The organism is Aliiruegeria haliotis (assembly GCF_003003255.1).
Classification (GTDB): Bacteria; Pseudomonadota; Alphaproteobacteria; order Rhodobacterales; family Rhodobacteraceae; genus Tropicimonas; species Tropicimonas haliotis.
Genome location: NZ_PVTD01000002.1, coordinates 514,297 through 571,967 on the forward strand (window position 1 = coordinate 514,297; position 57,671 = coordinate 571,967).

General features: G+C 63.6%; 39 protein-coding genes (2 of these 39 only partly in view). 20 read left to right on the forward strand and 19 right to left on the reverse strand.

Translation table 11 applies throughout. The features are described from left to right. On the reverse strand, positions 1-19 hold the beginning of the coding sequence (locus tag CLV78_RS07735) for an ATP-dependent Clp protease proteolytic subunit (protein ID WP_106204207.1). The gene continues 614 nt to the left of window position 1, outside the view; only the first 19 of its 633 coding nucleotides appear in the window; it begins with the start codon at positions 17-19; its stop codon lies off the left edge, out of view. Between the two features lie 309 nt (positions 20-328). Between CLV78_RS07735 and CLV78_RS07740 the strand changes: the two genes are divergently transcribed. The 5 genes from CLV78_RS07740 to CLV78_RS07760 all read left to right on the forward strand — a co-directional run bounded on the left by CLV78_RS07740 (position 329) and on the right by CLV78_RS07760 (position 5,632). Further along, the gene (locus tag CLV78_RS07740; protein WP_158263475.1) at positions 329-790 is read left to right on the forward strand and encodes an SRPBCC domain-containing protein; all 462 of its coding nucleotides are present in this window, start codon (positions 329-331) and stop codon (positions 788-790) included. A 4-nt stretch (positions 791-794) separates the two neighbouring features. Further along, positions 795-1,157, forward strand: coding sequence for a cupin domain-containing protein (locus CLV78_RS07745; RefSeq protein ID WP_106204209.1), 363 nt, complete (start codon positions 795-797; stop codon positions 1,155-1,157). A 144-nt stretch (positions 1,158-1,301) separates the two neighbouring features. Beyond that, positions 1,302-2,027: an ABC transporter ATP-binding protein gene (locus CLV78_RS07750; protein WP_106204210.1), complete on the forward strand. Its 726-nt coding sequence runs from the start codon at positions 1,302-1,304 to the stop codon at positions 2,025-2,027. Beyond that, positions 2,024-4,396 (forward strand): ABC transporter permease, encoded by a 2,373-nt coding sequence (locus CLV78_RS07755; protein WP_245924871.1) that lies wholly within the window; start codon positions 2,024-2,026, stop codon positions 4,394-4,396. Before CLV78_RS07750 ends, CLV78_RS07755 begins: the two co-directional genes overlap by 4 nt. A 3-nt stretch (positions 4,397-4,399) precedes the next feature. Beyond that, on the forward strand, positions 4,400-5,632 hold the full coding sequence (locus tag CLV78_RS07760; protein WP_106204211.1) for an efflux RND transporter periplasmic adaptor subunit: 1,233 nt from the start codon (positions 4,400-4,402) through the stop codon (positions 5,630-5,632). 54 nt (positions 5,633-5,686) lie between these two features. On the opposite strand, the gene CLV78_RS07765 is transcribed toward CLV78_RS07760, so the two are convergent. The 7 genes from CLV78_RS07765 to CLV78_RS07795 form a co-directional block, all read right to left on the reverse strand. After that, on the reverse strand, positions 5,687-6,070 hold the full coding sequence (locus tag CLV78_RS07765) for a Na+/H+ antiporter subunit G (protein ID WP_106204212.1): 384 nt from the start codon (positions 6,068-6,070) through the stop codon (positions 5,687-5,689). 10 nt (positions 6,071-6,080) lie between these two features. Beyond that, entirely contained in the window at positions 6,081-6,350 is a 270-nt protein-coding gene (locus tag CLV78_RS07770; RefSeq protein ID WP_106204213.1) for a K+/H+ antiporter subunit F, read from the reverse strand. Then, positions 6,347-6,838, reverse strand: a complete 492-nt coding sequence (locus CLV78_RS07775; protein ID WP_106204503.1) for a Na+/H+ antiporter subunit E — start codon at positions 6,836-6,838, stop codon at positions 6,347-6,349. Before CLV78_RS07775 ends, CLV78_RS07770 begins: the two co-directional genes overlap by 4 nt. Positions 6,839-6,853: 15 nt before the next feature. After that, positions 6,854-8,374: a monovalent cation/H+ antiporter subunit D gene (locus CLV78_RS07780; protein ID WP_106204214.1), complete on the reverse strand. Its 1,521-nt coding sequence runs from the start codon at positions 8,372-8,374 to the stop codon at positions 6,854-6,856. Beyond that, on the reverse strand, positions 8,371-8,784 hold the full coding sequence (locus CLV78_RS07785) for a Na+/H+ antiporter subunit C (protein WP_106204215.1): 414 nt from the start codon (positions 8,782-8,784) through the stop codon (positions 8,371-8,373). The genes CLV78_RS07780 and CLV78_RS07785 overlap by 4 nt, the downstream gene beginning before the upstream one ends. A 1-nt stretch (position 8,785) precedes the next feature. Next, positions 8,786-11,680 carry a monovalent cation/H+ antiporter subunit A gene (locus CLV78_RS07790; RefSeq protein ID WP_245924872.1) on the reverse strand — a complete coding sequence of 965 codons (2,895 nt, stop codon included), beginning with the start codon at positions 11,678-11,680 and terminating at the stop codon, positions 8,786-8,788. A gap of 361 nt (positions 11,681-12,041) precedes the next feature. Next, complete coding sequence (locus CLV78_RS07795) at positions 12,042-13,268, reverse strand: acyl-CoA dehydrogenase (protein WP_106204216.1); 1,227 nt, start codon at positions 13,266-13,268, stop codon at positions 12,042-12,044. Positions 13,269-13,488: 220 nt separating this feature from the next. Here CLV78_RS07795 and CLV78_RS07800 point away from each other — a divergent pair, with 220 nt between their 5' ends. The 7 genes from CLV78_RS07800 (at position 13,489) to CLV78_RS07830 (ending at position 18,825) form a co-directional block, all read left to right on the forward strand. Then, positions 13,489-13,728, forward strand: a complete 240-nt coding sequence (locus tag CLV78_RS07800; RefSeq protein WP_106204217.1) for an Lrp/AsnC ligand binding domain-containing protein — start codon at positions 13,489-13,491, stop codon at positions 13,726-13,728. Between the two features lie 43 nt (positions 13,729-13,771). Then, on the forward strand, positions 13,772-14,914 hold the full coding sequence (locus CLV78_RS07805) for an ABC transporter substrate-binding protein (protein WP_106204218.1): 1,143 nt from the start codon (positions 13,772-13,774) through the stop codon (positions 14,912-14,914). A 295-nt stretch (positions 14,915-15,209) separates the two neighbouring features. Continuing rightward, a complete protein-coding gene (locus CLV78_RS23620) occupies positions 15,210-15,494 on the forward strand; it encodes a hypothetical protein (protein WP_146136662.1) in 285 nt (94 codons plus the stop codon). Beyond that, positions 15,491-16,414 (forward strand): branched-chain amino acid ABC transporter permease, encoded by a 924-nt coding sequence (locus CLV78_RS07815; protein ID WP_106204220.1) that lies wholly within the window; start codon positions 15,491-15,493, stop codon positions 16,412-16,414. The genes CLV78_RS23620 and CLV78_RS07815 overlap by 4 nt, the downstream gene beginning before the upstream one ends. Then, complete coding sequence (locus CLV78_RS07820; RefSeq protein WP_106204221.1) at positions 16,411-17,391, forward strand: branched-chain amino acid ABC transporter permease; 981 nt, start codon at positions 16,411-16,413, stop codon at positions 17,389-17,391. Before CLV78_RS07815 ends, CLV78_RS07820 begins: the two co-directional genes overlap by 4 nt. Then, positions 17,384-18,133, forward strand: coding sequence for an ABC transporter ATP-binding protein (locus CLV78_RS07825; protein WP_106204222.1), 750 nt, complete (start codon positions 17,384-17,386; stop codon positions 18,131-18,133). The genes CLV78_RS07820 and CLV78_RS07825 overlap by 8 nt, the downstream gene beginning before the upstream one ends. Then, a complete protein-coding gene (locus CLV78_RS07830) occupies positions 18,130-18,825 on the forward strand; it encodes an ABC transporter ATP-binding protein (RefSeq protein WP_106204223.1) in 696 nt (231 codons plus the stop codon). The genes CLV78_RS07825 and CLV78_RS07830 overlap by 4 nt, the downstream gene beginning before the upstream one ends. Before the next feature lie 80 nt (positions 18,826-18,905). Here CLV78_RS07830 and CLV78_RS07835 read toward each other — a convergent pair whose 3' ends face one another. From CLV78_RS07835 to CLV78_RS07860, 6 genes are all read right to left on the reverse strand, one after another. After that, positions 18,906-19,730: a lysophospholipid acyltransferase family protein gene (locus tag CLV78_RS07835; protein ID WP_106204224.1), complete on the reverse strand. Its 825-nt coding sequence runs from the start codon at positions 19,728-19,730 to the stop codon at positions 18,906-18,908. 86 nt (positions 19,731-19,816) lie between these two features. Beyond that, a complete protein-coding gene (locus CLV78_RS07840; protein ID WP_170111655.1) occupies positions 19,817-20,767 on the reverse strand; it encodes an ABC transporter substrate-binding protein in 951 nt (316 codons plus the stop codon). A 50-nt stretch (positions 20,768-20,817) separates the two neighbouring features. Continuing rightward, positions 20,818-21,825: an ABC transporter permease gene (locus CLV78_RS07845; protein ID WP_106204225.1), complete on the reverse strand. Its 1,008-nt coding sequence runs from the start codon at positions 21,823-21,825 to the stop codon at positions 20,818-20,820. Next, positions 21,812-23,365 carry a sugar ABC transporter ATP-binding protein gene (locus CLV78_RS07850; protein WP_106204226.1) on the reverse strand — a complete coding sequence of 518 codons (1,554 nt, stop codon included), beginning with the start codon at positions 23,363-23,365 and terminating at the stop codon, positions 21,812-21,814. Before CLV78_RS07850 ends, CLV78_RS07845 begins: the two co-directional genes overlap by 14 nt. A 7-nt stretch (positions 23,366-23,372) precedes the next feature. Further along, positions 23,373-24,518 (reverse strand): Gfo/Idh/MocA family protein, encoded by a 1,146-nt coding sequence (locus tag CLV78_RS07855; protein ID WP_106204227.1) that lies wholly within the window; start codon positions 24,516-24,518, stop codon positions 23,373-23,375. A 2-nt stretch (positions 24,519-24,520) separates the two neighbouring features. After that, positions 24,521-25,573, reverse strand: a complete 1,053-nt coding sequence (locus tag CLV78_RS07860; protein WP_106204228.1) for a sugar phosphate isomerase/epimerase family protein — start codon at positions 25,571-25,573, stop codon at positions 24,521-24,523. 186 nt (positions 25,574-25,759) lie between these two features. Between CLV78_RS07860 and CLV78_RS07865 the strand changes: the two genes are divergently transcribed. Next, positions 25,760-26,809, forward strand: a complete 1,050-nt coding sequence (locus tag CLV78_RS07865) for a LacI family DNA-binding transcriptional regulator (protein ID WP_106204229.1) — start codon at positions 25,760-25,762, stop codon at positions 26,807-26,809. A 16-nt stretch (positions 26,810-26,825) separates the two neighbouring features. Continuing rightward, positions 26,826-28,148 (forward strand): cytochrome-c peroxidase, encoded by a 1,323-nt coding sequence (locus CLV78_RS07870; protein ID WP_106204230.1) that lies wholly within the window; start codon positions 26,826-26,828, stop codon positions 28,146-28,148. Between the two features lie 21 nt (positions 28,149-28,169). On the opposite strand, the gene CLV78_RS07875 is transcribed toward CLV78_RS07870, so the two are convergent. Next, positions 28,170-29,729, reverse strand: coding sequence for a CRTAC1 family protein (locus CLV78_RS07875; RefSeq protein WP_106204231.1), 1,560 nt, complete (start codon positions 29,727-29,729; stop codon positions 28,170-28,172). Then, complete coding sequence (locus tag CLV78_RS07880; protein ID WP_245924874.1) at positions 29,726-30,997, reverse strand: ROK family transcriptional regulator; 1,272 nt, start codon at positions 30,995-30,997, stop codon at positions 29,726-29,728. The genes CLV78_RS07875 and CLV78_RS07880 overlap by 4 nt, the downstream gene beginning before the upstream one ends. Before the next feature lie 211 nt (positions 30,998-31,208). Here CLV78_RS07880 and xylF point away from each other — a divergent pair, with 211 nt between their 5' ends. The 5 genes from xylF to xylA all read left to right on the forward strand — a co-directional run bounded on the left by xylF (position 31,209) and on the right by xylA (position 37,137). Next, complete coding sequence (xylF, locus tag CLV78_RS07885; protein ID WP_106204232.1) at positions 31,209-32,234, forward strand: D-xylose ABC transporter substrate-binding protein; 1,026 nt, start codon at positions 31,209-31,211, stop codon at positions 32,232-32,234. Between the two features lie 87 nt (positions 32,235-32,321). Next, on the forward strand, positions 32,322-33,620 hold the full coding sequence (locus CLV78_RS07890) for a sugar ABC transporter permease (RefSeq protein WP_106204233.1): 1,299 nt from the start codon (positions 32,322-32,324) through the stop codon (positions 33,618-33,620). 3 nt (positions 33,621-33,623) lie between these two features. Beyond that, a complete protein-coding gene (locus CLV78_RS07895; RefSeq protein ID WP_106204234.1) occupies positions 33,624-34,397 on the forward strand; it encodes an ATP-binding cassette domain-containing protein in 774 nt (257 codons plus the stop codon). Continuing rightward, on the forward strand, positions 34,397-35,836 hold the full coding sequence (gene xylB / locus CLV78_RS07900; protein WP_106204235.1) for a xylulokinase: 1,440 nt from the start codon (positions 34,397-34,399) through the stop codon (positions 35,834-35,836). The genes CLV78_RS07895 and xylB overlap by 1 nt, the downstream gene beginning before the upstream one ends. Further along, positions 35,833-37,137: a xylose isomerase gene (gene xylA / locus CLV78_RS07905; protein WP_106204236.1), complete on the forward strand. Its 1,305-nt coding sequence runs from the start codon at positions 35,833-35,835 to the stop codon at positions 37,135-37,137. The genes xylB and xylA overlap by 4 nt, the downstream gene beginning before the upstream one ends. A gap of 92 nt (positions 37,138-37,229) precedes the next feature. Here the strand turns inward: xylA and CLV78_RS07910 are convergent, their stop codons facing one another. Next, positions 37,230-38,114: a hypothetical protein gene (locus CLV78_RS07910; RefSeq protein ID WP_106204237.1), complete on the reverse strand. Its 885-nt coding sequence runs from the start codon at positions 38,112-38,114 to the stop codon at positions 37,230-37,232. A gap of 255 nt (positions 38,115-38,369) precedes the next feature. Between CLV78_RS07910 and CLV78_RS07915 the strand changes: the two genes are divergently transcribed. Further along, complete coding sequence (locus CLV78_RS07915) at positions 38,370-55,760, forward strand: calcium-binding protein (RefSeq protein WP_106204238.1); 17,391 nt, start codon at positions 38,370-38,372, stop codon at positions 55,758-55,760. Positions 55,761-56,023: 263 nt separating this feature from the next. Here the strand turns inward: CLV78_RS07915 and CLV78_RS07920 are convergent, their stop codons facing one another. Together CLV78_RS07920 and CLV78_RS07925 are read right to left on the reverse strand one after the other, a co-directional pair. Beyond that, on the reverse strand, positions 56,024-57,343 hold the full coding sequence (locus CLV78_RS07920; protein ID WP_106204239.1) for an HlyD family type I secretion periplasmic adaptor subunit: 1,320 nt from the start codon (positions 57,341-57,343) through the stop codon (positions 56,024-56,026). Beyond that, positions 57,340-57,671, reverse strand: partial view of a type I secretion system permease/ATPase gene (locus tag CLV78_RS07925; protein ID WP_425427925.1) — the 3' portion only. It continues 1,918 nt past the right edge of the window; only the last 332 of its 2,250 coding nucleotides appear in the window; its start codon lies off the right edge, out of view; the stop codon is at positions 57,340-57,342. The genes CLV78_RS07920 and CLV78_RS07925 overlap by 4 nt, the downstream gene beginning before the upstream one ends.

The window sequence follows — 57,671 nt, forward strand, 5'->3', positions numbered from 1 at the left end:
TCTCGTGGGGATCACGCATGGGGTACTGCCTCGGGATGGGGGCGGTCGCTTGCACGCTCGCCGCTGAAATTGTCCTAGAGTCGTAGTGTCGACCCGTGGGGGTTGCAAGGGCACGGCAGGCACACCGGGTCGGACGCCGGGTTTGACATCGCCCCACTCCACGCCTTACCCTAGGTATCCTGCAATTCCGCCGCCCGGTTCTCTCGGACCGTCTAACCGCGTGGTCTTGCCGAAAGGTTTCCGGCACTGCGAAATCACGGTTTCGCGAATGTTGCCGTGCCGACGAATTGGTCAAACCCGCCCACGCCATGGAAAACGGAGTGACGACGTGCCAGAAACCCTGCCCGCCCTGAGAAAGACCTATGTTCTGCCGCTGCCCGCCGAGGTTGCCTTCCGGCTGTTCGCCGAAGAGCTTGGGGATTGGTGGCCGCTGGAGTCGCATTCGCTTTCGGCCCTTGAAGGCAAGCTGCCGCTGTCGGTGCGGGCCGAGCCACGCCTGGGCGGACGGATCGTCGAGATCCGCCACGACGCCGCTGAGGCCGAGTGGGGCACGTTCACGGCCTGGGATCCGGTGCGCCGCATCGCCTTCGACTGGTACGTCGGTCGCGAGCGCGCGCAAGCAACACAGGTCGAGGTCACGTTCTCTCAACGCGGCGACGAAACGGTGCTCGGGCTCGTCCACAGTGGTTTCGAGAACCTCGGCCCCGGCGCGGAGGCCTCGCTGGCCAACTACGACGAGGGCTGGGACCTCGTGCTGGGCGAGCGGTTTCTCAAAGCCTGCGGTGGGTGATGGCATGCGGCAAATACTGTTGACCGAAGATGCAGACGGCACCTCTCATTTCTCCGATGCGGAGCTTGCCATGACGCTGGCGGATTTCGCTCCCCCGGCTCCGGCACTCTACCTGTCCGAGGCAGAGACGGCCCGGCGGGTGCTGTTCCTGACCCTGCCGCCGGGCTGGACGGGCGAGATGCACCCCTCCCCCCAGCCGCAGTTCGTGATCTGCCTTGAAGGCCGGATGCGGTTCGAAGCCGGCGACGGCGAAGCGCGTGAGGTCCGTCCCGGAGATGTCATTCGCTGCACGGACACCACGGGCTCCGGCCACCGGTCGGCGGTTCTGGGCACAGAGAACGCGCACCTTGCGATCGTGCAGATCTGACATCGCGGGCCACGAGACCGCGCGTGCAGTCGCGCTTCGGCACCATCCCGGCCCCCGGAGCCACTGCGGCGGGACGAAATGCCCGCGCTTGCCGCTTGTCTGAACGACGCCGAGACCATACCTCTGAAAACAGGAGGTCCGGTCATGTCTGCGCCAGCCGAAACACCCGCGCCCGCATTTCGCACGAGGGGGTTGACCAAGACCTATGGCGAGGGAGAGGCGGCTGTTCACGCGCTGCGCGGAGTCGATCTTGAGCTCCCACCGGGAGAGTTGGTGGTGCTGCTTGGCGCCTCCGGGTCCGGCAAGTCGACGCTTCTGAACATCCTCGGCGGTCTCGACCGCGCCAGTACCGGAACCGCCCATTTCCGGGATCGCGAACTGACCGCGATGAGCGACAGCGAACTCACCCTCTATCGCCGCAACCACGTCGGCTTCGTGTTCCAGTTCTACAACCTCATGCCGTCGTTGACAGCCGAGGAGAACGTGGAACTGGTCACCGAGATCGCGCGCAATCCCATGGCACCGGGCAAGGCACTCGACCTTGTCGGGCTGGGCGAGCGCAGGCATCACTTCCCTGCGCAGCTTTCCGGTGGCGAACAGCAGCGGGTCGCCATCGCCCGCGCTGTTGCCAAGCAACCCGACGTACTGTTCTGCGACGAACCAACCGGCGCACTGGACAGCACGACAGGCCGGGCGGTCCTGAAGGTGCTGAAAGACGTGAACGAGGCCCTTGGAACAACGGTCCTCATGGTCACGCACGCCGCCAACACGGCCGCGATGGCGCATCGGGTGATCCGCTTTGCCGATGGCAGTATTCGCACCGTGGAGATCAACGAGACCCGCCTCATGCCGGAGGAGATCGCCTGGTGAGCCTGCTCGCACCTCTCGACCGCAAGCTGTTGCGGGACCTCTGGCGGATCCGCGGCCAGGCGGTTGCGATCGGTGCAGTGGTCGGGCTTGGCGTGCTGATGCTGGTGATGATGACCGGGCTTGTGAACACGCTCGAACAGACGCGGCAGGCATATTACGAACGCTACCGACTGGCCGACGTATTCGCGCCGGTGGCGCGTGCGCCCGATCGGGTGCTGGCCCGGCTGGAGGCACTGCCCGGCGTTGCCGTGGTAGAGGGGCGCGTCACTGGCATGGCGTTGATCGATCTGGAGGACGAGATCATCCCGGTGCGCGCGCAGGCCGTATCCCTGCCCTCCCACGGCATTGCGCGGCTCAACGACATATTCCTCACATCCGGTCGGATGCCCGATCCCGACCGGGCCGAAGAAGTGTTGCTCCTCAAGGGTTTCGCGGAGGCGCGCGGTCTATCGCCGGGAGACCGGCTCTCTGCCACCATGCATGGCAGCCGGCGATCCTTCGTGATCACCGGCCTCGCGCAGTGCCCGGAGTTCCTCTATACGACGGCCCCTGGTGAGTTGGTGCCCGACGATACCCGCTTCGCGGTGATCTGGATGAGCCGGGATGCGCTCGGGGCGGCCTACGACATGCGCGGCGCCTTCAACGAGGCGCTTATCGGGCTGGAGCGCGGCGCGCAGCTGGAGCCGGTTCTGGAAGCCGTGGACAGGGTGTTGGACCCACAGGGCGGGCTGGGCGCCTACGGGCTCAGGGACCAGGTGTCGAACTTCTTCATAGAAGAAGAAATCTCCGGTCTGCGAAAGAACACGGTCGCCGTGCCGCCCCTCTTTCTCGGCGTATCCGCCTTCCTGCTCTACATCGTCATCAGCCGCATCGTGCAGGCGGAGCGGGAGCAGATCGGACTTCTGAAGGCCTTCGGCTACTCGGGAGCCGAGGTATCAGGCCACTACCTCAAGATGATCCTCGTGATCGCCATCGGGGGGGCCGTCGTGGGGTCGCTGGGCGGGATCGCGGCGGGCCGCGCGCTGTCCGGCGTCTATCAGGCCTACTACAAGTTCCCGTTCCTCGTCTTCCAGCTTGATCCACGCAGCTTCGTGCTCGGCCTGATGATCTCGGTTATGGCGGCCTCAGCCGGCGCCTTCGGCGTGCTGCGCGGGGTTTTCCGGCTCACACCTGCCGTGGCCATGCGGCCGCCAGCGCCGGCCGACTACACAGGCACGGGTGGGTCCAATGGCTGGGCCAGACGACTGCTCGACCAACCCGGCCGGATGGTCCTGCGCCGCATCCGGCGGCAGCCCGGGCGCATGGCGGGTGCGGCCCTCGGGATCGCGGCCGGCATGGGGCTGTCTGTGGGCATGATCGGCGTGTTCACCGGCTTCAACCAGACTATCGACCTTGCCTTCGGCGTTGTCGACCGGTCCGACGCGCAGGTGAGTTTCGTCGAGGCCAAGTCAGACAAGGTGATCTATGAACTCGCGCGGCTGCCCGGCGTGCTGGAAGTGGAACCGATCCGCTACGTCTCGGTGCAGCTGCGCAATGGGACGCTGAGCCATCGCGGGGCGATCAATGGGCTGACCGCTGCCCCCCGGCTCAACCGCGCCCTTGATGCGGAGCAACGCGCGCTGCCCCTGCCCGATGACGGCATCGTGCTGTCGAGCACGCTTGCCCGTGTGCTGGACGCCGAGGTTGGTGACACGATCACCGTGGATGTTCGGGAGGGTCGCCGCCCGGTGTTGCAGATCCCGGTCGCGGCGGTCGCGGATTCCCTGCTCGGTTCACCCACCTACATGCAGATCGATGCGCTCAACCGCGCGCTGCGCGAACCCGGCCGCGTCTCCGGTGCATTCCTGCGGCTGGACAGTGACAGCGAGGAAAGTGTCTTCGAGGCCGTCAAGGACATGCCCTCCGTCGCCGGGATCTCGCTGAAGTCCGACATGCGGCAGGCGATCCAGAAGGTGATGGACGAAGGCGCCGGCATGATGCGCTTCATCATGCTCGCCATCGCCGGTATCGTCACCTTCGGCATCGTCTTCAACGCGGCCCGAATTGCCTATGCCGAACGGGCCCGCGATCTCGCAAGTCTACGCGTGATCGGGTTTTCCCGCGGCGAGACGGCCTTTGTGCTCCTTGGGGAGCTGGCCGCGGTGACACTTGCCGCGCTGCCACTGGGGGCGCTTTTCGGATACGGCATGTCGGCAGCCGTCTCCGCCGCCTTTTCCACCGAAGTCTATTCCATTCCGCTGATGTTCGACGCCAGAACGGTCGGCACGGCGACGTTGGCCGTGTTGTTTGCGGCCGTGATGTCGGGATGGATCGTGAAACGCGACCTCGACCGCCTGCCACTGGTCGAAGCCCTGAAGACGAGAGAGTGACCCATGGCCCAGAAAAAGCGCAACCGCAGGCTCCTGACCGTCCTCGTCCTCGCCGCAATTGCCGGCGCGCTCGCCTTCGCTTTCTGGCCGCGTCCCGTGCTGGTCGACATTGCCGAGGTGCGAACGGGCACCCTGACCGTCACCATCGACGAAGAGGCCCGCACCCGCGTGCATGAGCCCTACGTCGTCTCCACCCCCGTCACGGGGCGCCTGTTGCGGGTCACCGTCGAGCCCGGCGACGTGGTGGAACGCGGCATAACTGTCGTGGCGCATATGCTGCCGACGAACCCCGCCGCTCTTGACGTGCGCACACGGGAACAGGCACGTGCCGCCGTGACCGCCGCCGAGGCTGCCCTGCGGGTGGCCCGTGCCGATCTTAACAAGGCCACGGCCGACAACGACCTCGCCCAGTCCGACCTCGAACGCGCCAAGCGGCTGGCCGACAGTGGCACCGTATCGCAAGCGGCGCTGGAGCGCGCGGAAGGCAGCGCAAGGGCCGCGCAGGCAACGCTCGACACCGCCGAGGCCGCCATTGCCATGCGCGAGGCCGAGGTCGACAACGCCCGCGCCCAACTCATCGGCTTCGACGACCAGGGGTTTGCCACCGCACTTCAGATCACCACGGAGAAGGCCACGCCGCTCTTTGCCCCGGCCACCGGCCGCATCCTGCAGGTCATGCAGAAAAGCGAGACGACCCTGCCCGTCGGCACGCCGATCATGGAGATCGGCAATATCGAGGATGATCTGGAGGTCGTGGTCGAGCTTCTGTCCACCGATGCCGTTCAGGTGAAGGTCGGCGACAGGGTGATCATCGACAAGTGGGGCGGCGCGCAGACCCTCGCAGGCGAGGTCATCCGCGTCGATCCCTTGGGGTTCACCAAGTATTCCGCGCTTGGCGTGGAGGAACAGCGGGTCAACGCCCGCATCAAGCTCACCGACCCGCCCGAGACCCGCGCCGCGCTCGGCCACGGCTTCCGGGTCGAGGTGCGCATTGTCGTCTGGGAAAAGCAGAACGCCACCATCGTTCCCGCCTCGGCGCTCTTCCGCCAGAACGGCGGCTGGGCCGCCTTCACGGTGGAGGACGGCACGGCACGGCTGCGCAAGGTGACGCTCGAACGATCAAACGGCATCGAGGGCGCGGTTACGTCCGGGCTCACAGAAGCAGAGCAGATCATCCTTTATCCGGCGCCCGGCCTTGCCGACGGCACCAAGGTAGCGCGACGTCACGCCAATTGACTCCATCAAGCCCGGGATATGGCTGCGACCGGCGGGCGGGCGGGCTGCAGCTGCCTACTTGGTATCGATCGGCTGCGCTTCGTCCCCGACCTCGTCATAGCCTGCCCAACCGCATTCGCCCTCCGGCTGCGGCAGCTCACGTTCCTTCACGTCGCGATGCATATGCGCCTTGGCGACGAAATTCGCTGTGATCGGCGCGGTGATGAACAGGAAGGCCGTGATCAGCAATTCGTGCAAAGAGACGTCTTCGAGAAAGATCGCGAAGTAGAGCATCGAGGCGATCAGGATCCCGCCCACTCCAAGCGTCGTCGCCTTGGTGGGGGCATGCAATCGTCGCATCGTGTCATTGAACTTGATCAGCCCGAATGACCCGAGGAATCCGAAGGTTCCGGCAACCACGAGCAGGAAGGAGATGACGATTTCCGCGATCAGGTTCATTGGATACTCCTCACTCGATGATGTTGCCGCGCAGGATGAAGCGGCAGTAGGCGACGGTAGAAACGAAGCCGAACATGGCAATCAGAAGCGAAACCTCGAAGTAGATCGCCGTCCCTTCCAGGATGCCGTAGATGTTGATCAGCGCGATGGCGTTGATGACCATCGTGTCCAGCGCCAGGATCCGATCGACAACCCCTGGCGCGAAACGAATTCGCCAGATGTTCATCAGCAACCCCAGCGAGAAGCAGATCACGGCGAAGTAGAGCGCGTAGGTAATCATTCGAAGATCTCCATCAGCCTGCGTTCGTATCGGGACTTGATCTCGTCGCGGACCGCGTCCGGGTCGTCGACATCGAGGCAATGCACCAACAGGTGGCGGGCATCGGCGGAGAGCATTGCCGTCAACGTGCCCGGCGTCATGGTGATGGTGCCGGCGAGAATCGTGATTGCTTCTGGCGAGGTCACGTCGAGCGGCACGGTGATCCAGCGGCTGTGCGTGTTGGCGTTGGACTTGAACAGGATGATCTTTGCCACCGTCCAGTTGGCCACGCAGATGTCCCAGAGCACCAGCAGGATATAGGCGGCGGCCTTGAGCGGGCGCCGCACCTTGGGCCGGTTCGGCCAGAACGGCTGCGTGATGGCAGGGATCGCGAGCCCAAGCACCAACCCCAGAACGACGTTTCCGACGGTCACCGTATTGACCAGCAGAAGCCAGATGAACAGCAGGAAGAACGTCAGCTGCGGGTGAGGGAAAATCCGGTTGAGGATGCGGTTCAGCATGGCTCAGCTCCCTCCCTGCGGGCCAAGAACTGCGGTGATGTAGCCGGCGGTGTCACGCAGCTGGACCGCCGTTTCCCGCATCATCTCGGCGACAGGCCCGGCCAGTATGGTCAGCACGACAAGCAACCCGAGAGGGATGCAGGCCGCCGTCACCGCAAGCCCGGGAATGCGGGCCGCGGCAATGGGCAGGCCCTCCTCGTCGAGGTTCTCCGGGAAGGTGAAGTTCGGGTCGAGCGGCTTCCACATGTAGCGGCTGCCTCGCAATGCGAACCCCACGATGGTCATCAGCGATGTTACCAGGATCACGGCCCAGATCCATGGCATCCAGGCGTCGGTCCGGCTGGCGTCGAGGATCAGCAGCTTGCCCACGAACCCCGAAAGCGGCGGCATGCCGGCCATGGCAATGGCGGCAACGAAGAAGAGCGAGGTGACAAGTCCGCCCGGTGCCTGCTCCGTGTTGCCCTGGCTTTGCCGGATCATGTCGAGGATCACGAACATGGCCCCGGCGGCAAAGGTGGAATGCACCATGTAGTAGAGCGCCGCCGTCGTCGCCTGCTCCGTGTCCAGCGATATCGCGAGCAACAGCGTCCCCATCGACGCCAGCACTGCGAAGGACACCTGCCGCGGCAACTGGCGCGAGCCAAGAACGCCGATGGCACCGACACAAAGCGTCACCAGCGCGACGGGCAACAGCAGGTCGGTGAAGACGGTGCCCACGGTATCGGCCCCGAAGATCAGCGTGTAGACGCGGATGATCGCGTAGGCGCCGACCTTGGTCATGATGGCAAAGAGCGCCGCCACCGGCGGGGCGGCATTGGAATAGGTCGCCGGAAGCCAGAACTGGACCGGGAAGGCCGCCGCCTTGATCGAAAACACGATGAGCAGAAGCATCGCGCCAACCAGCAGCAGCCCCTGGTCTCCGGGCGCCAGTCCACGCGCCTTGACCGCCATGTCGGCCATGTTAAGAGTGCCCAGCACCGCGTAGAGCGTCCCCATGGCAAAGAGGAACAGCGTCGAGCCGACGAGGTTCATCACCACGTATTGCAGACCGGATCGCAGCCGCATCGCACCGCCGGCATGGATCATGAGGCCGTAGGAGGCGATCAGCAGAACCTCGAAGAAAACGAAGAGGTTGAAGGCGTCACCCGTCAGGAAAGCCCCGTTGACCCCCATCATCTGGAAAGCGAACAGCGGGTGGAAGTGGCGCCCCCGGCTGTCCCAGCTTGAACCGATGGCATAGAGCACGACACCGAAGGCAAGCAGCGACGACAGCACCAGCATCGTCGCGGACAGCCGGTCGAGCACGAGGACGATCCCGAAAGGCGCCTCCCAATTTCCGAGGGTATAGACCTCGATGCTGCCATCAAGCGTCGAAATGAAGAGCCCGATGGAGATCATCATCATCGCGACCGTTCCGGCGATGGAAAACACCCGCTGCAACAGCAGGTCGTGGCGCATTGCCATGGCCATCACCGGGGCGAACATCGCCGGCAGGATGACCGGGAAGATGATCCAATGGTTCATCCGTGGTCTCCCTTCGGCCGTTGCAGGCCCGGCATGTAGAAATCGTCGTCCTCCGGCGCGATCTCGTCAGGGTCGAGATCCATCGGGTCACGTCGCATGTCGATATGGTCGGTGTCGGATTCGAGATAAGCCCCCAGTGCGATCATCACCGCCACCGCGGTCATCCCGAAGGAGATCACGATCGCTGTCAGCACCAGCGCCTGTGGCAGCGGGTCGGTATAGCCCTCCGCATATTTCGAGTAGATCGGCGGCATGTTGAATGCCAGCCGTCCGCTTGCGAAGAGGAACAGGTTGACCGCGTAGGTCATCAACGCCGTTCCGACTATCACGGAGAAGGTCCGCCGCCGCATCACGAGGTAAAGTCCGCCTGCGGTTTGTAGCCCGATCAGGATTGCCATCAGGAGTTCCATGTCAGATCTGCTCCTCTTCCCGCTCGGGCGCCGAGGGGTCGTAGTCCATTGGGGCAATGTTCACCGTCTCACCTGTGCGCCGCGCGATCCGGCTGAGGCAATAAAGCGCCAGCATCACCGCGCCCACGACCGTCAGGAAAACGCCGAGGTCGAAGGCCATTGCGGTCGCGAGCTCGAACTCCTCGATTGGCGGGAAATGGAAATAGCCATACCAGCTTGTCAGGAACGGACGGCTGGCAAACCATGCCCCAACCCCCGTGATGGCGGCGATCAGCACGCCCCAGCCGATGAAACTGTGATAGGGAATGCGCTGCCGCTCCTGCGCCCACGCAAAGCCCGAGGCCATGTATTGCATCAGCAGCGCGATGGCGACGACCAGCCCGGCAATGAACCCGCCACCCGGCATATTATGCCCGCGCAGGAAGATATAGACGCCAACCATGAGCGAGATCGGCATCATCAGCCGGGTCGCAACCACCATCATCAGCGGATGCCGGTCCTTGGAATAGACGCTGTCGTGGACCCAGTTGATCAGCCTGCGGGAGGCCTTGCCCTCCATCAGCGCCTCCTCCAGCGCGTAAATGGTGAGCGCCGCGATCCCGAGTACGATGATCTCGCCGAAAGTATCGTAGCCCCGGAAGTCCACAAGGATCACGTTGACGACATTGGTGCCACCACCGCCGGGCTTGGCATTGGTCCAGTAATAGTCCGAGATGGTCGTGAAATCCCGCGTCATCAGCGCGTAGGCCAGCGCGCCGACGGCAAGTCCGGCCACGCTCGCGATGCTGAGGTCCCGCATGCGTCGGCTGAGGCCGCTTTCGCGTGGCGTTTGCTTGGGCAGGAAGTGCAGCGCCAGCAGCAGCAGGATCAGTGTAACGACCTCGACCGTGACCTGGGTCAGCGCGAGGTCCGGTGCGGAGAGCCGAACGAACACGACGGAAACGATCAGCCCGTTGATTCCGATCAGCACCAGCGTCAGAAGGCGCGACCGGTGGTAGTTCACGATGGCGATCGTCGACGCGCAGAGCAGCACGGCCCCGACCACGTCGACGATCGTGACGGGCAGCAGATCGCGCGTGCCGGCCATGTGCTCGCCCTGCAAAAACGCGTAGATCCCGGCCGCGATCGTCGCAACACCGAAGATCGCCACGTACTTGGTGATCCGCCCGTTGTGAAGGTTTGCCGATAGGCGGGCCGCGGCAGCGGTCGTGCCATCGACGACGTTGTCAAACATGGCCTTCGCATCCGGATGCGGCAGACGGGCCCAGAAACGCTCCAGGGCCGGGTAGGAGGCGATCAGGGCCAGACCACCGAGCGTCGCGATCACGCTCATCCCAAGTGCCGGAGTGAAGCCGTGCCAGATCTTGAGCTTGTGAAGGTGCAGGTGCTCCCCGGTGACGGCATCGGCCACAACCTGAAGGAAGGGCCCGACGGTCGCCTGCGGTACAATCCCGATGACGATCACCATCGCTGCCAGCAACGCCGGCGCGATGTACATCCCGAAGGGCGGATCATGTGGATGACTGGGGTAGTCCTGCCGTTCCGGTCCGAGGAAGACATGGGCGATATAGCGGAAGGAATAGGTCGCCGAAAGCAGGCCGCCAAGGGTCGCCAGCACCGGCACCAGGAACGGGTTGCCGGCCCAGACGGTATGGACGGCCTCCTCCAGCATCAGCTCCTTCGACAAGAAACCGTTGAAGAACGGCAGCCCAGCCATGGAAAGCGAGGTGATGATGGCGATGGTGGCCGTGATCGGCATCAGGTGGCGCAGCCCGCCGAGCCGCTTGATGGAACGGGTGTGCGTCTCGTGATCGACAATCCCGGCCGTCATGAAGAGCGCCGCCTTGAAGATCGTGTGATTCATGATGTGGAACACCGCCGCCGTCGCCGCGGTCGTGGTGCCGAACCCCAGCAGCATGGTGATGAATCCGAGGTGGCTGACGGTGGAAAAGGCCAGCAGCGCCTTGATGTCATCCTTGAAGATCGCGATCCAGGCGCCGACCAGCATCGTCACCAGGCCGGTTGTGCCGACGATGTAGAACCATGCATCGGTTCCCGAAAGAACCGGCCAGAGCCGCGCCATCAGGAAGAGCCCGGCCTTCACCATCGTGGCGGAATGCAGGTAGGCGGACACCGGCGTCGGAGCCGCCATGGCATGTGGCAGCCAGAAGTGGAACGGGAATTGCGCGGACTTCGTGAAAGCCCCGAGCAGGATCAGGATCAACGCAGGGATGTAGAGCGGCGAGGCCTGGATTTCCTCGCGCTGGTGCAGGATGTCGGTCAGGTCATAGCTGCCGACGATGCTGCCCAGCAGCAGCACACCACCGATCAGGGCAAGCCCGCCCATGCCAGTCACCGCAAGGGCCATGCGCGCGCCCTGTCGTCCGGCAACCGTATGTTTCCAGTAGCCGATCAACAGGAAAGAGGACAGCGACGTCAGTTCCCAGAACACCACCATCAGCAGGATGTTGTCGCTGAGCACGATCCCGAGCATCGCCCCCTGGAACAGCATAAGGTAGGTGTAGAACTGTCCGATCGGATCATCGCGATCGAGGTAGAACCGCGCGTAAAGGATGATCAGCAGACCGATCCCGAGGATCATGCAGGCAAAGAGAAACCCGAGCCCGTCTAGCAGGAAATTCGCATTGAGCCCCAGCATCGGCAGCCAGTCGATGTGAAAGACCACCGCCTCCCCCGCAAAGACACTCGGCGACAACGTCAGCAGGAGTATCAGGGCCGAGAGCGTGGCCCAGCCGGCAGATAGCGCGCAGGCGTCGCGTCCGGCGCGGATCATCAACCCGGGGAAAAGCGCGCCTATGAATGGTAGAGCCGCAATCAGGGCAAGCGTCACATCCGAATGCGCTGTCACCATGTGTCCCCCGGGGTCTGTCGCCATTTGTGGCAGATCTTGGTCGCGGTCAGCATGGCCAACCCATGTTGGCGATTTGTAGGGTCTTCGGCGGGAAAAGCAAATCGATCCCTGCCTGCCTGCCGGGCGTCCGGGCACATTGGGCTTTGGCAGCGTCCCCGCTTCGGCTTTGCGTGCGCCGGTTCACCCCAGGTCAGGCAAAAGGCATATCACAAGTTTTTCAATGCATTACACCGCTTGAATTCGACGCACGCTCACAGTGGACAACACTGGAAATACCATCCATGCATCGTAACACCGCGAGGATCAGGGGAGGGTAAAACGCCATCCGGCCAAACGCTGTGCCCTCCCCATCTTTCGAAGAGAACGGGCACAGCGTGTGGTATGACTACTGGAAAGCCTGCAACCCGGTCTGAGCCCGCCCGAGGATGAGCGCGTGGACATCATGTGTCCCCTCGTAGGTATTCACGGCCTCCAGGTTCATGACGTGCCGGATCACGCCATATTCATCGGACACGCCGTTGCCGCCCAGCATGTCGCGAGCCTCTCGCGCGATGGCAAGCGACTTGCCGCAATTGTTGCGCTTCATCATGGAAACCAGCTCCGCCGGGGCACGATGGTCGTCCATCAGCCGACCGAGCCGCAGCACGCCCTGAAGGCCCAGCGCGATTTCGGTCTGCATATCGGCCAGCTTCTTCTGAATCAGTTGCGTCGCGGCCAGCGGGCGACCGAACTGCTTGCGATCGAGCGTGTATTGCCGCGCGGTATGCCAGCAAAACTCGGCCGCGCCGAGCGCGCCCCAGGCGATGCCGTACCGCGCACGGTTGAGGCAGCCAAATGGCCCGGCCAGCCCCTGAGCCTCCGGCAGCAAGTTCTCCTCCGGCACGAACACCTCGTCCATCTGGATCATCCCGGTCACGGAGGCCCGCAAGCTGAACTTGCCCTCGATTTTCGGGGTCTCCAGCCCCTTCATCCCACGCTCCAGCAGGAAGCCCTTGATCTTGCCGTCATGTGCATCGGATTTCGCCCAGACCACACAGATATCGGCGATGGGAGAGTTGGTGATCCAGTTCTTCGCGCCCGACACGAGGTAGCCGCCGTCAACGGGCTTCGCGCGGGTGACCATGGATCCCGGGTCCGAGCCGTGGTCTGGCTCGGTCAGACCGAAACACCCGATCATCTCGCCGGTCGCGAGTTCGGGCAGGAACCTCTTGCGCTGTTCCTCGGTGCCATAGGCAAAGATCGGGTGCATCACGAGCGAAGACTGCACCGACATTGCGGAGCGATAGCCGGAATCGACCCGTTCGACCTCCCGTGCAACCAGCCCGTAGGAGGTATAGTTCACCCCCGCCCCGCCATATTCCTCAGGAATGGTCGACCCAAGAAGGCCAAGCGCGCCAAGCTCGGTCATGATCTCGCGGTCGAAAACCTCGTTGCGGTTCGCGTCGATCACGCGGCTGGCCAAGCCGTCCTGGCAATAGGCATGGGCGGCATCGCGGATCATCCGCTCCTCTTCGCTCAACTGCTCTTCCAGCAGGAAGGGGTCTTCCCAGACAAGCGACGCCGGTTTGGCGCGTGCGGTTTCGGGCGTGTTTGCATGTGCTTTGTCGAGCATGACGTACTGAACCTCCCGGATGGACATCGGGCGCACCGCTGGTGCGCAACACTCTGGCTGCGATGCCTACTCCGAATATCGATGGCACACCAAGGCTTTTCCGCCGCACCGGACTGGATGCTGCCGCAACGTCCCGGACCGTGGCCGCCCGGCGCGGGTCCCCCCTTGCGCTCGGCCCGCTTTCGGCGATTGTGGGACAACGCATCCAGGGAGCCCCGCCATGAGCCAATGTGTCTTCATTCAGATCCGCTGTGCGCCCGGCACCACCTACGAGGTCGCCGATGCCATCGCGCTGAAGGAAATCCACTCCGAGCTGTATTCCACCAGCGGGGAATACGACCTGCTGCTCAAGCTCTACATTCCCGAGGACGCGGATGTCGGCCATTTCATCAATGCCAATGTCGCAAGCATTCCCAATATCCAACGGACATTGACCACGATGACATTCCGGGCATTCTGAGGCCCGTACAAAAAACCAAAAACGAACCCAACGGGAGACAAACATGAAAAAGGTCGGAATTCTGACCGCAGCCTGCGCTGCGGCCCTGTTCGCCGGCGCCTCTGCGCAGGCGGGCGACGTCAAGGTCGGCATGATCACAACGCTGTCTGGCGGCGGCGCGGGGCTCGGCATCGACGTCCGCGACGGCTTCGAGCTGGCGCTCAAACAGGCAGGCGCGGACAATATCGAACTGGTGATCGAGGATGACCAGCGCAAGCCCGACGTGGCCGTTCAACTCGCAGACAAGTTGATCCAGTCGGAGCAGGTCGACGTGCTCACCGGCATCATCTGGTCCAACCTCGCCATGGCGGTGGTGCCGGCGGCGACGGCGCAGGGCAAGTTCTACCTGTCACCCAATGCCGGCCCCTCGGCGCTTGCCGGAAAGGGCTGCCACGAGAACTACTTCAACGTGGCCTGGCAGAACGACAATCTGCACGAGGCCGCCGGTGCCTATGCCAAGGACACCGGCTACAAGAACTCCTTCATCCTGGCGCCCAACTACCCCGCCGGGAAGGATGCGCTGACCGGCTACAAGCGGTTCTACGACGGGGACCTGGCCGGCGAGATCTACACCAAGCTCGGCCAGACCGACTATGCCGCGGAAATCGCCCAGATCCGCGCATCCGGCGCCGACAGCGTGTTTTTCTTCCTGCCCGGTGGCATGGGGATTGCCTTCCTCAAGCAATATGCCCAGTCCGGCGTGGATCTGCCCGTCGTCGGCCCGGCCTTCAGCTTCGACCAGGGCATTCTGCAAGCTGTCGGAGAAGCGGCACTCGGGGTGAAGAACACCTCGCAGTGGTCCAAGGACATCGACAATCCTGCGAATGCAGCCTTCGTGGAAGGATTCCAGGCCGAGTATGGTCGCCTGCCGTCGCTCTATGCCAGCCAGGGCTATGACACGGCGAACCTTTTGATCTCCGCCGCAGCCAAGGCCGACGTTGCCGATGCGGACGCTTTCCGCGCCGCCCTCGCGGCCGCCGAGTTCGACAGTGTGCGCGGTGCCTTCAAGTTCGGCCCGAACCATCACCCGATCCAGGACATCTACGTCCGTGAGGTGATCAAGGAAGGCGATGTCTACACCAACAAGATCATTGCCACCGGCCTCGCCGACCACGCCGACGCCTACGCCGGCGATTGCAAGTTCTGAACCTGACCGGGGCCACCCTGCCCGGCAGGGCGGCCCCGACACCCCGAGGTCCCACGTGCTCTACACGCTTGCACTTCCCCGGTGGTCGCCACCCGATGCCGACCGCCTTGCCACCGGGCATACCCGCCACCAGCCAGAGAAATATCCGTGCACCACTGGCCGTGCAGGGCTCCAAATCGGGCGCGATGCAAGACCCTTCTACAGAACTGCGCACCGGATCCGGTACACAGCCGCGACCAACCGGCCAGTTTTTGCATGCATCGCCAATGTCACGACGCGACGTAGGATCAACGCCGTGAGCATCCGCGACCCCGAAACCGGGATAGCTGTACTGGCCCGGTCGGACGTCCCGCCTCAGCGTGCCCCCGTGGCCGCCGATATCTACGAAGGTGCAAACCATGCGCCCAGCGTCGCCGTCTGTCGGGCCGAAGGCACCGACAGGTTCGCGGCCAATGCAGACGCGAATGTCCCGCCTCCCGCAGCCCCGACCCGCAACCTGCCAGCTATGGATCCCGTCGACGGGATCATTCCCGTGCGATCAGGAGCCGCCTTCGCGATGGAAGGTGCGGATCGCCCATGACTTCGCTCCTCCTCGCCGAGCAAGTCCTGAACGGGCTGCAATTCGGCATGATGCTGTTTCTGATGTCCGCCGGGCTGACCCTCGTCTTTGGTGTCATGGGGCTGATTAACCTCGCCCATGGCTCCTTTTACATGATCGGCGCCTTCGCCTGTGCCTCGGTCGCTATGGCAACCGGGTCGTGGTTTCTGGGCCTTGCGGCGAGCCTCGCAGCCGCCGCCGTGGCCGGAGTGCTGGTGGAGTTGCTGGTCATCCGGCGGTTGTATGACCGGGACCACCTCGATCAGGTGCTGGCGACATTCGCGCTGATCCTCGTCTTTTCCGAAGGCACCCGCTACCTCTTCGGCTCCTTCCCGCTGTTTCTTGACGTGCCCGCCGCATTGTCCGGCGCCGTGACGCTGCCCGGCGGAATCGCGTACCCGGTCTACCGACTGGCCATCATCGCAGCCGGGATCGCCGTGGCCATCGGCCTGTTCTGGCTGGTCGGCCGCACCCGCCTCGGCATTCGCATTCGCGCGGGCGAAGCTGACCGGGAAATGATCGCGGCGCTCGGTGTCGATATCGACCGGCTCTACACCATCGTCTTCGCCCTCGGCGCCGCACTCGCTGGCTTCGCCGGCGCTATGCTCGGGACGATCCAGTCGGTTCAGGTCGGCATGGGCGAGCCCGTCCTGATCCTCGCCTTTGTCGTCATCGTGATCGGCGGAATCGGCTCGATCAAGGGCGCGCTCATTGGCTCGATGCTCGTAGGGCTGACCGACACGCTCGGCCGTACGCTACTGCCGGTCGCCTTTAGCACCATCCTTCCCCCCTCCGACGCGAATGCCGTGGGCTCCGCCCTCGCCTCCCTGCTCATCTACGTGCTGATGGCCGGCATTCTCGTGTTTCGCCCTTCGGGCCTCTATGGGGGGCGCAGCGCATGATCCCCGAACGCTGGCTCAACCTGGGCGTCCTGACTCTTCTGGCCGCCGTGCCCCTCGTCGCAAGCCTCGCCGGTCAACCCTTCACCGTGACGCTGGCCACCAAGATCGCCATCTTCGCGCTGGCCGCCACCGGGCTGAATATCGCGCTTGGCCTCGGTGGGCTGGTCTCTTTCGGCCATGCGGCCTTTTTCGGCGTTGGTGGCTATGCCTGCGGGATCCTCGCCAGCCATGCCCGCAACTACGAACCACTATCGACCTGGCCCTGGGACATCGAGGGCACCACGCAGATGCTCACCATCTGGCCCATCGCGGTCCTGCTCGGTGGTCTCGCGGCGTTGGTCATCGGGGCCCTTTCGCTGCGCACGTCGGGCATCTTCTTCATCATGATCACACTCGCCTTCGCGCAGATGTTGTACTACTTCGCGATTTCCTGGCCGACCTACGGCGGTGAGGACGGGCTGCCTTTCTACTTGCGTGGCGATTTCCCGGGCCTGAACACGATGGACCCGATCCAGTTCTTCGGCATCTGTTTCGCCCTGTTGCTGGCCGCCCTGTTCACGTTCCACCGCCTGCACCGCGCACGTTTCGGCCTCTCCCTCGAAGCTGCCCGCCAGAACCCGGAGCGCCTGCGCAGCCTCGGAATTCGTCCATTTCATGTGCGGCTCCTGGCCTTCGTCATCTCCGGCATGATCACCGCCTTGGCCGGGGCGCTCTATGCCGATCTCAACCGTTTCGTGTCCCCGGCGATGCTCTCCTGGCACCTGAGCGGCGAGTTGATCGTGCTGATCGTCCTCGGGGGCGTCGGTCGCCTCTGCGGTCCCGTGGTGGGCGCGGCGGCTTACTTCCTCCTGGAACACTGGGCGGGTGCGGCCAGCGAATACTGGCAATTCTGGTTCGGCCTGTTGCTGCTGGGCGTTGTTCTCTTTGCCCGGGGCGGGATCGTGGGCGCGTTGGCGAAGGATCATACCCATGACTGAGCCGATCCTGACCACCCGCAGCCTTCGAAAGTCCTTCGGCGCACTGGCGGCGACCGACGATGTCTCCCTCGATCTGCGTCCGGGCGAAATCCACGCGCTGATCGGCCCGAACGGCGCTGGCAAGTCCACCCTGATCAAGCAGATCGCCGGTGAGATCGCCCCCGACAGCGGTACGATTCATTTTGCCGGGCAGGACATCACCACGAAACATGCCGCCGCCCGCGCCCGGCTGGGCATGGCACGCACCTACCAGATCTCTTCCGTAGCGCCGGATTTCACCGTTTTGCAGAACGTCGTCCTGTCACTGGTTGCACGTCACCACGGGGCATTCGGCCTCTTTCGCAACGTGTTGAAGGACCGCCGCCTGACAGACGCCGCACGGGAGCACATTGCCCGCGCAGGCCTGTCCGGGCGGGAACGACAGCGCGCCACCGACCTGTCACACGGAGAGCGCCGCCGTCTGGAGATCGCCATGGCGCTTGCGCAATCCCCGAAGCTGTTCCTGCTCGACGAACCGATGGCCGGACTGGGCACCGAGGGCGCGAGCGAGCTGACCGGGTTGCTCGACGGGCTCCGGCAGCAAGCCCCGATCCTGCTGGTCGAACACGACATGGACGCCGTGTTCGCCCTGGCGGACCGGATCTCCGTGCTGGTCTACGGCCGGGTCATCGCAACCGGCACCGTCGCGGAAATCCGCGCCAATGCAGAGGTGCGCACGGCCTACCTGGGGGAGGACGCATGACCGCGCCGCTGCTGAAACTGGACAATGTCTCGGCGGCCTACGGCGCGGCGGAAGTGCTCTTCGATCTGTCCTTCGACATCGCCCCGGGAGAGATCGTCGCCCTGATGGGGCGAAACGGCATGGGCAAGACCACCACGATCCGCACGATCTGCCGGATGCTCGGATCCACGCATGGCCACATCACCTTCGACGGCCATGAACTCACCAGCATGAGCGCCCACAAGGCGGCGCAACTCGGGCTCGGGCTGGTGCCCGAAGGGCGGCGCTGCTTTGCCCCCCTTACTGTGGCAGAGAACCTGACCGTTGCGTCCCGCCCGGGCCCCTGGGACCTCGCGGCCGTCACCACCCTGTTTCCCCGCCTGCGCGAACGGCTTGGCCAGAGTGCCGGCTCGCTTTCCGGTGGCGAGCAACAGATGCTTGCCATCGGCCGTGCGCTGATGACCAACCCGCGCCTCCTGCTGCTCGACGAGGCCACCGAGGGGCTGGCTCCCGTGGTCCGGCAGGAGATCTGGGCGGCCATCGGCGAACTGGCGGACACCGCCGCCCTCTCCATCCTGATCGTCGACAAGAGCTTGCGGGAACTGCGCGCCCTCGCGCATCGCGCGGTGATCCTCGAAAAGGGCCGGAAGGCCTGGGAAGGGCCTATAGATGCCTTGACCGACGATATCAGCGCACGACACCTCGGGGTCTGAGCGCACCGCCCTGTACCCGCGCCCATCGCGCGAAGCGCTCAGGAGGAATGGCGCGACACGCGCCGCCGCCGGGTTGGATGTCAGCCAGACAGGCCGTCGTATGCCTGCACCATCGCGCCCCGCAAACGGGCAACCTCCGCATCGACCTCGGCCTCCGCATTGCAGTGAAACGTATCCAGCACCTCGATCCGGATCACGCCGGGCCGTGGCACGATCGCCTTGCGCGGCAGCAGCAGGTCGGAATTTGCGATCACCACCGGACGAATGGACCTGCCTGTCTCCCGCGCGACAAGGACCGCGCCCGCCTTGAACACGCCCAGCCCGTCGTCCCGTGCCCGTGTCCCCTCCGGAAACAGGATCAGGGAGCGGCGCGCTGGCATGGTCCGAACAGCTTCGACAAGCACCTGAAGTGCCTGGCTGCCGCTCTTTCGGTCAATCTCTACCAGGCCGGCAGCACGGAAACCGCGGCCCAGCAGTGCTTTCTGGAACAATTCCTTCTTCGCCCCGAAGGTTACCCACTTCTCGCGCGGGACATTGGAAAGCAGTGCAAACCCGTCGAGATGACTGCGGTGGTTGACCACGAAAAGAGAGTTCACATCCCCGGCCATGCGTTTCACGCTGCCCTCGCTGATGTCCACCCGGATGCTCAGCAACCACAGCAACCAGCCGCAGGACCGCGGCACGAGGCACCAGTACCAGGCACGAAACCCCTTGCGGTTCTCGCAGACATAGGGCGCGGCACAGACAAAGAGGAAGATCGCCGGGCCGGCAACAAGGAGCGCGAGACGCTTCAGCAACGTGATCAACTGTTTTCCGATCGGGATGGAGGCAACGGCAGCCAGCAGGCCGGTGATCCCCGGAGACCACAAGTCGCGTTGGACATCGGGAGCAAACCCGTCCCGCATCCTGAACCACGAGTCAACAACGAAGAACGCCCGGCCAACCGGCCGGGCGCTCCCCTTTCTGCACTGTCAGATCGAAATTCTGCCGATCAGAACGGGCTGTCCGGATAGTAGAACTTCTCGGCGTTTTCCTGTGTGATCAGGACCGACCCGATGACGAACTTGCCGGACACCGGTGCATTGGATACGAAGTTCAGCGCCGTCATTTCGATGGCCGTGGCGGACATCGACGGCGGATAGGTCACGTTGGCCTTGATCGTCGGGTCACCATCGGCAACGCGCTTGATCATTTCCTTCATGCCGGCGCCACCAAGCACCCACATCTCGTCCGTGCGGCCGGCTTCCTTCATCGCGCCCAGCACACCGATGGCCATGTCGTCATCAGACGCCCAGACGGCGTCGATTTCCGGGTACTTCGAGAGGAAGTCCTGCATCACGGTGAATGCGTCATCGCGGTTCCAGTTGCCGTGCTCCATCGCAAGGATCTCGATGCCGGAGCCTTCGATCGCGGCCTTGAAACCGTCAACACGTTCGTTGTCGATCGTGGTCGGGATGCCGCGCAGAACAACGATCTTGCCGCCATCGGGCATCATTTCCTTGAAGAACATGCCGGACGTGTAGCCGAAGCCGGGGTTGTCGCCCGCCACGTACAGATCTTCGATACCATCTTCGGACAGGCCACGGTCGATCACCGTCACCCATGCGCCGCTTTCCTTCACGCGCTTGACCGGGGCGGTCAGCGGCTCGGATTCGAAGGGCAGCACGACGAGCGCATCGATATTACGGGTCGCCATCATGTCTTCGATGTCGTTGACCTGCTTGGCCGGATCAGAGGCCGTTGCCAGCACAAAATCCAGCTCGGGGTAGGTGGCTTCCAGCCGCTCGACGGTCGTCTTTGCGTGGAAGTTCATGCCACCGGCCCAGCCATGGGTCGCGGCCGGAATGGACACGCCGATCACGGTGGTGTCCGCAGCAATCGCTACGCCTGCGGCCATCATGGTCGCAATCGCGGTGGCACCGAACAGATGCTTCATTTTCATGGTCTCTCTCTCCCTTTTGCAGTTTGCCCCGCGACGGGGCGCTCTTCCCGTCAGCGGGATGACGTCCTGGCGCGCTGCAGCACGACAGCCAGAATGATGATCACGCCCTGGATCGCCCCGTTCAGGTAGGGGCTCACAAGATCCGTGAGATTGAGGATATTGTCGATCAGGCCAAGGATCAGCACGCCGACCACCGTGCCCCAGACCCGGCCATAGCCGCCCGACAGCAAGGTGCCGCCGATGATCACGGCCGCGATGGTTTCCAGTTCCCACAACAGGCCGGTCGAGTTCGAGGCCGATCCGAGCCGCGGCACATAGAGAACCGAGGCCAGCCCGACCAGAACACCGAGCACGATGTAGGTCATCAGCCGCACGTTCTTCACATGCACGGCCGAATAACGTGCGACCTGCTCGTTGGAGCCAATCGCTGCGCAGTGCCGGCCATAGGCGGTGTGGCGCATGGCTATCTCGCCCAGCACCGCCACCACCGCAAAGACGATGATAGGCCAGCGGATGCCGAACAACCCGCCGTAGTAGACCGGCTCGTAGATGGACCCGAGCGAGAAGTTGAGCGAGATCGTCCCGCCATCAGCCATCCAGGTGACGAGGCTGCGGAAGATCACCATCATGCCCAGCGTCACGATGAAGGCCTCGATCCCCATTCGGGTGATCAGGATGCCGTTCAGCGCCCCCGCCGCGGCGCCCAGCATCAGGCCTACCCCCATACCGACAAGGATCACGCCCCAGGTCGTGCCGAGCGCTGGGATCAGCCCGTTCATCACCATGATCATGATGCCGGCGATGAAGGCCGTCATGGAGCCGACCGACAGGTCCAGCCCGCCCGCGGTGATCACAAAGGTCATACCGACAGCCATGATGCCGATGAAGGCGGACCGCGACAGAACGTTGGTGATGTTCTTGGAGGCGAGGAAATCAGGGTTCAGCAGGTAGCCAATCACGACCAGCGCGATCAGCGCCAGGATCGGCCCAAGCGCCTGTATGTCGAATTTGAACCCGCCCTTGCCCGGGGCATTCGTGGTCGTCTCAGCCATGGCCATTGCCCTTCTTGTCCAGTCCCATTGCGAGGCGCACGATGGTGTCCTCGTTCACGTCTGCGCCGGTCACCTCGCCGGCAATCTCGCCGCGCCGCATCACGCAGACCCGGTCGCACAACCCGATCACCTCCGTCATCTCCGAAGAGATCACGATCACCGAATGGCCTGCCTCCGCCAATTGGTGGATGAAGGTGTAGAACTGCTGCTTGGTGCCGACATCGATGCCTCGGGTGGGCTCGTCGATGATGACGATCTGCGGCTCTGCCAGCATGATCTTGGCCAGCAGAACCTTTTGCTGGTTGCCGCCCGACATGTTTCCAACCAGCACGTCCCGAGACGGTGCGCGAATATCGAAATCCACGATCGCCTTGTCGAGCGCGGCCTCCTCGGCGGCGCCGTCGATCAGCACGTTGGTAAACTTTTTCAACGCCAGTAGCGTCAGGTTGCGGCGCATGTCCTGTGTCAGGATCAACCCGTTTTCCTTGCGATCCTCCGGCAGGTAGACCAGCCCGGCGTTGACGGCATCTTCGGCGGAGTGGATCTTCACGGGCGCCCCGTTGATGGCAACCGATCCGCTTGCGGAGCGGACGCCGAACAGCCCTTCCATCAACTCGGTACGTCCTGAGCCGACCAGCCCGGCAAATCCGAGGATCTCGCCGCGTTCGAGGGCAAAGGACACATTCTTCACGATCGAGCCGACCGAGAAGTTCGCCACGTCCAGGACCGTTTCGGCTCCGCTCGCCGGACGTTTGGCGGGGAACATGTCGGATAGCTCCCGCCCGACCATGGCCTCCGCCATCTGGTCCTCGTCCATTTCGCCGCGAAGCGCCGTGCGAACGATGTGACCGTCGCGCATCACGGTGACTCGGTCGGCAATGCGCGCGACCTCGTCGAGCTTGTGCGAGGTGTAGAGGATCGCGGTGCCCTCGGCCTTCAGCCGCTCGATCTGCTTGAAGAGCACTTCGGTCTCACGCGTGGTCAGCGCGGCCGTCGGCTCGTCCATGATCAGCACGCGCGCCTTGCGGGAAAGCGCCTTGGCGATCTCGACCATCTGCTTCTCCGGCACGGAGATGTCAGCCGTCTTGGCGCGCGGGTCGATCGGCGTCTCCAGCCGCTCCAGCAGTTCCCGGGTCTTCGCCCGCATGCTGCCGTGATCCAGCAGCCAGCCCTTGCGCAGTTCATGGCCAAGAAAGATGTTCTGTTCCACGCTCAGCAATTGGGCGAGGTTGAATTCCTGGTGGATGAGCGTCACGCCCATCGCCTCCGCCTCGCGCGAACGGGAAAAAGTCACGGGCGCGCCGTCCAGAACGATCTCGCCGGCGGAAGCCGCGAGATAGCCGGACATGATCTTCATCGTGGTTGACTTGCCGGCGCCGTTCTCGCCGATCAGGGCATGGACCTCGCCCGGGTGAAGCTCGATCGAGATGTCATGGAGGATCTGGATCGGACCGAAAGAACGCTGCACATTGAGCAGCGCCAATGTGGGCGCCGCAGGCGAGGTGGCCTGCGACTGTCCTTCAGGTGTGGCGATTGCCGGGTTCATGCGCGCCTCACGCCAGCTTGACCCAGGCCGCATCCCGAGCCGAGGAGCGGACACAGGCATCGACGAAAGAGACACCGGCCAGCCCGTCCTCGACGGTGGGGAAGACGACATCGGCCGGGACCGGGTCTCCGGCCATCTTCGCACGAATGGCCCTGGCGGCTTCCGTGTAGATGTTGGCGAAGCCCTCCAGGTAGCCCTCCGGGTGGCCACCGGGCGTGCGCGACACGCGGGCCGCGACATCGCGGGCGCCAGCCCCACCGCGGGTCAGCAGCCGCTTGGGCTCGCCGAACGGCGTGAACCAGAGGTAGTTCGGGTCTTCCTGCGACCATTCCAGCCCGCCCTTGGTGCCATAGACCCGCAGCTTGAGTGCGTTCTCGTTGCCCGGGGCGACCTGGCTGCACCAGAGCATCCCCCGCGCGCCGCCCTTGTAGCGCAGCATGACGTGACCGTTGTCATCCACACGCCGCCCATCGACAAAGCTCTGCAGGTCGGCAGACAGCATGTCCAGTTCCAACCCGGTCACGAAACCGGCGAGGTTGAAGGCATGGGTACCGATGTCGCCCGTTGAGCCCCCTGCCCCGGAACGTTCCGGATCCGTGCGCCACTCGGATTGCTTGTTCTGCCCGGATTGCTCTTCGGGCTCGGTGAGCCAATCCTGCGGATACTCTACCTGCACGACGCGCAACTCGCCCAACTCGCCGTTCGCAACCATCTCGCGGGCCTGACGGACCATCGGGTAGCCGGTGTAGTTGTGCGTCAGCACGAAGAGTGCGTCGCTCTCGTTCGCGATCTTCACCAGCTTGCGGGCGTCGGGAAGAGTGCTGGTCAGCGGCTTGTCGCAGATCACGTGGATGCCGCGCTTGAGGAATTCCCGCGCGGCCGGGTAATGCACGTGGTTCGGTGTGACGATGGCCACGGCATCGATGCCGCCCTTGATCCGGTTCTCCCGGATCGCCATTTCGCGGAAATCGCCATAGATCCGGTCGGGCGCAAGTCCAAGCGCCTCGCCGCTGGCCTTTGCCCGTTCCGGAGTGGAGGACAAGGCCCCGGCGACCAGTTCGAATTCCCCGTCAATCCGGGAGGCGATGCGGTGCACCGCGCCGATGAAGGCGTCGTTGCCGCCGCCGACCATGCCAAGCTTCAACGGTGCCATGTTCAGATCCCCAGCATTTTCTTGTTGCCTTCCTCGTCGGTCCCGCCGTCGGCGAAATCGTCAAAGGCTTTTTCGGTGACGCGGATGATGTGATCCTTGACGAACTGCGCGCCTTCGCGCGCACCATCCTCAGGATGCTTCAGGCAGCATTCCCACTCGACCACGGCCCAGCCGTCGAAGTCGATGGCGGCCATCTTGGAGAAGATCGCGCCAAAATCGCACTGGCCATCGCCGAGGCTGCGGAAACGACCCGCGCGGTCGACCCAGCTCTGGTAACCGGAATAGACACCTTGCCGGCCGGTCGGGTTGAACTCGGCGTCCTTGACGTGGAACATGCCGATCCGATCCTTGTAGATGTCGATATTGTCAAGATAATCAAGGCACTGCAGCACGTAGTGGCTGGGATCATAGAGCATCATCGCACGAGCGTGGTTGCCGACCCGCTCCAGGAACATCTCGTAGGTGACGCCGTCGTGCAGGTCCTCGCCCGGATGGATCTCGTAGCAGACATTCACACCGCAATCTTCTGCATGATCGAGGATCGGCTTCCAGCGCCGGGCCAGTTCGTCAAAAGCAGTTTCGACGAGGCCCGCAGGACGCTGTGGCCAGGGGTAGATGTAGGGCCAGGCCAGCGCGCCGGAGAACGTAGCATGGGCGCCGATGCCCATGTTGCGCGAGGCCGTCAGGGCCTTCTTGACCTGATCGACGGCCCATTCCTGCCGCGCCTTCGGGTTGCCACGCACTTCCGGGGCCGCAAAACCGTCGAATGCCGTGTCATAAGCAGGATGCACGGCCACCAACTGGCCTTGAAGGTGGGTGGACAACTCCGTCACCTCGACACCGTTCTCGGCCGCCTTGCCCTTGAACTCGTCGCAGTAGTCCTTGCTTTCGGCGGCCTTGGCCAGGTCGATCAGCCGTCCGTCCCAGGAAGGAACCTGTACACCGATGTAGCCGCAATCGGCGGCCCATTTGGTGATGCTGTCCCAGGAATTGAACGGCGCCTCATCGCCGGCGAACTGCGCCAGGAATAGAGCCGGTCCCTTGATCGTCTTCATCGCACAACCTCCTCGGCCGGGATGAGCGGCGCGCATGTCGCGCAGCCCTCCTCCGGCATTTGCGAATCGCAGATGTAATCCTTTACATCGCGATCATACGAGGTATGTAATCGTTTACAAGATCCAATTCTTGCAACTATTGTGCTGCCACCTTCGCGTGAGAGAAAAGGCGCAGGGATTTGAAAAATGGGTGAAAACGGCGCTCGCGCGCCCTCGATTCGCGATGTTGCCCAGGCCGCGGGGGTCTCGACCGCCACGGTAAGCCGAACCTTGTCCAACCCCGACGTGGTAAGCGAAGGCACGCGGGAGGCCGTGTTCCGCGCAATTCGAGACACCGGCTACATCGTGAATGTGGCGGCCCGCAACCTGCGCAAGCGCGAGACCGGCGCCATAGCCGTGCTGGTTCCGAATATCGCCAACCCGTTTTTCTCCCGCATCCTCTCCGGCATCGCCGAAGTGATGAGCGAGGCCGGCTACAACGTGCTGATCACCGACACAACGCCGATGTCGCTCGATGACCACCGCTTCCCGGAGTATTTCAGCCACAACCTGACCGACGGGCTGATTATTCTCGATGGCATGCTGAACAAGGACCTGCTTCTCAATCGGGGCGCACCGGAGGTACGGGCGCCGATGGTCTTTGCCTGCGAATGGATCGATGAGGTCCCGCGCCCCACGGTCACCGTGGACAATCACGAGGCCTGCGGCATCGCCGTCCGCCACCTGATCGACCTCGGGCATCGCCGGATCGGCCATTTGGGCGGCCCTCCGGATAATGTGCTGTCGAAACACAGGATGCGCGGCGGCCGCGAGGCACTGCACACCAATGGGCTGCCCCACCGGCGCGACTGGGTCTACGAAGGTGATTTCACGCTGCGCTCCGGCGCGAAGATCGCAAACCAGTGGCTGGCGCAATCCGACAGGCCCACGGCCGTCTATTGCGCCAGCGACGAGATGGCGATGGGCTTCATCGCGGAGCTCAACCGCAAGGGGGTCCGCGTTCCGGACGAGGTTTCCGTGCTGGGCTTCGACGACCTGGAGATTGCGGAGCATTTCGTGCCGCCCCTGACAACCGTGCACCAACCCCGCGTTGCCATCGGCCGCGCTGCCGCCCGGATGCTTCTTGAACGGATGAACACGGATCCCCGGGAACGTGTTCTTGGCCCGGTCCCGAGGGTTGTGCTTCCCATCACTCTCGTGGAACGTGGCAGCACGGCTCCGCCCCCATCCTCCTGACCAGCCAGGCTATCCCATGCGCGCCCCTGCCCTCCTTGCCTTCGTCCTGTTGCTTCCGTCACCGACCCCGGCGGCTGGCCCGCCACCTCCTGTGACCGACGAGATGTACCGCCAGGTCAACCCGGCGCTGGTGGATGTGGGGCACCTGCTGTTCTGGGATCCCATTCTGTCCGGCAACCGCAACATTTCCTGCGCCACCTGCCACCACCCTCGCTTCGGCACGTCCGATGGCGTGTCGCTGTCGCTGGGTGAGGGCGGAACGGGCCTCGGACCCGATCGCGTTCCCGACCCGGACAACATGCCGGAACAGCGCATCCCGCGGAACGCTCCGGCGCTGTTCAACCTCGGCGCGGAGGAGTTCACAACTCTGTTCCACGATGGCCGCATCCAGGCCGATCCGAGCCAGCCCAACGGGATTCGCACGCCGCTGGACCAGGAAATGGTACGGGGTTTTTCCGGAATCCTGTCGGCGCAGACCATGTTCCCCGTGCTCAGCCAGGACGAAATGGCCGGGCACTATGGCGAGAACGAAGTGTCCAAGGCCATCCGATCGGGCCGCCTGACCGGCATAGGCGGCGCCTGGGACCTGATCGCGGCGCGGGTCCGCGCCATTCCGGACTACCAGCAGGCATTCGAAGCCGCCCTGCCCGAGGTCGCCGCCGGACGGCCGGTGGCCTTCACCGATATCTCCAATGCCATCGCCGATTTCATCACCGTCGAGTGGCGCTCCGATGACAGTGCCTTTGACAGGCACCTTCGGGGCGAGGCCGCCTTGCAGGATGCCGCGCTTGCTGGGATGGAGCTTTTCTATGGTGAGGCCGGATGCAGCACCTGCCACAGCGGCCCCTTCCTGACGGACCACGATTTTCACGCCATGGGGGTGCCTCAGTTCGGCCCCGGCAAGGCCGAGCGTTTCGAGAACCACGCGCGCGACGAAGGAAGGTTCCGTGTCACAGGACGGGAGGAGGACCGCTATGCCTTCCTGACACCAAGCCTGCGCAACGTCGCCAAGACCGCCCCATACGGCCACACCGGATCGCATCGGGACCTCGCGGCCTTCGTCGCTTTCCACGCCAACCCTGCGGCGGCCCAATCCGATTTCGACCGCAATCAGCCGGTTCTTCAGGACTTCGACGGAAAGCCGATCTGGTCGTCGCTTGATGACAAGGCCGAAGTCGGCAGGATTTCCACTACGCTGGACGCAATACCCGTGGATCTTTCGGCGGAAGACGTCTCCGCAATCGTCGCCTTCCTGAACAGCTTGACCGACGAGCAGAGCGTCAGCGGCCGCCTCGGCATTCCGAAGAGCGTTCCCAGCGGCCTTCCCATCGACCGCTGAGCCAACAGGCGGCTCGGGGGGTCAGTTCCGGCGTATGATCCTGACATCGAGGCCGTGCTCCTCCTGCCGCCAGATCTCCACGGCATGGTTGGCCCCGACCGAAACCCACTCGCTCGCCTCGCCCTGAGGCCAGATCATGCGCAGTTCGACCGTCTCCGCCGCACCGAGGCCGAAGTGCTCGGCCAGCGCCACCCCGCTGACATGTCCACCGCCAACCGTGATTTCGCGCGCAACGACCGATCCATCGGGGCGGCGCAACTCGATCCACCCGCCGACGGCAAAGTCGTTCACCCCGACCTGGCGGGGCTGGACCGCGATCCAGTTTCCCGTAGCCTCGGTGACGTTGCGGTAGAGCTCCATTGGTGCCCTCCGATTGACCACGACAAGATCCAGACGCCCGTCGAGATCCAGGTCCGCAAGGGCCGCGCCACGCGATCTTTCGGTCGTCGCCACGCCGGCCTCGACCGAACGCTCCTCGAAGGTGCCATCCGCCCGCTGCAACAACAGGTTGTTGGGATCGTTTATCGCGTTGCTTGGCATCTGGTCGACATTGCCCTTCGCGATGAACAGGTCGTCGCGCCCATCGTTGTTCAGATCCCCGAAGGTCGCCGTCCAACCGGTGGAGGGGCGCCCGTCGTCACCGATATGCGGCCGCTGTGCAAAGGTGCCGATGGAATAGGGTGCCGGAACATACCCGGTCTCCCCTTCCGTCAGAAGGGTGAGTTGATCGGCCATCGACGTCAGGACGAGATCCGGCCGCCCGTCCCCGTTCAGATCCCGGCTGGCAATGCCCATGCCCCAGATCGAGAACCGTTTCCAGCCGTCATCGGGGCCGAGAAGAACCGGCGGACGCTCCATGCGCCACATCTGCTCCTCGCCACCGCGCACATAGTAGTGGCGGTCGTTCGACACCCGAAGGTCGGCACGACCCGACCGGGTCCAATCGGAAAACAACATCGAGAGGGCACAATGCCCAGGCTCAAGCAGCGTCGGGGTCCCGTAGGCGCGCCCGTCCGGACGGTGCAACTCGTTGACATCACAGGCCTCGAACGGGCCGTCGGGATCGCTGCGGTCGACGTAGTTTCCGATCGCCAGTGTCGGGATCCGCTGCCCTGCTTCCCAGGTGGCGGAGAAGGCCGTGGACCAGCGATCGCCCGCATCGAAGCCAGCCGCCCGGGTCGCATCCTCGAAACGGCAATCGCCCCGTCCCTGCAGGAGCACGTTCGGCCCGACACGCAGAACCGCCAGATCGAGCAGCCCGTCATCGTTGATGTCCACCGGATAGGCCCCGGTCACACCCGTCAACGCCGGCAGACCGCCAGTTTCGGCAAAGTCGAAACCTTGCTGTCCCTCGGTGCGATTGACGAACAGCCGCGCGGTCCCCTCGCCTCCTGCCACGAAGATGTCCGGGCGCTGATCGAGATTGCAGTCGAAGACAGCCACACCGCCGCCGACGAAGTGCTCCCAGCCGCCGCTGTAGACATGCTCGACCGGCAATGCGGCACTCTCGTCGGCGAAACGGACATCCTGCGCCGCCAGCGGCCCAGCGAGAAATACCGTCACCACGCATAGCGATCTCATTCGACCACCTCGGCGGACGTCCTTGCGTCCGTCACGGCAGAGAGCGCCAGCGTCGCCGCCCCACGCGCCCAGACCAGGTCGCCCCAGGCGTTGATTTCCACCCGTGGCAATTTGCGCCCCTTGTTCAACGTCAATTCCCGCACCTCTTTCAGCACATCCTCAGCATAGAGGTAGTCGTATCTCATCCTCGCTCCCGACAGGATCACCAATGATGGATCGAACAGGTTGATCACATTCGCGAGGCCTGCCGCCAGAAACCGCCCCGCGCGACGGAAGATGGTGCGCGCGGCCTCGTTGCCGGCCTTGGCCTGATCGTAGAGGCTTTCAAGAATGACCTGCGCCGAGCCGGATTCGGTGCGATGAAGATCAAGCGCCACGGAGGCCTCCCGCACCAGCGCATAGTCGGAGACATAGGCCTCCAGACAACCGCGTTGCCCGCATCGGCAAAGCGCGCCGTCGAGCTGCACCTTTGTGTGACCAAGCTCCATGCCGACCGAGTTTGCCCCTCGATACAGCCGGTGGTTCATCACAAGCCCCATCCCGACCCCGTATTCCTGCGTCACCACGGCGAAATCCGGCAGCCTCCGCCCCGCACCGTACCAAAGCTCCGCGAGTGTCAGCACGTTGGCGTCGTTGTCCACCTGGACGGGCAGCCCCATCCGCTCGGACATCATCCGCGCGATCGGGATTTCGAGCCCGCGCAGGATCGGCGACCAAAGGATCAGACCGCGGAAATGGTCCACGATCCCGGGAAGTCCCAATCCGACCGCGGAGATGGCCGACCGGTCCATGCCGGCCTCGGCCAGCATCCGGGTCAGCAATTCGTCGGCCTCCTCGACGAGCAGATCCACCTCCGTGCGCAGGCTGGGACGATGCAGCCGCGCCTCCGCCACCGGACGACCGGCAAAGTCGATGATCACACCGGTGTGCACGAGATCGCTGAGCTTGATCCCGACCACGTATCCCGCTTCGGGGCGGACGGCGAGCGCCACTGGCGGGCGGCCACGACTTCCGGGATCGCGCGGCGCCTCGACCTCCTTGAGCAACCCGCCCGCGATCAGGTCGGACACGATCGTGGTTACCGAGGCTGGCGACACGCTGAGATGCTTGGCCACATCGATTCGCGAAATCTGCCCGTGCGAGCGCACGCATTCGAAGATCTGCTGCCGGAGTGGCGGCACCGTGGAATCGTGTGCTGGCAAGATCGGGCCACACCCCGCCTGCAAGAGCGCGCTTGCCCCGCTTTCGTCCATTCCCGCCTGCATCATTCTTTCAATCATCCAATTAATGAACATTCTGCGCCGCAGAAAGATCCGAGAAACCTGCAGCAAGGCCACAATTTTCGGCGACATCTCCGCGCATCGCTGCATTCCTGACCGATTTTTATTTTGACAAGTAAAATAATATAGTCAATGCTCTTGTCGGCGCGGTCTTACGACCGCCCGCCCAAACGCAGGGCTGAAAACTCGGGAGGAATTCATGCGTAACCTGTTCATCGCGGCTGCCGCACTGACGACGGCTTTCACTACCACCGCACTGGCACAAGACATCACCGTCGGCGTAAGCTGGTCCAACTTCCAGGAAGAACGCTGGAAGACAGACGAGGCCGCCATGGTCGCCGCGCTCGAAGCAGCCGGCGCCACATATGTCTCGGCTGACGCCCAGTCGTCTTCGTCCAAGCAGCTCTCGGACGTTGAAGCTCTGATGGCACAGGGCGTCGACGCGCTCATCGTGCTCGCCCAGGACACCGAGGCCGTGATCCCCGCCGTGCAGATGGCCGCGGACGAGGGCATTCCGGTCGTGGCATACGACCGCCTGATCGAAGATCCGCGCGCCTTCTACCTGACGTTCGACAACGTCGAGGTTGGCCGCATGCAGGCTCGCGCCGTCTTCGCCGCCCAGCCCAAGGGCAACTACGTGATGATCAAGGGCTCGCCCACCGATCCGAACGCAGACTTCCTGCGTGGCGGTCAGCAGGAGATCCTGCAGGCGGCGATCGACTCCGGTGACATCACCATCGTCGGCGAAGCCTACACGGACGGCTGGCTGCCCGCGAACGCTCAGCGCAACATGGAACAGATCCTGACCGCGCAGGACAACAAGGTCGATGCCGTTGTGGCCTCCAATGACGGCACCGCCGGTGGTGTTGTCGCAGCGCTGACCGCGCAGGGCATGGAAGGCATTCCGGTCTCCGGTCAGGACGGTGACCACGCCGCGCTGAACCGCGTTGCAAAAGGTCACCAGACCGTGTCCGTCTGGAAAGACGCACGTGAGCTCGGCAAAGCCGCGGCAGAGATCGCCGTTGCGATGGCCGGCGGAACCGCCATGGCCGACATCGACGGCGCCGCCGAGTGGACCTCGCCATCCGGCACCACGATGACCGCCAAGTTCCTGGAGCCGATCCCCGTCACGGCCGAGAACCTTACGGTTGTCACGGATGCAGGCTGGATCTCGGTCGAAGCACTGTGCCAGGGCGTCGAGAGCGGCCCCGCACCCTGTAACTAAGCAAGACCCACCACTCACGACCTGAAGACCAGAGCCCCCGCCGATCACGGCGGGGGCCATCAAACGCGCACCCCGGAGAGCGCCACAATGGCTGAAAGCACGGACAAGACCGACCTGCCGCAGCAAACCCGCCGGAACTTCCTCGACACACTTGAAATCGACACCCGCCTGCTCGGCATGATCGGGGCTTTCGTCGTCATCTGTGTCGTGTTCGATGTCTGGACGGGCGGCAGGTTTCTGACCCCTCGCAACATCTTCAACCTGACGATCCAGACCGTTTCCGTGGCAATCATGGCCACCGGCATGGTCTTTGTCATCGTCACCCGACATATCGACCTCAGCGTCGGCGCTCTGCTGGCCACCTGCTCCGGCGTAATGGCGATGACGCAGACCGCCTGGCTGCCCGGCGCCCTCGGGCTGGAACTCGGCTCGCCGATGATCGCGCCGATTGCAATTCTTGTCGGCCTGATCGTTGGCACATTGATCGGCTCCTTCCACGGCTGGCTGATCGGCTACCTCACGATCCCGGCCTTCATCGTCACGCTGGGGGGACTATTCGTCTGGCGCAATGTGGCCTGGCACCTGTCCGCCGGACAGACCATCGGGCCGCTCGACCCGACCTTTCTAAAGCTTGGAGGCATCTCCGGCACGCTTGGCGCCAGCGGCAGCTGGATCCTGGGACTGCTGGCCACCGGGTTCTCGCTCTACCTGCTGTTCAACGCACGGCGCTCCAAGCTGGCGCATGGCTTCCCGGTGAAGCCGATGTGGGCCGAACTGACCATCGCGGGCATCGTCTCGGCGGCTATCTTGGGGTTTGTCTGGATCCTGAATTCCTACGAGGTTCCAGCCCGACGCCTTGCCCGCGAATTCGCAGCGGCAGGCAAGGAGATGCCGGAAGGCTACACCGAGGTCTACGGCGTGCCCTACTCGGTGCTGATCCTGATCGCCGTCGCATTGGTCATGACCGTCGTCGCCCAGCGCACACGGCTCGGTCGCTATATCTTCGCAACCGGCGGCAATCCGGAAGCAGCCCAGCTTTCTGGTATCCGCGTACGTTTGCTGACCGTGAAGATCTTCGCCATCGTAGGCTTCCTGTGTGCCCTGTCGGCGGTCGTCGCCTCGGCCCGCCTGACCTATCACACCAACGATATCGGCACGCTGGATGAATTGCGCGTCATCGCTGCGGCGGTGATTGGCGGCACGGCGCTCTCGGGTGGCATCGGCACGATCTACGGCGCCATCCTCGGTGCACTGATCATGCAGTCGCTGCAATCGGGCATGGCCATGGTCGGCGTCGAAGCCCCCTACCAGAACATCGTCGTCGGCATCGTGCTGGTGTTCGCCGTCTATGTCGACATCGTCTATCGCAAGCGGACGGGAGACTGACCCATGCCACTTGATACCTCTGATCGCGGTACCCCTCTGCTGGAGATGCGCAACATGCGCAAATCCTTTGGCGGCATTCATGCCGTGGACGACGTCTCCATCGATCTTCACGCAGGCGAGGTCGTGGGTGTCCTCGGCCACAACGGCGCCGGGAAATCGGTGCTGATGAAGATGCTCTCGGGCGCCTATCCGCGCGACTCCGGCCAGATCTTCATCAACGGCGAGGAAGCGCATATCGACAACCCTCGCGATGCGCGCGACTACAACATCGAGACGATCTACCAGACCCTCGCGCTGGCGGACAATCTCGATGCCGCCTCCAACCTGTTCCTCGGCCGGGAACTGGTCACGCCCATGGGCCTGGTGGACGACGCCAAGATGGAAGCCGAGACGCGCAAGATCATGAACCGTCTCAACCCCAACTTCCAGAGATTCCACACCCCGGTTGCCGGTCTGTCGGGCGGCCAGCGGCAATCGGTGGCAATCTCTCGCGCGGTCTATTTCAACGCCAAGATCCTGATCATGGACGAGCCGACAGCGGCGCTTGGTGTCGAAGAGACGGCGATGGTGGCGCGACTCATCGACGAGTTGAAGTCGCAAGGCCTCGGGATTCTGCTGATCGACCACGACATCCACCAGGTGAAGGCGCTCTGCGACAGGGCCTCGGTGATGAAGAACGGCAAGCTGGTCGGCACGGTCCGGGTCGACGAAGTCACCGAAGACGACATCCTTGGAATGATCATTCTCGGCAAGAAGCCGGAGAAAGGTGTGGAATAATGTATATCGGTCTGGATCTGGGGACTTCCGGTCTCAAGGCCCTCCTGATCGACGAGGCGCAGAGCGTCATCGCCGAGGCCACGGCACCGCTTGCCGTGTCCCGCCCCCACCCCGGCTGGTCGGAGCAATCGCCGGCCGACTGGCTGGCGGCGGCCTCTGCCGCGATGGACGGGCTGGCCGCAGCGGCCTCTCTTTCCGGCGTGAAGGGGATCGGGCTTTCAGGGCAGATGCACGGGGCGACCCTTCTGGATGCTTCGCAGAACGTGCTGCGGCCCTGCATGCTCTGGAACGACACCCGCTCCCACAAGGAGGCAGCCACCCTTGATGCCGCGCCCGCATGGCGTGATGTCAGCGGCAATATCGTCTTTCCGGGCTTTACGGCGCCCAAGGTCATGTGGGTCCGCAACAACGAACCCGAGATCTTCGAGAAGATCGCGATGGTGCTGCTGCCGAAGGACTACCTGCGGCTCTGGCTCACCGGCGAGGCCGTTTCGGAAATGTCGGATTCCGCTGGCACGTCCTGGCTCGACACCGGCAAGCGGGACTGGTCGGATCCGTTGCTGGCGGCCTGCGACCTCTCTCGCGAGACCATGCCGCGCCTTGTCGAGGGCTCAGAGGTATCCGGCGAGCTCCGCAAGGAGTTGGCGGAACGCTGGGGCCTACCCGATGGCGTCGTGGTGGCCGGTGGCGGCGGCGACAACGCGGCCTCTGCTGTTGGCGTCGGTGTCGTGAACGCAGGCGAGGCCTTCGTGTCGCTTGGGACATCCGGCGTGCTCTTTGCCGCCTCGGACGCCTATCAGCCCGACCCGGCAACCGCCGTGCATACGTTCTGCCATGCGCTGCCCGACACCTGGCACCAGATGGGCGTGATCCTTGCGGCCACGGATGCGCTGAACTGGTACGCCGGGCTGGTCGGCTCGGACGCGGCCTCGCTCACCAACGAACTCGGCGCCCTGCGCAGCCCCGGCCGGGCAATGTTCCTGCCCTACCTCGGCGGCGAAAGGACACCGCACAACGACGCCGGGATCCGCGGCAGCATGACCGGCCTCGAACACGCCACCGACCGCGCCGCAGGCACTGCCGCGGTGCTGGAAGGGGTGACCCACGCCGTGCGTGACAGCTATGACGCGCTCGCCTCGACCGGCACCCGTTTCGATCGGCTGATCGCCGTTGGCGGCGGATCACGATCCGACTACTGGCTACAGGCGATCGCCACATCGCTCGACATGCCGGTCCAGGTCCCGGTGGCCGGCGATTTCGGCGGCGCCTTCGGCGCGGCACGGCTGGCGATGATGGCCGCGACCGGCGCGGGTGCAGAAATCGCGGTCATCCCGGAAATCAGCAAGGTCGTCGAGCCCGTGAAGGACCTGACGTCTGCATTCGCCGAAGCGCACGCTCGCTATCGGGACACCTACCAAGCCCTCAGAGGTCTCTCATGACAAACTTCTTCGACGGCATCGACGCCGTGAAATTCGACCCCTCCAGCGATTCCGACCTGGCCTATCGCTACTACAACCCTGACGAGATCGTCATGGGCAAGCGCATGGAGGATCACCTGCGCTTCGCTGTCGCCTACTGGCACAGCTTTGCCTGGGAAGGCGGCGACCCCTTCGGTGGACGAACCTTCGACCGCCCCTGGTATCCGCAGGACAGCATGGAGCTGGCAAAGGTAAAGGCCGACGCCGCCTTCGAGATGTTCGCGATCCTCGGCCAGCCGTTTTTCTGCTTCCACGATGCAGATGTCGCGCCCGGCGGCGACAACTTCGCCGAGTACAAGCGCAACCTTGAGGAGATCGTCGACTACTTCGGCGAGAAGATGGAGGCCACGGGCACCAGGCTCCTCTGGGGAACGGCAAACATGTTCACCCATCGGCGCTTCATGGCCGGTGCGGCCACGAACCCTGATCCGGATGTCTATGCCTGGTGCGCGGCGACCGTCAAATCCTGCATGGATGCGACCAGCAAGCTTGGCGGCCAGAACTACGTGCTCTGGGGCGGCCGCGAAGGCTACGAGACGCTGCTGAACACCGACCTGGTGCAGGAGCGCCAGCAAGCCGGGCGCTTCCTGCAGATGGTCGTTGACTACAAGAACAAGATCGGCTTCGACGGCGCGATCCTGATCGAGCCGAAGCCGCAGGAGCCTTCAAAGCACCAGTACGACTATGACGTGAACACCGTCTACAGCTTCCTCAAGGAGTTCGGGCTGGAAGGCGAGGTGAAAATGAACATCGAGCAGGGCCACGCGATCCTCGCCGGGCACAGCTTCGAGCACGAACTGGCGATGGCAGCGGCCTTCGGCATCCTCGGGTCCATCGACATGAACCGCAACGACTACCAGTCCGGCTGGGACACCGACCAGTTCCCCAACAACGTGCCAGAGGTGGCCCTGGCCTACTACGAGATCCTCAAGGCCGGAGGCTTCACCACCGGCGGCACCAATTTCGACGCCAAGCTGCGCCGGCAGTCGCTGGACGCCGAAGACCTGATCGCCGGACATGTCGGCGCGATGGACGTCTGCGCGCGCGGCTTCAAGGCTGCTGCGGCGATGCTGGAGGACGGCGGCCTGGAGAAGGCCCGCGCCGAGCGATACGCCGGCTGGGACGAGCCCACCAACAAGGCAATGCTTGAATCCGGCACGCTGGAGAGCATTGCCAAGCGGGTTCTGGCCGACGACATCAACCCCGAGCCTCGCTCGGGCCGGCAGGAGCGGCTGGAAAACTACATCAATCGCTTCGTCTGATCTGCGCCTTCGGGCGAGGACATTCCAGGGCGGCCCCTCGGGGTCGCCTTTTTTTGCGGCACCGACCATCTGCCGCAGAGGTCCCGGGGATGTCAGGGCAGCGGATCGAGGAGCGGATCGATCGCGTGCGGATATCGCTGCGCAATGATGGTGCGTTGCGCATCGGACAGGTGCAGGCGGGGCCCGGCCGACAATGCTGCGAGCGTCATCTTCCGCACGAGGGCAAATACCGCCCTCTGCGCGGTGTTGCGTTCGGTGTCCTTGCCGATGACGTCGTTGGCGCGCCGCAGCACACCGGCGGCCCGGCGCGACAAGGCCTCGTTTGCAGGTGTCGGACGCTGGAGCCCCACCGGATCGATCCCGGCGAATGCGCAGAAAGTATCGATCAGATCGGGACCGCTGTCTCCGGCGCCCGGCATCGCCGCCACCCTCAGCCGCGCTCCGAACTGCGCCCGCCAGTCGAGGATCGTCTGGTGGATATCGAGTTCCGCGTAGTCCTCGACAAAGGCCTGCAAGCTTCGGGCCGAACCACGCTTGACGGATTCCGAGTAGCTGGACAGAACGAACTCCGCCTGCGGGCGCACGAACATGATGTAGCGGAATACGGCGAAACGCTCGGACAATAGCTCATCCAGCGCAGCGCGCAACTCGGGCGTGTGAAGCCAGATCCCGATGTGCTCGCTGGAGATAATCTCCCGGTCGCATTCCGGCCGTCCGGTCGGCAGAGCCGACACAAGGTCCGCCTGGTCGCCTGGGCGCGTCAGCGCATGTTGATTTCGAAACATCTCGTCCTCAACCAGCCGATCCGCCCGCAGACAGGCCGCCAACCCGTACTCCAGTTGGCTGTAGCGGTCGATCAGCGGCGGTGCACAGGCGATCCCGCGCCTCTTCAGAGCCCGGCGGTTCGTTGCGAGGAACATCTGGATCGCGGTGGAGCCAGTCTTTGGCAGTCCAACGTGCACGATTGCCTCAGCCATGTCAGACTTCAACCTTTCCGATTCCGCCGGGGCAACACTCCATGGCCGGGGGGGCAAAGGGAAGCCGAAACACGGGCTCGATGACGCCCATCGGCCGAAAATGTCACTTTGTTTCAGAACAGGATACAGTCAGCGGCGGCCTGTTGCTCAATCCGGCGATATCCAAGACGTCTGCGCATCTTTTGATGACCGAATGACTATCCGGCGCCGGATCTATCCATATATTGTGATCATCAGGCTTTGTGAGGGCTCGGCATGAACGACCAATCCAACACCCCGTCCGCAGGCGTCGGGATCGACTCCACGCCGGAGCACCTTCAGGACTTGATCACGCTTGCACGAGAAGGCGCGACCGTCGCGGGGTTTTCGGTCATTCCACCGTCCGACGAGCCGACAATACTGCCGGAGGACACGCTGACCTCTCGTGTGCTGCTGCTGGGCGATCACATCGTTCTGGCCACGGATACCGGCCATGTCATCGTCCTGCTGGATGGCGCCATTTCCGACTCGAAGATCGAGATCGGCGAGCAGGAACTGTCGACCCGTGACCTGCGCGTGGCCGGCAACGAGACCGGTGAGTGGAGCACCCTCGCCTCCGCCCCGGTCAAGAACCTAACCGAATATGCCGGCGCCGCGCGCGATCTTGGCTCCGGCGGCACACTTCCGGTACAGGCCGGCGACCCGCTGATCGGGCTCAAGATCAGCCCCCTGCAGCTCTTCACGGAGTACCCTCCGACCCCGGACAGAGACGAGTATCGTGGGTTGCAGACCTCGCCTGCCGTGCCACTCATCACCATTGCCGACCTGTTGCGCGGTGACGAAACCGACGCTGCCTTGATGCTCTCGCCGTCAGAAGTCGTCACCCTCTCGCTCGAGGGGACAGCCGTGGGCGAGACGATTTGCGATGTCACGTTCCTTCTGGACGGCCTGCCCGCGGGCACGACGGTGTCATCCGGGGTGCTGACCGATGCCGGTGACGGGACACTTTCCCTGCGGTTCTCCGGCAGCCCGTCCGCCTTCGAAGGCCTTGTCATCACCTTCCCCACGGATTTCTCAACCGACAGCCGGAACGACTACCCGGAAGGAAACCTCGTCGCCACGCTGGAGGTGAAAACCAATCTCGGCGACGCGACGTCGGCGACAATGGAGATCCGCGTCGCACCGGAAGGCGATGTGGAGATCGACGACACCCTGCCGGACACGGTCGCGGACGAAACCGATGCAACGACCGCCGTGGTTCCCGGTGCGCTGCTGGATCCCGCTGCCACCGATATCGACGGCTCCGAAACCATCATCAAGCTGGTGTTGACCATCGCCGGCCTGCCCGGCGACGGCAGCTTCAGCACAAGCTCGGGGATTTCCGGCCTGCCCAGCGGTGCGATCCTGAACTTCTTCATTGCGGCCGATGGATCGGGCACGCTGACGATCACGCTCGACGCTGCATCGGTGGGCGACGTGGTGGCTGCATACAAGGCTATCGGCCTTCGCCTGCCCGCCGACTTCTCCACCGCCAACCGCTCCGATTTGACTGGAAATGACCCGGACGGCCCGACGAGCCTGCCGCTGACACTGACGCTGACGGCCATCACCGACGAGGACCAGAACCTCGGCGACGACACCGACACCGACGGCCAGAGTACCGTGAGCCGTGTGGTGGACATCGACTTCGAGGCCGATATCACGCTTGACGCTCCGTCCCGCGTCGAGGGGATCGAGGACGGAGGAGTGCTCGGTTCGCCCGCCCCCGGGGTGACCGTCGATCTCGACATCGCGATTGCTGTGACCGATGCAGACGGCTCTGAAACAGCTTCAACCGCGGATTCGCGCTTCACGACCGTTGTCGAGATCACGTTCGCGGGCCTGCCCAGAGGCGCAAGTGTCAATACTGGCACGCTTTCCGGCAAGACATGGACCGGTTCGGTCGCGGAGGCAGAGCAGCTCGAACTGACGCTGCCGGGCAATTTCAGCGGCGAGATCACCCACACCATCGTGGCAACCACACCGGAGGGATCGGTCAGCACCGATCAGGTGATCTATATCGAACCGCGCCCCGATATCGATGTGGATGGCGTCGTCAATGTCGATGAAACCGATGACCGTGTCGATGTCCTGATCTCCGATTTCGTGGACGTCCTGGTCACCGATCCCAACGAAACCGTGGTCGAGGTCACGTTTACCCTTCCGGGCCTTCCCCCGGGAGCGCTGGCCTATGACCAGACGACCGGCCAGTCGGTGGGCAGTTTCACCGATGCAGGCAACGGCACGGTCATCTTCGTCTACACCTGGACCGCTGGCGCCACCGATTTCGCGGACGTGGTGCTCAGTTTCCCGACCGACTACTCGACCACCAGCCCCGTGAGTACGCTGATCGCCGACCTGACGGTCACCACCGAGGAAAACGGCACCCGCCTCGACCCGGTCACCGGCCAGATCCAGGTCCACATCGTCGAGGAAGGCGATGTCGCGATCGACGACACCCTGCCAGACACCGTGCCCGACGAGACAGACGGGCCGACAGCGCTGGTGCCCGTGGATCTGCTCTCCCCCGCGGCGACCGATCTCGATTCCTCGGAAAGTCTCGAACGGCTGACCCTGGTGATCGAGGGACTGCCGGGCGACGGCTCGTTTACCCTTGCCAATGGCGTCTCCGGACTGCCTTCCGGCGCGGTGGTCAGCCTCGTGAAAGTGGCCGACGACTCGATGACGCTGACCATCTCGATGGAGGCCAGCGTAGTCGGTGACATCGGCACGGCCTATGCCGGTATCGCGCTGAAGCTGCCAAAAGACTTCTCGACCGCCAATCGGACCGACCTGCTCGGCGACGATCCCGACGGGCCGACCGAACTGCCCATCACGCTGACGCTGACCGTCTCCACCGACGAGGACCGGAACCTGTCGGACGACACGGCCAATGACGGTCAGGCGACCGTCAGCCGGGTGGTCGATATCGACTTCGAAGCCGACATCAACCTCTCTGCAAAGCCGGTCGTCACGGCCCGCGAGGATGACGGGGTGTCGGGCGAACCGGCGCCCGGTGTCACGGTGGACCTGCCCATCTCGATCGATGTGACCGACATCGACGGGTCCGAAACCACCTCCACCGCCGACAGCCGTTTCACCACAGTGGTAGAGATCACTTTTCAGGGCATGCCGGCCAACGCTGTCTTCAACCGCGGCACATTCTCGGGCGACACCTGGACAGGCACCGTAGCGGAGGCGGAGGACCTGTCCGTCACCTTGCCCGGCAACTTCTCCGGCGCCATTCCCGCCCTGATCCGGGCCACGACACCGGAAGGCACTGCATCGGCACCGCAGTTGATCATGATCACACCCACCCCGGATATCGAGATCGATGGCGAGGTGATCACCGACGAAACCGACGCCGAGGTCAGGGTTCGGCTGTCCGATTCCATCGACGTGCTGGTGCCCGATCCCGACGAGACCGTGGTCGAGGTTGCCTTTACCCTGCCTGGGCTGCCCCCGAACATGAAGGCGGTGGACGCCACCACCGGTCAACCGGTCGGCACATTTATCGTTGCCGGCAACGGGACCGTCACCTTTTCCTACATCTGGAACGCGAATGGCACCGGATCCGCCACCGCGCCCGAAGACGTCACGCTCGTCTTTCCAACCGACTATTCCTCCACCAACCCGGCTACCACACTCGTCGCGAAACTGACGGTGACGACCGAAGAAAGTGGCCAGCTCAATACACCGGTTTCGGGCGATATCGCCGTGACCGTGAACTACGAAGGCGATATCGAGATTCGCGGTGACGGCCCGAGCCTGATCGAGACCGACGCGCCGATCACCTTCGCCCCCGGCGCCTACCTGAGTCCGACCGCGACCGATCTGGACGGATCGGAGAGCGTGATTGCCGTGACCCTCGATTTGCAGGGGTTGCCGGACGGCACGAGGGTGTCCTACGACGGAGGCGCCAGTTTCTCCGCCCTCGGAGGATCGGCCCTGACATTCATTGGCACGCTTGATGAATACAACGCGCTGCGGGTCAAGCTGCCCCGGGACTTCTCGACAGAGAACCCTGCCACGACAATCGCGGGGACAGTCTCCGGACTGACCGACGAAGGCGGGCTCGAGAGCCGGGATTTCGAGGTGGTGGTCGCCGCCACTCCCGACGTCACCGTCGTGGCCCCGGCGCTGATCACCGACGCCGAGGACGGCGACGGGATCGATGGCGGCGGGGTGACCGTCGACCTTCAGATCGTAGCCGACCCCAACGACATCGACGGCTCCGAAGACAACACGCTGGTGGAAATCGCCTTCACAGGGCTGCCGCTTGGAACGACGGCATCGACCGGCACGCTGGACGCTGCCGCTGGCACCTGGAGCGGCACCGTGGCACAGGTCAACAGCCTGTCGCTAACGTTGCCGGGCGACTATTCCGGCGATATCGACCTGACGATCACCGCGACAAGCCCCGAGGGCGTCGCCACGACGACCCAGCGCATCGAGATCGCGCCCGCGGGCGACGTGGACCTCGATATCGTGGAATTGGTCACGGCCGAGACTGATGACATCGTGCTTGTGACGCCCTCCGACGCCTGGCAGGTCTCCGTCTCCGATTTTGATCCCAACGACCCGCGCGAGGTGCTGACCGAAGTCTCGCTCACCCTCGACGGTCTCCCGCCTGGCGTTCTGGTGCAAGGGGTCCCGGCCTCTACTATCACCTACGACACCCTGTCCGGTGGCACCTTCACTTTCGTCGGCACGGCCGATCAGTATGCCGCCCTGAAACTCTGGTTCCCGGCGGACTACTCAACCGAGAGCCCAACGGCAGATGGGCTCACGATTACCGGCACGCTGGCCGCGACGTCGACCGAAGGGTCGAACGGCCCGTCCGGCGTGGTATTGCGGATCACGCCCGAAGGCGATGTGGAAATCGACGATACGATGCCCGACACGGTCGCCGACGAGACCGACGGGCCGACCGCGCTTGTGCCGGTGGACCTTCTGGCGCCGGCCGTCACGGACAACGATGGCTCCGAAAGCCTCAGCCGGCTGGTCCTTGTGATCGCAGGGTTGCCCGGCGACGGCTCCTTCACCATTGCAAACGGCGTGACGGGGCTGCCAAACGGCGCCCAGGCCACGCTGACATCTGCTCTGGACGGTTCATCCACGCTGACGATCACGCTTCTCGCAAGTCAGGTCGGCGATGTGGGCGCGGCCTATTCCGGCCTTGCGCTCGAGTTGCCGACGGACTTCTCGACGGCGAATCGCTCCGACCTGACCGGGACCGATCCCGACGGCCCGACCCAGTTGCCAATCACTCTGACGCTGACGGTGGAAACGGACGAGGATCAGGACCTCACGGATGACACCGCGGTGGACGGACAGGTAACAGCCAGCCGGGTCGTGGATATCGACTTCGAAGCCGACATCGCGCTGTCCGCGCAGGACGTGGTGACAGCCCGCGAGGACGGCGGCTTCATCGGCGATCCTGCGCCGGGCGTGGAGGTCGATCTGCCAATCTCCATCGCCATCACGGATCTCGATGGTTCGGAGACCGCCTCGACCGCCGACAGCCGCTTCACCACCGTGGTGGAGATCACCTTCCAGGGCATGCCCGCGACGGCGACATTCAACGGAGGCAGCTTCGCAGGGGACACATGGACCGGCACAGTGGCGGAAGCCGAGAACCTGTCGGTAAAGCTTCCCGGGAATTTCTCCGGCAGCATCCCGAGCCTTGTGCGGGCCACCACACCAGAGGGCACGGCCGCCGCGCCGCAGCTCATCGTCATTACGCCGGTGCCCGACGTCACCGTGGATGGTGAGATCAGGACCCGGGAAACCGACGCGCCGGTCGAAGTGCTCATCTCCGACTTCGTTGACGTACTGGTGACCGACCCGGACGAAACCATCGAAGAAATCACTTTTATCCTGCCCGGCCTGCCGCCGAACATGCGGGCCGTGGATGACACGACCGGCCTGCCAGTCGGGACGTTCACCGACGCCGGCAATGGGACCGTCATCTTCTCCTACATCTGGAAGTCGGATGGCTCCGCCTCCGGCACCTCACCGGATGACGTCAAGCTGATCTTCCCGAAGGATTATTCCTCGACCAACCCGTTGACCACACTGGTGGCCGACCTGACCGTCACGACTCGGGAGAACGGGCAGCTCAATACGCCGGTCTCTGCCGACATCGCTGTCACCGTCGACTTCGAGGGCGACGTCGAGATCCAGGGGACCAACCCGGTCTTTGACGAGACGGACGACCCGATCGTCGTCACCCTCACGAACTTCCTCAACCCGGTCGCGACCGATGTGGACGGCTCGGAGAACGTGATCGCAGTAACGCTCTCGCTTGACGGGCTGCCTGCTGGCGCCCGGGTCTCCTATGACGGTGGCGGCACGTTCGCCCCAGTCGGTGCGAGCGGCACGATCACATTCATCGGCACGCTTGCCGAATACCGAGACGTCCAAATCGAGCTTCCGGCAGATTTCTCGACCGAGAACCCCGCCACCACGATCTCCGGCACCCTTTCCGGGCTTACCGACGAGGCTGGGCTGGACAGCAAGGACTTCAGGATCGTCATCAACGCCACGCAGGACGTCACGGTTGATGCGCCTGCGCTACTGACCGATGACGAGGACGGCGACGGCATCGACGGCGGAGGCGTGACTGTCGATCTGCAACTCAATGTGGCGCCGAACGATATCGACGGCTCGGAGGACAATACACTGGTGGAGATCACCTTCACCGATCTGCCGCTGGGCACAACGGCATCGAACGGGACGCTGGATGATGCGGCCGGGATCTGGACCGGCACGGTCGCCGATGCCAATGCGCTCGCCTTGCACCTGCCGGGCGACTATTCCGGCGACATCGACCTGTCGATCCGGGCCACCAGCCCCGAAGGTGTCGCATCGACAACGCAACGGATCGAGATCGCACCGACCGGCGATGTCGACCTCGATATCGTGGAGTTGACCGCTGCCGAGACAGACGATTTCGTCTTCGTCACGCCATCCACGGCCTGGCAAGTGTCCATCTCGGATTTCGATCCCAATACCCCGCGCGAGGTGATGCAGCAGGTCGACCTCACCCTTGATGATTTGCCGCCGGGAGTGGTGGTCAACGGTGTCCCCGCCGGGACCTTCAGCTACGATTTCGTCAACGGTGGAACGCTTGCCTTCACCGGCACGGAGGCCGAGTACAACGCTCTGGAGTTGCGGTTCCCGGTCGACTACTCGACCGAAAGCCCCGCAGCCGACGGGCTCACCATCAACGGGACGCTGACAGCAACTTCGAACGAGGGATCGAACGGGCCGGCGAATGTGGTGCTTCGGATCACGCCGGAAGGCGACGTGGAGCTCGACGATACCCTGCCCGACACCGTGCCGGATGAAACGGACGCGCCGACCGCGCTTGTACCGGTGCAACTTCTGGCCGCCGCGGCAACGGACCTCGACCTGTCGGAGAGCCTGGACCGGCTGGTCTTCGTTGTTGCCGGCCTGCCCGGCGACGGCTCCTTCACTATCAACAATGGCGTCAGCGGCCTCCCGGCCGGTGCAACGACGAGCCTTGTGACGGTCGCCGATGGCTCCAAGACCCTGACGATCACCCTGGAGGCCAGCGCCGTTGGCGACGTTTCGGCCGCCTATGCGGGCATCGCACTGGAACTGCCGAAGGATTTCTCGACCGCCAACCGGTCCGACCTTGCAGGCTCGCCCCCCAACGGGCCGACCGAACTGCCCCTCACGCTGACCCTGACCGTGGTGACCGACGAGGATCAGGACACCGGCAACGACACGGCTGTTGATGGTCAGGCCACGGCAACCCGCGTCGTGGATATCGACTTCGAGGCCGATATCGCGCTGTCCGCGGCCCCGGTCGTCCAGGTCCGCGAGGATGGCGGCTTTATCGGTGATCCGGCACCGGGCGTGAATGTCGATCTGCCGATCTCCATCGATATCACCGATATCGACGGGTCCGAAACCGCCTCCAGCGCCGACAGCCGCTTTGCCGCCGTCGTCGAGATCACATTCCGTGGAATGCCCGCAGGCGCCGTCTTCAACGGCGGCAGCTACAGCGGCGATACATGGACCGGCACTGTGGCCGAAGCCGAGGCCCTGTCGGTGAAGCTTCCGGGCAACTACGCCGGCACGATCCCAGCCTTCATCCGGGTGACCACACCAGAGGGCACAGAGACCGCGCCGCAGGTCCTCATCGTGACACCGGCACCCGATGTCGTCATCGACGGCGAGATCATCACCACCGAAACGGACGCGGAGGTCGCGGTTCGGGTGTCCGATTTCGTCGACATCATCGTCACCGACCCCCAGGAGACCTTGGCGCAGATCAGCTTCACCCTGCCGGGCCTTCCGCCGGGCATGAAAGCGGTCGATGTCAACAATCCCAACACCTCGGTGGGCACGTTCACCAACGCCGGCAATGGTACCGTCACATACAACTACCTGTGGAACGCGGACGGCTCCGGCTCGCCCGTTTCACCGGACGATGTCGTGCTGGTGTTCCCCAAGGACTATTCCTCCACCAACCCTGCGACGACACTGGTTGCCGATGTCACCGTCCGAACGGAGCAAATGGGGCAATTGCTGCCCCCGGTGTCCGCAGACGTCGCGGTGACGGTCGATTTCGAGGGCGACATCCGAATTGTCGACAACGGCCCGGTCCGGTTGAAGGAAACCGACGACGTGGTGGAATTCACCCCATCGGCTTTCCTGCTGCCGGAGGCGACCGATATCGACGGTTCCGAAAGCGTCGCCCTGATCAGCCTCGATTTCGCAACGCTGCCGAACGGAACCAAGGTGTCCTATGACAACGGCGCGACTTTCGTGGCTGCGACGAGCAACCTCGGCTTCATCGGAGACCTGGGAGAATACCGGGATCTCATCATCCAGTTGCCGAAGGATTTCTCGACGGAGAACCCGGCGAGCACCCTGACGGGCACCTTGCAGGCGATCACGGACGAGGGCGGTGTTGCATCCGCCACGCTGGACGTGAGCCTTGATGCCGAAGGCGATATCGAGGTCACCGACAACAGCCCGCTTGTGTTGCAGGAAAACGATGCGCCGCAGGACACCGACGAGGACAACACGACGTCCGCTCCCGTCGACGTCAAGCTTGTGGACGCGGTTACCGCACAGCCCTCGGATTCCGACGGCTCGGAATCCATCGCGCGGGTGGACGTGGTCATCAACGGCCTGCCGAACGGCACGGAGCTTTCAACCGACGGCGGCACGACATTCTCTTCGCTCCCTCCCGGGGCGAGCTACAGCACAACCCTCACTATGGCGGAGTATCGGGACCTCATCTTCCGCCTTCCCGACGATTTCTCCACCGAAAACCCGCCCACGACCATCGACGGCAGGGTGACCTTCACCACCGACGAGGCCATTCTCGCGGGTGAAACCGATGTCGATGCAACCGACGGCATCGAATCGCGCGACTTCGTGGTCAGGGTGGATTCGGAGGCCGATGTCGATATCGACGCCAAGGATTACACCGGCGACGAGGACCAGCCGCCTCACAAGCTCGACCTTGATGCGATGGTCACCGATATCGATGGCTCGGAGAGCATTACCGACATCACGGTCACCTTCACGAACCTGCCGACCAATACCGACCAGTACGGTCAGATCACGCTGACGACCAGCGAGACGACCTACACGATCGAGAGAACCTCGACCTTCACAATCACCGTGAAAGATCTGACCGAGCTTCAATCGCTGGAGTTCACCGCCTTCCCGACGCATTTCTCCGGCATTGTCACCGGAACGGTGAACGTGAAGACCGACGAGGGCGATCCGGCCGGGACCGACAGCGATTTCGAGGTTCGCATCCGGCCCGATGCAGAACCGGAACTCGATGTCGACATCAGGGTCGAGACCGGTGTCGAAAACACCAACCCCGACCAGTACCTCGTCAAGGAAGACGTCTCTTTCCTGCTGCAAATCCGCGGCGAGACACCGGATCAGGACGGCTCGGAATACCTCGACCAGGTGGAGATCCTGCATATCCCGACCGGCTGGATCACGTCGGACAACAGCGGGAATGTCGACCTGTCGCAATTCGAGGCCGGGACAGAGACCGGCAAGATTGCCAGCGCCACCATTTCCACGGGCACACTCGGCGATACACTGATCATCCAACTGGTCCCGGATGTTGTCAACTTCGATGCGAACTTGCGCTTCACGCCGCTGGCGAACGACGATCGCGACCAGTCAACGATCCTTGTCCAGAATGCCGCCGACAGCCTCGCCATCAATCTGCACGGCATCGACACGGCCGCCGGCCTTGCCGACGATCAGGCAACTGTCGTGCGCAAGTTGGATGTCGACTACGACGCCGTGATCGATCCCATGACGATCACGACAGGCAACCGGGGCACCAACGAGAACACCAACGGCAAGCGCAACGTCAACCTCGGCATCCGGGACTTCGGCCTGACAGATACGGACGGCTCAGAGGTCATCGACTCCTTGTTGCTCACGTTGACCGTGGCCACGGAAAGCGACACGTTCAACCCTCCGGACCCATCGGATATGCGGCTCCAGGTTGCGACCGGAAGCCTTCGCTATGCGGTGGACATCACCCTGGTCGGCAGCACCGCAGACAGCGTGACCTACGAAATCACGCAGGCTGCAGGAGCCACCCCGGAAGATTTCGCCAATGGCGTGGAGAAGCTGCGTCTGACCTTCCCACAACACTTTAGCGGGGTGGTCACGACCGACGGCGAAGTGACGTGGAGCGAAACGACCACGCCCACGCTCTTCCCCGGCGACGTGGAGGTCGATACCTCGGATGCCGACAACAAGGGAACGGACACATTCCGGACCCGGGTCGAAGTGCGTCCGATTGCCGAGGCCGAGCTGACACTCACGGCCTTCGTTCGCGACGATGACCTGACAACCGAGGACACGATTGCAACGAGCCCGACGAGCGTTTCGGGAACCGCAATCGACGGGGCGACCATCTCCATTGCCGATATCCTGACCCTGCGCGAGTCGACGGCAGACGGGTCCGGCCCCGGCACACCACAGAACGGCAATGACGATCAGGTCGAAGTCTACATCGGGCTGGACGCCAGCACCCCGGACACCGACGGGTCGGAGGAACTCGAACAGCTTCGGATCGCGAACATCCCCTCAGCCTGGGTCCCATTGACCTGGCAGGTCAACGGAGCCGTTCCGCAAAGCGAGTGGTCTCTTCTTCGCACCGTCGACGGAAGCGGTCAGATTCTCGCGAGCGAGTTTGCAAAGATCGACTCCATCACGTTCGATGGCACCACCGGGACAGTGGTGATCACGTTCAAGGACGATGTGACGGACTTCTCGGCCGCGCTTCCACTGACGCCGAGCACCTACGAGGACTGGGATCCCAGCCAGACAGCCCCCTTCGGAGTGATCCGTCCGGACGGCAGCTTCGGCACATCGCAGGGAACGTTCCATGGTGGCGACATCATCGTCGATATCGAAACCCGGGACGACAACACCAACCGGCAGGTCACCGAAACCGCCGAGGTCGTCGTGGACATCGACGTCGACCCGATCAACAACACCGCCTTCCTTGTCAGCCAGACCGACGGAAACGAAGCCGTCATCGACAACCTGCCCGGTGGCCCCAGCGGGATCTTCGATTTCCAGATGGTGCTGGATCATGTCGACAAGGATGTCTCCGAGGTCATCTCGGCAGTGGTGATCCGCTCCGTTCCTGTGGGTGTATCTGTCTATGTGAACTCGCGACCAGGAGATCCCACAAGCCCGTACCAACCTGCCCTGATCACCTCGATCAATCCGGACGGAACAACGGATTGGAGTCTGGAAGGTGGCACCTGGGAGAACATGCAGTTCCGCGGCCTGCCACTGCACTACGCAGGCGAGTACCCGATTGACGTCGACGTGGTCACAAAGGAATGGGACGGCGGCGGGACCAGAGTCACCCAGATTGACATGATCGTGCGCGTCATCCCAGTGGCCGACGGTGGCAACCCAACCGGCCGTGGCGGCGGGAATGAGGATACGTCTTTCGGTGTCAGCATTTCCGCAAACATTATCGACAGCGCAGCCAATCTCGTCGGAATTGACATATCATCGGAATCCGTTGATCGCTTCCGCATCGTTTCCAACGACTTCCCGCGCGACAGCTTTGGCCGTCCGTTCCTGCTGTTTGACGGTCCACCTCAAATCGATACGGCAAATCCACCGGACCCGACCGACCCCTTCAACGAATCCGGGTACCTGAACCTCATCGATCCCACGACGTGGATCGACTGGTCGAAAGTGTCGGATCTGCACATGCTCGGCGGGCTCGACAGCAACGAGGACATCGATTTCCAGATCGAGGTCGAGTACGTCGAGGACATTGACACGTCCGAGTTCACCACCAACATCGGAACGGTCCGGATCAACATGAAAGGGATCGCGGACGCCCCGGACGTAACCGTCCAGCAAGAGGATCCCGATCAGACGACGGGAAGCACTTTGGTGATCGGGGATGTCGATCCGGTCTATCGGGCAACATCGACCGATACCGACGGTGCCGGTGGCGAGCCGCCGACAGCGGAGCAGAACTTCAACCGGATCTACGGCTACGCCGGGGACGATAGTGCCCCCTTCACGCTGACGCAGCGCTTCACGGACAACGCACTACGCAATGGCTACGCGGGCCTCGATCCGTCGGATGTCTACGAGCCCGCCACGCCACTCTCTGGCATCATGACCGAGACCACCGCGATCACTGGCGGAACGCCCTTCGACGGCTCCGAAGTGATCTACTACCTGATTTCCGGCATTCCGGCTGGCGCCAGCTTCCTCGGGGTCACGCCCGTCGACCCGACAGGTAGTACCGTTCTGGTGACCGAGCTTCAGCTTGCCAACCTGACCTTTGTGCCACCTGCAGTCAGTGTCGTGACCTACTATGACATGGACTTCAATGCGATCGTCCTTGAAGACGATGTGAGCCTTGCCGCCTTCCGGGCGGCGCGGGACATGTTCTCGGATCCTATCACCGGAAAGCTCACGGACCTTGACGGCTTCCTCAAGGCCGTCGACGGCCTGCCCGGTGGAGCTGTGGTGACCGAGGATTTCAGCATCGTCGTGCTTCCGGAATCCGTCGGTCCCGGGCCGGATTGCCCGAACGAGGAACTGCTGCCGCCGATCATCTCATTGGAAGGCAACGGCTTCGAAGACCAGCAAACCGAGGTCAAGCTCGTCCTTTCACCCAACAGCCAGTACGATGACATCCTCGATCTCATTGACCTTCCGAGCGTCGGAACGCCCCCTGTAAACATCACCGGCGACCTTGGAATCGTGCTTGAGCTACCACCGGGGTCAAGCATTTCCGCAGATCCACCGGGTGCGGTCATCTACGATCCGATCTCGGGCGGTTGGGCGATCGATCTGGCAAAACTGCTCTCCGGCAACAGCGCAGGCGACACCGTGTCCGCGGGTTCGATCTTCTACACGCCCCCAGCGCATGAATCGTCTCCGGTGAACCCGTTCCCGTTCGGTGAGACCTTTGGTTCGGCGGATCCCTACGACAACCTGCCCGAGATCGAAGTCTCGATGGTGCTCAACAACATTACCTGTGGCACGAGCACGACAGGCACAGGCACGTCGAACGTGTTCATTGAGCCCGTCGTGGATGGTCCGACAGTCGACGTAATTCTCACCAGTCAGGCGCCAGCCGGCATCTATCCCTACCCGGTGCCGGAAGACGAACCGATCGGGCTCGACATCAAGGTTTCGGGCGTCGACGGCGGCGAACGACTGCTTCCCGGCAGTGGTGTGGTCATAACCATCAACGGAAGCCATATCGGCGGGCAACTGAGCGACCTGGACAAGCAACTCGGGTTGCAGCAAAGCGGCCTGTACGACAGGAACGGCAATATCATAGATGACGGCCGGTTGCAGATCGTTGGCGGCGACTACGTCTACACGCTCGATGAAAGCCAACTGGACGGTCTCTATATCATCCCCAAGAACCATATTCATGGCGATCTGACCGTTTCCGTCGAGGCGACTGCAGAAGATATCGACTTCTCCACCAAGACCGGAACCGGCAACGGCACGATCTACATCGACGCCATCGCAGACGAACCCGTTGTCGACGTGGACGAGACCGTGCTCGATCCAGAGACAGGTCTGCCCATCGCGACGATCAACGACAATGGCACTCCGCTCAATCCTTTCGACGATTTCATTGAACTGACCTACATTGAAGATCAGAAGATCTTCCTGCAGCAAATCGCGCCGGCCTTCACTCCAGACATGGACAACTCGGAAGTCGTGTCGGCGGTGTTCGAACTCATCGACGGCGTCGAAATTGGCGCCACAAGTCCTCTGACCAGCCTGATCGACAATGGGGACGGCACCTACACCGTAAATGCAGATGACTTCGACAAGATCTGGTTCAAACTCGAAGACGAGCATGCCCGAACGCCGGACAACCTTGACCCATCGATTCCGGTCGAGTTCCCGGTAACAGTCAAGTTTATCACCTACGAGCTGTCCAACGGGGACCAGAAAGAGTTCGACGCGGAGTACTTTGTTCGCGTGCGGCCGGATGCAGACAAGCCGACCGTGGCAGCTTCCATCGCCCCCAAGACCGGAACAGAGGACCAGCCCGGCTCCTATGTGCTGACCATGAGCGGCGCGACCCCGGACCCGCACGAGACCATGGACTTCCAGATCTCGGGTATCCCGGCCGGAGGCACGATCCTGCTGAACGGGGGCCCCGTCACGGTGACACCTGCCGGAACGGCGACCATCCCAGGGGTCCCGGGCGTTTCGGTCACCGGAAGCTACGGCTTCGAACCGGCCGGTACCGTGGAGTTCATCCCGCCGGCAGACTTCGCCGGATCGGTCACGTTGACCGTGGTGTCCATCACAACGGACGATGTGCCGGCGCCGTGGGACACGGATGGCTATGTCGATCAGGAGCCGTCCGACCCCGTCGACCTGATGATCGACATCGATGTGGCGCCGGACCTTGTTGTCAGCGCCACGCAACCGGCGGTGGTTCTCGACGAAACCGACGACGTTGTCACCTACACCCCGGATGCAAGCTTTGACATTCGGTCGACGGATGTCGATGGCTCGGAGTTCGTTGACAGCATTCGCTACCAGTTCAACAACATGCCCGCCGGGGTCACCTACCAGTACAGCCTGAATGGGACGGTCGTCGACCAGACCGGAGACCTCGACCTGACGGGCCTGTCACAGGCAGACTTCGCGACCTTGCAGATCCTGCTTCCAAAGGATTTCTCCACCGACGGGCAGCCCGATCTGCAAGGGGTGGTCACTGCCACCACCAACGAAGGCGGAAGCGGGTCGGCATCCAACACCATCGCCGTGAACTTCGAAGAGGATCTGGACTTCTCGGTCGACACCGACCCGGTGCAGTTGGTTGAAACCGACGCTCCCCTGCCCTTCAAGCCCGCCGACGCCCTCACACTCGATGTCACCGACATCGATGGATCTGAGGTGATCGACACTGTCACATTTGCCATGGCGGGGCTTCCGGATGGAACGACCTACAGCACTGGCGGCGCGGCCACACCGGTCTCCGGGACCCTCAACTGGAGTGGGACCGGCGCGGAGTTCGATAACCTTGTCATCACGTTCCCGACCGATTTTGCAACCAACGGCACCCCGCTGACCGCAACGGTTTCGGCAACCACGAACGAAGGAGGCTCTGACGGCGGCAGTTTCGATGTGGAGATCGCCGGCGAATTGGATTTCGACGTGAGTGTCTCGCCATCGCAGAACACCACCATCCTGCCGCTTCCGCAGGTTCTGGAATTGGGGATCGCGGCGAACGTGACCGATACCCAAACGACTCCATCCGAGACATTCGAGGAAGTCGTGATCGTCTTTGACGCACCGCTTCCGACCTCGGCGGTGCCGTCCAGCGGTACATTGGTGAACGGCAGGACCATGCTTATCCTGACCCGCGGTCCGACCGATCCCGCGACCTTTGCCGCAACCGTTGCGGCCCTGAGCATCACGTTCGACAAGGATTTCCAGGATCTGGTGTCGGGGCGGGTCGTGGGTGCCACCAACCACGGCACGGCGCTCCCGGTCGATTTCGCGATCACGATGACTGGCAATGGACCAACCGGACCGCAACCGTCTTTCCTGAGCATGACGGTTCTGAGCGACGAGGATCTCATTCCTTCCGTCGTTCCGGAAGCCGCCGTGGTGACGTCGCTGCGCGACAGCGGCGATGACCTTGAACTGGATGGTCGGGTCTATTCTCGCATGGCCGACAATGTTGGCGGACAGGTGACTGTCGACATCTCGCTTGCCAACAATGGCGACAATGCCGTGGAAAGGTCAGACGACAGTGCCTTCAGCGGGATCGACGGGTTCCATATGCAAGGCGGTGACGACCTTGTTGACCTCGACGGCAGCAGCGCCGGAATGACGGTTTGGCTTGGTGCGGGCGATGACGTAGCGACCGGCAGCGCTGGCGACGACATCATCCGTGGCGGCGCAGGTCGCGATGTGATCGATGGGCGCGCCGGCGATGACGCGCTGCATGGCGGATCAGGCAGCGATGTCCTGTCTGGCGGACGCGGCGACGACAGCCTCTGGGGCAATGATGCCAGCGACTCCCTCTTCGGAGGGCGCGGCAGCGACACCTTGCGCGGCGGCGCCGACGATGACCGTCTCGAAGGAGAAACCGGCGGAGACGCCCTCTACGGTGACATGGGTGCAGATCGCCTGATTGGCGCGGCCGGAAATGACCTCCTTGTCGGCGGCGATGGGGCCGACGATCTCTCGGGGGGCACGGGAAAGGACCGGCTCTTCGGCGGACGCGGCGAAGATGTGCTGGAGGGCGGTGACGCCAGCGACATGCTCTTCGGCGCAAATGGCGCCGACAGCTTGCGCGGAGGACAAGGCGCAGATGAACTCCACGGTGGCCGCAATGGCGATACACTGGCCGGTGGAGCCGGCAATGACCTCGTCTATGGAGGACGGGGTCGGGACGTCCTTGATGGCAACGTCGATGACGACAGTCTGTTCGGCGGTCGATATGGTGACACGCTCCGCGGTGGTCAGGGCAACGACGTCCTGAAAGGAAACCGCGGAGACGATGCGCTGAAAGGGGGACCCGGAAACGACACACTGAAGGCGGGCCTGGGCAACGATTCCCTGAAAGGCGGGCGCGGCGACGACCTGCTCGCAGGTGCGCAGGATGACGATGTGCTGGAGGGATGGACGGGCGACGACATCCTCCGCGGCGGGGACGGCGCAGACGTGCTGCGTGGTCACGATGGCAACGACATTCTGCGCGGCGGCCGCGGCGGCGACACGCTCTTTGGCGACGCGGGCGACGATGTCCTGATTGGCGGTCCGGACGGTGACGTGATGACCGGTGGCACGGGATCGGACATCTTCCGGATCGGAAACGATCTGGCCATGACCGACGTGATTGCAGACTACCAGGGACCGGAGGGAGGCTCGTCCCACGACCAGATCGACCTGACGGCGTTCGGCCTTGATGCCTCGTTCGCCTATGACAAGTCGACCGGAGAGCTTTCGGTGAACGGTGCGGTCGTGGCCGCGGTCACGGGCTTCGACGGAGGCGTTCCGGATGAGGTCGAAGTGATCTTTGAAACGGCGTCCAACCAGGCGGCGACCTCTGTAATCTGAGTGGAGCGGCGGCGCTCGCATCAAGCGGGGGCCGCCGCCGAGAATAGCTCGGGCGGCGATGGCGCCGCTTCGCGGCGCGGTCCTTCCGCCGGGTCTGGGATCAATCCGGGAGAGTCAGTTCAAGATCACGCCCCAGCAACGACCAGCCCCGCGCAACCGCGTGGCATCCAGTGGCCGAGGCCGAACCGGGACATTGCTGCCCGCGTGAGCCCCTCCATCGCAACGCCCGCAAAACGGCTTGGCACAACCGAGAGAAACAGGTGTCAGCGCTCTCGCAAGGCCTCCGCCCGCGCCTTGCGGAGAGGCTTGAGAATGTAATCCAGCACCGTGCGTTCACCGGTAAGGATGTCGACAGTGGCCACCATACCGGGCCGGATTTCGTGCGTTTCCGCACCGCGGGTCAAAACGTTGGTCTCCGTTTCGACGATGATGGGGAAATAGGTAACACCGTTGGTCTCGTCGGTTTCTGCATCAGCGCCGATCCGCGTCACATGGCCGTCGAGGGCACCGTAAATGGTGAAATCGAAGGAAGTCAGCTTCACCTTGGCCGGAAGATCCGGGCGGATGAACGCCACGTCCTCCGGCCGCACGCGTGCCTCCACCTGCAAGCGGTCGTCCATTGGTACGATCCGCAGAACCTCTTCTCCCGGGCGAATGACCTCGTCGATAGTGTTCACACTGAGGGTCGAAACGATCCCGTTTACCGGGGCCCGCAGATTGGCACGCGTGACCACATCGGTCGCGCGCTTGATCGATTCCTCTATCACCTCAAGCCGGCTCTGCACCTCGGCGCGCTCGGCGCTGATCTCCGCACGGCGGGTCAGTTCCAGTTCCCGCAGACGTGCCTCGGCCTCCTGCAACCCGGCGCGGGCCTGCACCAACTGGCTGGCGAGGTCATCACCCTCCTGGCGTTTCACTGCGCGTTCCCGCTCGATGGGCAGGATCTGGGCACGCGGGATGACGCCAGAGGCTGTCTTGAGCTCGATTTCCTCGCCCAGCAGGGCGAGACTTTCCTCGACGCGCAACTGGGCTGCCTGGATCTTGGTGATTTCCTGCCGGGCCTGATCGATCTGCGCTTCGATCACAGCCCGTTGACCAATGTAGGAGGCCAGACGGGTATCGAACAGGGCGCTTTCCCTGAGCGAGATCGGGGCGGCCGGGTCGATCCCGGCGGCTGAGAAATCCAGCGCCTCGTCGCCGGCGGCCTCCGCCGCGAGACGGTGGATCCGGGCGAGGAAGGCTTCCTGCTGGGCCTCGAACTCGCCAAGATTTGCGGCCGAACTGGTGTCGTCGATCCGCACCAGTACATCCCCTGCGGCCACCACATCGCCCTCTGCGACGTGGATCTCCCGGACAATTCCGCCTTCGAGACTCTCCACGATCCGGGCGCGTCCGGAGGGCACCACCCTGCCATCGGCGCGGGCCATCTCTTCGATCACCGCCCAGTTGGCCCAGCCAATGAAGGCGCCGATCACCACGACGAGCAACAGCAACGTAAAGGTCAACGCACGAGAGGACCGGCCCAGTTTCGCCGCCTCGCCGCCGGTCGCATAGTCGCGCAGATCCCACTGTTCGCCACTCATGCACCCTGCCCCCCGCGCGCAGCAGCTTCGAGCGCCCTCAAGACATCGGGCTTCGGACCGTCATGCAGCACCTTGCCCTGATCAAGCACCACGAGACGGGACGCCAGTTCCAGAAGGCCCATGCGATGGGTGGAGACAACCAACGTCATCGGGCGGCGCTCCAGCGCAACCGCAAGCCGTTGGATGAAGAGCTTCTCGCTGGCCATATCCATGGAGGAGGTCGGCTCGTCGAGGATCAGGACACGCGGCCGGGGCAGCAGCGCACGCGCCAGCGCCACCATCTGTCGCTGACCACCGGAGAGGTTGCGGCCACGCTCGCTGATCGGCA

Bases quoted from the DNA above. Each gene is read 5' to 3' on its own strand.
- CLV78_RS07765 (WP_106204212.1), bottom strand. From the start codon at position 6,070: ATGAACCTGATCGCGGAAATCGTCATCTCCTTCCTGCTCGTGGTTGCC.
- CLV78_RS07920 (WP_106204239.1), bottom strand. From the start codon at position 57,343: ATGAGTGGCGAACAGTGGGATCTGCGCGACTATGCGACCGGCGGCGAG.
- CLV78_RS07805 (WP_106204218.1), top strand. From the start codon at position 13,772: ATGAAAAAGGTCGGAATTCTGACCGCAGCCTGCGCTGCGGCCCTGTTC.
- CLV78_RS07830 (WP_106204223.1), top strand. From the start codon at position 18,130: ATGACCGCGCCGCTGCTGAAACTGGACAATGTCTCGGCGGCCTACGGC.
- CLV78_RS07870 (WP_106204230.1), top strand. From the start codon at position 26,826: ATGCGCGCCCCTGCCCTCCTTGCCTTCGTCCTGTTGCTTCCGTCACCG.
- CLV78_RS07880 (WP_245924874.1), bottom strand. From the start codon at position 30,997: ATGATGCAGGCGGGAATGGACGAAAGCGGGGCAAGCGCGCTCTTGCAG.
- CLV78_RS07840 (WP_170111655.1), bottom strand. From the start codon at position 20,767: ATGAAAATGAAGCATCTGTTCGGTGCCACCGCGATTGCGACCATGATG.
- CLV78_RS07795 (WP_106204216.1), bottom strand. From the start codon at position 13,268: ATGCTCGACAAAGCACATGCAAACACGCCCGAAACCGCACGCGCCAAA.
- CLV78_RS07750 (WP_106204210.1), top strand. From the start codon at position 1,302: ATGTCTGCGCCAGCCGAAACACCCGCGCCCGCATTTCGCACGAGGGGG.
- CLV78_RS07800 (WP_106204217.1), top strand. From the start codon at position 13,489: ATGAGCCAATGTGTCTTCATTCAGATCCGCTGTGCGCCCGGCACCACC.
- CLV78_RS07860 (WP_106204228.1), bottom strand. From the start codon at position 25,573: ATGAAGACGATCAAGGGACCGGCTCTATTCCTGGCGCAGTTCGCCGGC.
- CLV78_RS07820 (WP_106204221.1), top strand. From the start codon at position 16,411: ATGATCCCCGAACGCTGGCTCAACCTGGGCGTCCTGACTCTTCTGGCC.
- xylB (WP_106204235.1), top strand. From the start codon at position 34,397: ATGTATATCGGTCTGGATCTGGGGACTTCCGGTCTCAAGGCCCTCCTG.
- CLV78_RS07845 (WP_106204225.1), bottom strand. From the start codon at position 21,825: ATGGCCATGGCTGAGACGACCACGAATGCCCCGGGCAAGGGCGGGTTC.
- CLV78_RS07815 (WP_106204220.1), top strand. From the start codon at position 15,491: ATGACTTCGCTCCTCCTCGCCGAGCAAGTCCTGAACGGGCTGCAATTC.
- CLV78_RS07780 (WP_106204214.1), bottom strand. From the start codon at position 8,374: ATGAACCATTGGATCATCTTCCCGGTCATCCTGCCGGCGATGTTCGCC.
- CLV78_RS07785 (WP_106204215.1), bottom strand. From the start codon at position 8,784: ATGGAACTCCTGATGGCAATCCTGATCGGGCTACAAACCGCAGGCGGA.
- CLV78_RS07790 (WP_245924872.1), bottom strand. From the start codon at position 11,680: ATGGCGACAGACCCCGGGGGACACATGGTGACAGCGCATTCGGATGTG.
- xylA (WP_106204236.1), top strand. From the start codon at position 35,833: ATGACAAACTTCTTCGACGGCATCGACGCCGTGAAATTCGACCCCTCC.
- CLV78_RS07910 (WP_106204237.1), bottom strand. From the start codon at position 38,114: ATGGCTGAGGCAATCGTGCACGTTGGACTGCCAAAGACTGGCTCCACC.
- CLV78_RS07825 (WP_106204222.1), top strand. From the start codon at position 17,384: ATGACTGAGCCGATCCTGACCACCCGCAGCCTTCGAAAGTCCTTCGGC.
- CLV78_RS07875 (WP_106204231.1), bottom strand. From the start codon at position 29,729: ATGAGATCGCTATGCGTGGTGACGGTATTTCTCGCTGGGCCGCTGGCG.
- CLV78_RS07865 (WP_106204229.1), top strand. From the start codon at position 25,760: ATGGGTGAAAACGGCGCTCGCGCGCCCTCGATTCGCGATGTTGCCCAG.
- CLV78_RS07745 (WP_106204209.1), top strand. From the start codon at position 795: ATGCGGCAAATACTGTTGACCGAAGATGCAGACGGCACCTCTCATTTC.
- CLV78_RS07915 (WP_106204238.1), top strand. From the start codon at position 38,370: ATGAACGACCAATCCAACACCCCGTCCGCAGGCGTCGGGATCGACTCC.
- CLV78_RS07855 (WP_106204227.1), bottom strand. From the start codon at position 24,518: ATGGCACCGTTGAAGCTTGGCATGGTCGGCGGCGGCAACGACGCCTTC.
- CLV78_RS07895 (WP_106204234.1), top strand. From the start codon at position 33,624: ATGCCACTTGATACCTCTGATCGCGGTACCCCTCTGCTGGAGATGCGC.
- CLV78_RS07890 (WP_106204233.1), top strand. From the start codon at position 32,322: ATGGCTGAAAGCACGGACAAGACCGACCTGCCGCAGCAAACCCGCCGG.
- CLV78_RS07835 (WP_106204224.1), bottom strand. From the start codon at position 19,730: ATGCGGGACGGGTTTGCTCCCGATGTCCAACGCGACTTGTGGTCTCCG.
- CLV78_RS07850 (WP_106204226.1), bottom strand. From the start codon at position 23,365: ATGAACCCGGCAATCGCCACACCTGAAGGACAGTCGCAGGCCACCTCG.
- CLV78_RS07770 (WP_106204213.1), bottom strand. From the start codon at position 6,350: ATGATTACCTACGCGCTCTACTTCGCCGTGATCTGCTTCTCGCTGGGG.
- CLV78_RS07760 (WP_106204211.1), top strand. From the start codon at position 4,400: ATGGCCCAGAAAAAGCGCAACCGCAGGCTCCTGACCGTCCTCGTCCTC.
- xylF (WP_106204232.1), top strand. From the start codon at position 31,209: ATGCGTAACCTGTTCATCGCGGCTGCCGCACTGACGACGGCTTTCACT.